Genomic DNA, 57,671 nt, shown 5'->3' with positions numbered 1-57,671 from the left:
ATGGCGCGCATTCTGACGCATTTTATTCAGTAAGGCATCATCCTTTGACAGGCTGAAAATCGCCTTGGTCAGACCGGCAACATCCTCGGCCGGAACAAGCAATCCGTTTTCCCTGTCGCGGATCAATTCCCGTGGCCCATAGGCGCAATCGAACGATATGACCGGCAGACCTGTGACCGTGGCCTCGGCAACTACATTCGGGAACCCTTCAAAGCGAGACGGGAATACAAGAATATCCGCGTCTTGCATCCAGTCTCCGGGTTTTGGGCTGGCGCCGGGCAATGATACGACATCCGATAAATTCGCAGCAGAGATCTGCTGTTCCAACGCGTCGCGCTCTGGGCCCTCGCCAAAGATCGTCAACCGGATGTCTGGGTTGTCGCGCAGCACTTCGGGCATTGCCCGCAGCAGCATATCGAACCCCTTTTGACGATCCAAACGCCCGACAGCCACAAGCCGGGTCTGTCCGGACCCGATGTGGATCCCCCCCAGCGGAGCACATGGATTGGGGATTACACTGGCCTTTGGGATCAGGTCCGCAGGCAAATCCAAACGCGCACGTTCGGTCTGCATGACAATTCCGGATGCCCCCCGCGCAAGCCTGTTCACCGCTTTCAGCCACATGGGATTTCCGCTTTGAACCAGCGGATTGTTCCGCTCAGAGATCACGACAGGCACCCCGGTTCCACGCGCGGCCAACATGGTCAGCACATTCACCTTGGTTAGAAACGAGATGATCAGATCGGGACGCACAGCCCGGATGACCTTGCGAATATGCAAGTAGCGCCGTGCCTGCGTCAGTCGCCGCGAGATCTTTAGCGGCTGAATCATGTGTAAATGCGCGCACTCAGGATAGGCGAAGTAGGAACCAGAATCCTCTGTCGCCATCCCGGCAACGTGAACCTCATCCCCGGCCGAGATTCGATGCGCGGCGATCATTGCGGCGATCTTTTCCGCACCGCCCGCTCCGAACCCAGCTTGCACCAATAACAGTTTCATTTTTCACTCAGCGGCGCTTTTTACACGATCAGCTTGCTGTACCAGATCCAGAGTTTCCGGACGGTTCAACTCTTGTTCGACAATGGGTCGATTCAAGTCTTTGGACTGCAGGAAAATCCGCCCAATATATTCGCCCATTATTCCCAGGAACATCGCATTCAAGGTCATCGACAGCAGCAACAGGATGGTGGTCGTGGCAAAACCGCCCGGCCAGTTCTGGCCAAAGAACAGCTTGCCGATCACATATCCGATCATCAGCAAAAAAGTCCCTGTGCCAACCGTCAGACTGATCATCGAGGCAAGGCGCAAGGGCAGAAGCGAGTGGTTGATCAACCCGTCGACAGCAAGCGACAGCATGGCCCGAAACGGAAATTTCGACTCGCCAGCGGTGCGCGCATTGCGATCATATTCAAAGCCGATCTGGCGGAAACCCATCCCACTGATTAACCCGCGAACATAAGGAGAGCGATCATCGACCCGGCGCAGCTCGTCCAGAATACGCCGATCAGTCAGCCGAAACTCGCCCGCATTTCTCGGCAAATCATCATTGCTGATCATATCGATCAACGCATAAAAGCCGCGCCGCGCGGCAGCGACGATGGGTCCGTCCGGCAGGCTACGGCGAATGCCGTATACCACGTGATATCCCTGCCGCCAGGTATCCAGCATCTGCGGGATCAGTTCGGGCGGGTCCTGCATGTCGCAATCCAGTTGGATCGAACAGGCCCCGTTTGCGGATCGATAGGCCGTCAGAACTGATGACTGATATCCCATATTGCGGGCAAATCGGATAACCCGGACACGGGGATCAGCAGCAGCAATATCCGACAGGATTTCAAATGTACGATCCGTGGAATGGTTGTCAGTGAAAATGATCTCGGGCTCATAAGAGGGCAGATCGTCAAACACCTTGGTCACACGTTCATAGGCCGTGCGAACGTTATCTTCTTCGTTCAAAGCGGGGATCAGGATTGAAACCAAAGTCACGCGTTCATCTCCGCTTGTTGTGACTGTTTTGTCCATTGAACCGTCCTTTCAAGGCCTTCACGCAAAGCGATTTTTGCCGACCAGCCATAACGTTCCGCCATCTGTGAAGGATCCGAAACCAACAATACCGGGTCATCCTTCGGCGGCGCAGAAGAAACCAAATCCAGAGCTGCTCCGGTCAACACCTGCAACTCTCCTGCGACTGCGGCCATATCCGGAGCATCGCCAGTAACAACATTGATGACCGACCCCGCCTTGTCCGGCGCGTCAGCAATCAAAAGCAGCGCTTCGACTATGTCGTCAATATGTATCAGATCACGCCGATCATGTGGACGATGAAGGAAAACCGGGGCTTTCCGCAACAGGCGGCCAATGGCATGGGGTATGAAGAAATCTTCTGACTGTCCGGGACCATAGGTCAGCGCCAACCGAGCCGTAACAGCCTTGAACGGCAGCCGGGGCTGAGCCATTTCAATATATTGCGTTCCGGCCACCAGAGACGCGCCATAGGAATTTCGCGGGTTCTCTCGCGAAGTTTCGACATAGGGCAGCTCGATATCACCATATTCCGCAATGGATCCGGTGCGCACAAACGCATTGGGCGGCTGATCACAGATGGCCAAAGCCGACAGGATCGCAACCAGCGTCGAGAGATTTTGCAAAATACTGGCATTCAGATCTGCCAGGTCATCAGTCTCGGCAAATTTTGTCTGCGCGGCGGTGTGCAAAACTACCTGGGGTCGGAACGCATTCGCGACGCGTTTGATCGCGGCAACATCCGAATACCCATCGGTGAAAAAGCGGATTCCCGAAGCACCTTGCAAACGGCCCCGAGAGGAACCCGGCCGCGTAAGCACAGCGACCTCATCGCCCCGGGCCAAGCAGGCCCGAACCAGATGAGAGCCAATGAATCCGCTGGCTCCGGTGATCAATACGCGCGTCATTGTTTCCCCTTCAGGGAATAACTACTGGCATTGGCAAAGGCACGATGAACTTGCCGCCAGCGGCTTCGAAATCAGCCATCTGCTCGCGGATTTCGTCAAAGAAGTTCCAGGCCAAAACCAACAGGTAATCAGGTTTGCGTTCCATGACCGCTTCGGGGGCCAATACAGGAATAAGCTTGCCCGGCGAATACAGGCCCTGTTTCAACGTGTTCCGGTCAACCAGAAAATCCAGAGTTTCCGTGCCGATATCAAAGTAGTTCAACAGCGTATTACCCTTAGCGGGCGCACCGTAGCCAGCAATCGTTTTGCCAGATGCCTTAAGCTCGGCCAGCATGGAAACAAGGCTTTCCTGCATCGCGTGAACACGCTCGGCAAATGCTTCGTATGCCTCTTTGTTGGTCATGCCCGCGGCGTCTTCGTCGGCCAGCATATCAGCAACGATCGGCGCCGGGGTTTTGTCCAGCGCGGCGGGTTGCATGAACACGCGCATCGAACCGCCATGAACCGGCAGTTTTGTGACATCCACTACATCGAGCCCAACGGACTGGCCCAGCTTGACGACGGACAGAAGGCTGAGTTCAGAGACATGTTCGTGATAGACATTGTCGAACTCGTTGGTCTCGAGGATCATCTTGCCCCAAGGGACTTCGATGATGAAGACGCCGTCATCTGTCAACAGGTCCAGAACACCTTCGGTAAAGCCGTGCAGATCGTCGATATGGTTGAAGGTATTGGTCGTCGTGATGACGCTGGCCGGCCCTTCGGTTTCACGAATCTGCTGCGCGGTGGCGCGGTTGAAAAAGTCCACATGGACCCGAACGCCCCGTTCGCCGGCAATCTTGGCAAGGTTGGCCGCCGGGTCGATGCCCAATGTGCGCCCGCCCTGATCATTGGCATGGGACAGCATCAGACCGTCATTACAACCGATATCAATGATCAGCCCACCTTGCGCACGCTCTACCGCGACCGAGGCGAGTTCGGCGAAATGTGTATGCATTGTTGCCGCACCGGACGGGACATAAAGATAGTCCGTAAAGAAATCAGCAGGCACCTGATCTGCAACCTGGATCAAGCCACAATCCAGACAGGCCTGAGTATTCAGCGGGAAAGCCGGTTGCGGAACATCCTTTTGCTCGGGCCGTGCGAACATATTGGCGGGCGGGTGATCGCCCATCGGCAGCACAAGCATAAGGTTGGCAGACCGGCAGGTCCGGCAGGTCGTGCGAACAGACGTATTGATGCTTTGATCGTTCATCAGACCAGTGCTCCTTGGAATTTCAATGCAAATTCTTCAAATTTTGCATGCATATAATCGATTTGCGCTTGTATCAGACCATGGTGACAAGCCAGCAGGATACCCCCGCGCATAACCGCATCGGAATTGGGATAGCCCGCGGGATCTGCTCGGTATTCTACTTGCTTCATGGCAGGCTGACGCAGAATGTTTCCGGTAAAGACGGGCCGAGTTTGAATGTCCGAAGTCTCAAGGAATATCTGCATCTCGCGCCGTGTGAATGGGGCACCTTCGCGCAATGTCAGCGGGAAGGCCAGCCAACCGGTGCGCGAGTTCGGCAGTTGTTCAGGCAGGATGAACCAGTCTTCATAGCGGGCAAAAAAGGCGCGATGAGCAGCGAAGGCCTCTTCGCGCACGCGGATGTTGTTGTCCAGTTTGCTCAGCTGCACCAACCCGAATGCCGCGCTGATTTCCGAAGGTTCAACGTTATAGCCAAGATCCTCGAACAGAAATTTGGCATCATACTCGATCCCGTCCAGTTTGACGTTGAACCGGTTCTCGATGGCCTCGGATTCCACAAACAGCGAGGACGACCGCCCCCAGGACCTCAGCAAAAGCGCCTTGCGGCCAAGCTCTTCGTCATTCACGCACAACATGCCGCCATTCCCGGCGCCATTGATGACGTGGCTGCCGTAAAAGCTGGTGGTAGAGACGTCGGAATAGACGCCCGTGCTTGTACCGTCGATGGTTGCGCCCAGCGTGTCAGCGCTGTCTTCAATTACCTTCAGACCATGCGCATCGGCCAGCTCGCGGATACGGCGCCAATCTGGCAGGTTTCCGATCAGTGACGGGATCATGACGGCAGATGTATTTGGCGTGATCATGCGTTCGATCGCGTCTACGTCGATATTATAGGTCCCGACCGCGGCATCCACAAATGTCGGGATCAGGCCCTGACGGACAAGCGGAGCAACCGTCGTGGCAAAAGTCAGGGCCGGAGTGATAACTTCGCTGCCCTTTGGCAAGTCCAGAATCTCGACCGCGAGGTAGTTCGCCGATGACCCCGAGTTCACCATGATGCCGTGGCGTTTGGAAAACAAAGCAGCCACTTTTTCCTGCATCTCGCGCACTTTGGGGCCCATCTGGGTGGACGTTTTCAGAACTTCGACAACCGCGTCGATCTCTTCCTGGCCATGCACGGTTTGACCGTAATTCACTCGCATTATTCTTTTCTCCTCAATAACCCGCTATTGCGCGGCGACCGGAGCCCGGTCGAAATCCCGTGAAGACATCAGGTCACTGTAGAACCCGATCTGATTGTTTGTGATCCCACCCATCTCCGAACCGGTGGCATGGGCCTTGTACCAGTCTACTGTCAGGCGAACGGCTTCGGGCAATGTCAGTTGCGGACGCCAACCCAATCCCGTTTGCGCCTTAGTGCTGTCCAGTCGAAGAATACCTGCCTCATGCGGCGCGGCAGATGTCTGTTCAGCAGACGCCATCGAAAACTGTGGCGCTCCGTCGCCCCAGGCATCCTGCATCAGGGTTGCCAACTGCCGGACATCCACCGTCCCCGACACATCAGGGCCAAAATTCCAGGCGCCAGCAAAGCTTTGCCCATCCCGATACATTCGCGCGGCCAAGGCCAGATAGCCCGACAGCGGTTCAAGAACATGCTGCCAGGGGCGCACGCTGAGCGGGCTGCGGATAACCACCGGTTCGCCCGCCTCGGATGCGCGGATCACGTCGGGGATAAGCCGATCTTCGCCCCAGTCGCCCCCTCCGAACACATTCCCGGCCCGGACTGTTGCAAGTTGCGGCCCATCCGCTGATGAAAAGAAGGAATGACCATAAGATTGCGCCACAAGCTCGGTACAGCCTTTCGAGGCGCTATACGGGTCCCTGCCGCCCATCGGATCGTTTTCGCGATAACCCCAGGTCCATTCCTTGTTGTCGTAACATTTGTCACTGGTGACAACGACCACCGCCTTCAGTGAGCGCATCCCCAAAGCGGCATCCAGAACATGGGCCGTTCCAGATACATTGGTCGCAAAGGTTTCGGCAGGATCCCTGTAAGACCGGCGCACCAAGGGTTGGGCGGCCATGTGGAACACGATTTCAGCATCCACGCCTGACAGTGTATCCAGCACCGCCTGACGATTGCGGATATCCGCAATCCGACTGTCGGTCAGCCCGTCAACAGAACAGGCATCAAAGAATGAATGCCCCTGTTCGGGAGGCAGTGACAAGCCTGTCACCTCTGCCCCCAGACGCCTCAGCCATGCACAAATCCACCCGCCCTTGAATCCGGTATGCCCGGTCACAAGAACACGGCGGCCGGCAAAAACGCCATCAAACTGAGAATTGACCTGCCCGCTCACGGTTCACCTCATATCGCCAGAGCTGGGTAGCTCTTGCCCGAACCTTCGTTGAAATTAAGCCAGGGCGGCGTTTCACCTTCGCACAGACCGTCCAGCGTATTCCTGTCGCGCAGAGTGTCCATCGGATGCCAGAACCCATCGTGGCGATAGGCCATCAACTCTCCGTCGCGGGCCATCTGGGTCAGCGGGGTCTGTTCCAGCGGCTCATTGTCATCAACCATATAGTCCAAGACGCCCGGCTCGAAGACGAAGAAGCCGCCATTGATCCAGGTTTCGCGATTGCGGACTTTTTCTGTGAAGGCGTCAACCCTGTCGCCCTTGAGCTCGATGTTACCAAACCGCGCCGGGGGCTGAACCGCAGTTACGGTCGCCAGCTTGCCGTGTGATTTGTGGAAATCAATCAGTGCATTGATGTCGATATTTCCCACGCCGTCCGAATAGGTGCACATGAACGGCTCATCAGGAGTCAGCCAATCCTTGAGCCGACGGATACGACCACTGGTCATGGTATGCGCACCGGTGTCGACCACTGACACATTCCACCCGCCCGGAGCAGAAGGGACTAGTTGCAATTCCCCAGTATCCAGCGATACCGAAATATTGTTGGCGATCAGGTGATAATTGGCAAAGAATTGCTTCAGCAGCAATGCTTTGTACCCGGCAGCCACAACAAAATCACGATGCCCGAAATGGCTGTAGATATCCATCACGCGTGCGATGATCGGACGCCCGCCCACTTCAACCATGGGCTTGGGAATGGAAACCGTTTCTTCGGCCAGACGCGAGCCTAGTCCACCAGCCAGAAGTACCGTTTTCATTGTCTATCCTTCCTTTATTCGATCAATAGAATTGATGGTCATGTGAATGGGCCCGCCCAGGAAAAATATAGGCAGGTTGAGTCGCGCAGGCACTGGTCATTGTTCAGCCCCTGCAGCTTTCAAGTATACCACACCTTGGCCGTAGCGGTTGTTCAGACCTGATAATTCGACTGGGCGGTAGTTGTTTGCCCGCGCATAGCTCAACAATGGGGCTTCCAGAACGGAATCGTATCCAAGCAGGAAAGCCGAAGGCGGGTTATCTGCAAACAGAGCCGGTAAGTCTTCGGCGCCTGCCATCACGTATTTGCCGGCAAGTTCCGGATCCGTGAAGGGTGCAATTCGGTAAGCGAATGGCCCGGTTGCAAATTCTGGATAAACGCTCAGGCCCGCCTCAAGCGGATAGATCGGCAGCAAAGTCGCGACCGGACCATCAGGCAGTGCACTGCCTGCCACCGCATCCCGCAGGACAGCGCCGGAACCGGCAAAACGGGCCGAGGTGAACTTCGAAGGCTCTGTCAGCGAGACCAGGCCCATCCCGATACGCGGGAGTCCCAGGATGACCATCAAGACAATACCTGCCGCAAGCACAGGCACTGCCTCGTGCCGCCGTGGCGGGTCAAGCCGACGGAACAGAACCGCGAGCAGCAGAGGCAGACAGACCAGAGGCTGGATATAATATTGCGGAAAACCGGGCGTTGGAACAAAAGCCATTGAGGCAGTCAGGATAATGATCGCCAGAACAACACCACCATGCCGCAGTTGCGAGGGCTGCATTTCGTCGACACGCGCACCACCACGCAGGATAATCCAAAGCACGGACAGAATGGCCATAACCATCACCAGGCCCACTCCGGCCACCCATGCCGAATGGGCCAGCATCAACTTGCCCGACAATCCCAGGGCCAGCCCCGGTTCTGTTGCGGCGTTGGCCTCCCAATAGGCGACATGTGGTCCGGTGTGAAACCCCAAGACATGCGCCAGAAAGACGCCCGGATCAGCGAGCAGGAAGGCAAACAGGGGCAAGGCCCCGATCAACCCTCCGATCAGCAGCGGCAGAACCACGGCTTTCAGTCGTCGTGCCATCGAAACATCCGCTGGCAACAAGAATGCGGCAAGAGCAATCGGCGGAATAAACAGTACCGCACTGACCTTCATCCCCGCCGCAATAGACAATGCGACGCCCGATAGGACCAGCGTCAAAAATCGCGGCGCGGGCTTTGACGTCTCGATCAAAAACAGGCCAAGCCCGATGACCGCAAATGGCAGTGGCAACAGATTGTTGGTTGCGGCCATACCGGCGCCGGTCAGAAACAGCTCGCATGTCACGATGCCGATAACTGAAAAGACGGCGAGAACCGGCGATCCCGACAAGCGCAGCGTTACCCAACCAGTTGCAGCGATCAATCCAAGCCAGGCCAGAAACAGGCCGATCCGAGCGGACCCCAACAGGCCGAACTCATCGAACAGAATGCCGGACCCAAGGTAATACCACGCCGAATAAGGGACGTGATTGTAGAAGAAGTCCGAATAAAGCTCCCACTCTCCGAGTAAACGCGCCGGAGGGACGAACATCAGCTCATCCCGGCGCAGATCATAGGTCATCAGGCGGCCGAACAAACCGGCAATCAGCAACACAAGCCCCAGACCAGCGGTCACGATCCCAAGCATAGCACCCATGCGCGTACTTGACGGGGTGGTGCCCTTAAAGCTTGATATTCTCGCATCGCTCATCTCAGCCCCTCCGATCCAACGCCTGACCCCGGCCAAGCGCACGCGAAATCATGAGGTAAGACAATATGACAACCGGCCCCAATGCGACCGCCTGTGCCAGATAGGGATCAAGCCCAACCTGCATCAAACCGCGCAAAAGCAGCGCATTCACAAAATACAGCACGACATAAGACATCGCATATAGCGGGAAACGGCGGTATCCCTGCACGCCAAAGACAAACCGGGCGTGGATACAAAAATTCCAGATCACACCCAAAATAAATTGAAGCAGAAGCGCAAGCTGTGGATGCATGCCCGCAAAAATCAAAAGGGCAAACACGCTATAGCCAAACGCCGTGTTGATCAGGCCGGCCCAGATAAACCGTACCACCTGCGCACGTTCCTCTGACGGCGCAAAAGCCGAGCGTATATTAAGCCTCGCCATCAAATGTTGGCCCTTTCGGCGGAAATATTAAACACAGAAACCAAATTCGGCAAAATAACCGACACCAGAAAAAACAATGCTAAATCAGCTGCCAGCGGGCAGCAGTTCCGGGTTTTCTCCTTCAGACTGACTGACCGCATTTGCTGCGTTTGTGCCAGCGCTTTTGAAAATGGGCTTAGACGAGAATTCCGAAATCGGAACCGGACGCAGGCCATTTGCACCATACCCTGGCACGAGCTCTTTCAGCAGGCGCTTGGCTGCCAGTTCGTCACCTTCTGCCGCAGCCTGTTCCAGTTTCCGGATCATGGCGCGCAGGCGGGCGACGGGAATGCCCTCGGGCCGCGCGGATCCGACGCCCGGAATGCCACATTCGTGGCGCTTCTCAGACGCATCAAACAATTCCTCGAACAGCTTTTCGCCTGGACGAATTCCAATGAATTCGATGTCGATATCCTCATAAGGCTTTAGCCCGGCAAGGCGGATCATCCGTTCGGCCAAATCCACGATCTTGACCGGCCGACCCATATCCAGAACGAAAATCTCTCCGTGGCTGCTTTCCATTTTCAACCCGCTTGCGGCCGCAACCAGAGTCAGTTGCACGGCCTCACGGATGGTCATGAAGTACCGTTCCATCCGGGGATCAGTCACGGTCAGCGGACCACCGTTCGAGATTTGACGTTGAAACAGCGGGATCAGCGAGCCCGACGACCCCAGAACATTGCCAAACCGCACCGAGAAGAACCGGGTTTCTTCCTCGGTTCCGTTGGTTACACGGTCCTGCGCCTGAACGTAGAACTCAGCAACGCGCTTGGTTGCACCCATCACATTGGTGGTGTTTACAGCCTTGTCCGTGGAAACCTGTACCATCGCGATGGCACCATAGTTCCGGGCCGCATCCGCGACGTTACGGGTTCCGATCACATTGGTCAAAACGCCCTCGCAGGGGTTCATCTCAACCATCGGAACATGCTTCAGGGCGGCGGCATTGAACACCAGCTCGGGGCGATGACGTTCAAAGATGTCATTCACACGCGACGCATTGCGAATGCTTGCGATATACATCCGCCGGGGAACATCTGGAAAGTTCTGCGACAAATCCATGTCGATGGAATAGGCGTTGAACTCGCAATGGTCGATCATCACCAGTTCCGCCGGATCGAAAGAGGCTATCTGACGTGCCAGTTCGCTACCGATCGAACCACCGGCACCGGTCACCAATACGCGGCGCCCACGGAACATCTCGCGCAACATCGAGCGTTCGACAGCTTTTTGTGGCCGCTCGAGAATTTCTTCCGGGTTGATAATACAACCGTTGGCCGCATCCTGGCCTTCTTCCCCAAGACCCGGCACGCGTGAGACAGCGATACCGTTGGATTCACACCAGCTGGTCAGCTTGCGGATGCCGTCACTTTCAAAATGCGTGATCGGTTCGGTCAGGAACAAGCGTCTGGGCAAATGATCCCAGGCTTTAAGCCGCTCGACCACGCGATCGGCATCCAGAAGAGATCCGATAATCTGAACATCGTGGAAATACAGCCCCATGGTATTGCGCGCATCGTCAATAATGCCCACCGGCTGATACTTGGAATGCGTATTCCGCAAAGACCTGACAAACAGATCACAACTTGCACCCGTGCCAACCAAAAGCACCGGAACCTTGTCCTGATGTTCGGCCATCAACCGCGCATTCTGGCGATTCAGCTCACGGCTACGGGCAACTACACGCAGGGCACTGAGCAGAAGGATCATCAAGCCAAGCTGAATAATGAAGGCAGCGAAGGGTACAGCCTTGGTCACTTCGAAAACTGCACTGGCAGCCATGAGGCACAGGACCAACATTGTCGATCCCCGCAGGATCAGACGAATGTCTCGCAGTGATGTCGAGCGTGTGTGGCGCCGGTACATGCCCGCAAGCGGGAAAACCGCCAGTCCAATCAGGCTGGACAAGAGCATCAGCGGGAACATGGCGGGCGCCATCTGTTGCGCTACCGTTCCACCATTCGCAAGATTGATTGCCACTACGGCTGAGAAAGACGAAGCAACAATGTCTCCAAAGACTAATCGATGATTGGCACGCAACTCACTAACAATCTGCGTTTGCCAGCAATGAAAACCCGAAACCATTTACCTCACCCCTTTATCTCATCACCGGCTCAATTCCGGTCGAGAATTACTCGTACATCGTTACCCAACAGGGTCCTGCAGCATCAAAACATTGCCACAGCTCCCAACTGATCACTCACAGACCGCTTGCAGCTGTCCTATATAAACCAAAGGCTCGCGATCAGATGATCAACCGAAAGCCTTATACCCGTATCTTTGTTTTGCCCCCTTCACTTGAGCTTGTCTCAATCGCCCAAGTTGAACACACTCACTTCACTCGTTAATAATAATAATTCGCGCAAGTAACAAAATTGTTCCTCTGGTTCGCCGGTTAGCGCAATTTCTTCAATCTCCTTCAACGCTAACATACGTTTCCGCGCCCTCAAAAGTAATTTCTTCACACTTCATTAACGAATTGCAGCGTTTCCTGAAGTACTCTTTGACTGATATTTTGCTGAGGGTTGCAGAATTTCCTCCCTGTTTCGGCTGACTTGAGCGCCGATTGACCTAGCGTAAACAAGAGAAATGCTAATCTCACGGGGAAAATTACAGTCATTTTCTCAATCCGATGAAATCTTCGGGGGCCGCTGTCCGGGTCTCAATATTGCCCAATCGATCCACAATAAGCCCCTATCGGGGCATTGTGAACCAAGACGCAACAAAGATGACAACTCCTTTCGGCCAATCCTCTAATGAGTCGCAGGCCGGTTTTCCTGACAAAGGCTTTGTGAACTTGGCGCATGCTTGGAAAAATTTCCGCATAGTCAGGGTGCCGGTCAGCTCTGCCGCTTGAATCGAGAATCGATTTGGGATCAACTCAGCCCAGACTTCGTATCAGTGCGCCGGAACTTGGATCCGGCCAACAGGATGATCCGGAGAGATGTTGGTTCTTGGTTTGATATTCGTAGTTTTCAGCTACAGTTCTTGGGTTTGAATATGAACAGATTTCTCGAAATACTGTGTTGCCTGATCGCGGGCACGATCGCGCTGCCCTTTTTTCTGGCGGGTTGTGTGATTGTGCTGTTTTCGGTCGGGCAACCTTTGTTTTTTGGCCAACGGCGGGCAGGCTGCAACGGGCGCGTCTTTCGCATCTGGAAGCTGAGAACAATGTCCGACACACGCGATCAAAACGGGGCTTTGCTGCCAGATTCGGAACGTCAGACAAAAACCACCAAGCTTCTGCGCCGCGTAAGGCTGGATGAGATGCCCCAGCTTGTGATCATCTTGCGCGGAGATATGGCCCTTGTTGGCCCCCGTCCCCTGCTTCCCGAAACCATCGAAGAGTTTGGAGACAATGGGCGGGTGCGCTGCACGGTTCGGCCCGGTCTGACAGGGTGGGCTCAGGTCAGCGGCAATACCGCGCTTTCAAATGACGAGAAGCTAAAGCTGGATCTATGGTATGTCGCGCACCGGTCACTGTCGCTTGATCTGAAGATATTGTTCGAAACCATTATGGTAGCCTTGGCCGGAGAGCATAAACGCCCTGACCGAATTCAGGCCGCAGACAACTGGCTGGACAGCCGAAAGGAGACACCTGCATGAAGACGGTATTTGTGGGGGCGGTCGAAGGATCGCATGTCGCCTTATCCGCCATATGTGCCCGAGGGTTTGTACCGGATTTGGTGGTGACACTACCGCCGGACTTGTCTCACCGGCACTCTGATTTTGCAGATCTCAAACCCACTGCAGATCGGTATGATATTCCTGTCCACTATACGGCCAAAAGTGACTCGGCCGGAACAATCAAAACCATTCAAGCCGTAAAACCTGATCTGATACTGGTCATCGGGTGGTCTCAGATATGCGGGCCGGAATTTCGAGCCCAGGCAAAGATCGGATGCGTCGGGTTTCACCCATCCGCACTGCCCCGTCTGCGCGGACGCGGTGTGATCCCCTGGACTGTCATATTGGGCGAAACCGATGTAGGCGCGTCATTGTTCTGGCTTGGCGAAGGGGCCGATGACGGCCCGATTGCGGCGCAAGCTCGATATGCGGTCGATCCCGACACGGTAACAGCGCGCGAGCTGTATGACCGGGCGCTTCAGGCCCTGACGCAGCTGCTGCCTCAGCTTTTGACACAAATCTCCGAAGGCGATATCCCGGCGGCTCCGCAACCGGAAACCGGGATCAGCCTTTGTGCGCGGCGGCGGCCCGAGGACGGCCTGATCGACTGGACCAGACCGGCGGCAGAGATTAACCGGTTGATACGCGCAGCCGGACCGCCCTATCCCGGCGCTTTCACCTACACTGCCTCCGGTGAGAAGTTGGTCCTGCTGGGTGTACAGAACACCGCCCTGCAGGGCTACTATATCGGCCTGCCTGGTCAGATACAGGCCATCGAAGGAAACCGGTTTACGGTCGCCTGTGGGGATGGGAAATGTCTAGACATCACAAGCTGGACCGGCGCCGATGCGCCGCCCGAACTGCACTCAAAGCTCAGGAATTCCGAATGACAACGCTGACACCTTTTGACGGACAGGACGGACCGGTACTTGTGGTTGCTCCGCACCCGGATGATGAAGTCCTTGGGGCTGGCGGCACCATCGCACGACTGGCAGATGCAGGTCGCGCAGTCCATATTGCGATTGTCACAACGGGTCGGTCGCCCCGGTTCAGCACGGAACAGATCGCCAATGTACAGGCCGAAGCCAGGGCCGCACATGAGCATCTTGGTGTGACGCATACGCATTGGTTGGATTTCCCTGCCGCTGAACTGGCTGAGCACCCCCATGGTGACCTGAACGCAGGTCTGGGAACACTGATCCGCGATCTCGACCCAAGTGTCATCCTGGCGCCGCATCCCGGCGACATCCATCTGGACCACCAGTTGAGTTTCCTTTCGACTTTGGTGGCAAGCCGACCTTATCAGAACAAATACCCGACGACGATCGCGGCCTATGAGACGCTGTCCGAGACAAATTGGAACGCGCCATATCTGACGCCGCCATTCGTGCCGAACATGTTTGTGGACATTTCGGATACATTGGAGCGTAAACTGGAAGCCTTCCAGTTATTTGCAAGCCAGGTCAAACAGCCCCCGCACGAGCGTTCGGTTCAGAGCTTGAAAGCGTTGGCAACTTTGCGTGGCGCGACGGTTCACCGGGCCGCGGCTGAGGGCTTTGTCTTGGTCAGGTCGGTTATCTGACTGACCTGATCGCAAAATCGCCAAGCTGTGATCAGCGCATCCACGCTTCGGACCATAGTTGGAACATAAAGACCGTCCACAGCTGAGCACCCCAGTTGCGTTTGCCTGATTGGTGCTCGGCCCAGCATTTTTCCAACGCTGCCTTGTCCACAAAACCCTCAAGCCCGTTCCCATCCAGAAGAATGCTGGAAACACGGGACTTTAGGGGCCCGCGCAGCCAAGCGTTGAGTGGGATACCGAACCCGCGCTTTGGCCGGTCGTACAGCGATTGCGGAACCCGCTTTTTCAAAAGCTCCCGCAACGCCACCTTGCCAACCTTCCCGTCGCACCGAAGCGAAGCCGAGGAACGCCAAGCGGCCGTTACAACGCGATAGTCCAACAATGGGGCGCGCATCTCAAGCCCGACCGACATCGACGTGCGGTCGGCTTTCACCAGAATATCATCCGGCAAATAATAGAGTGAATCCAACAACATCATGCTGTCCAACCGGCTCAACCCAGCGGGCAAATCATGCGTTCCGATCTCATTCCCCAGCGCGATGTCAGCCTTTCCAAACATACCGGACGACCAGATCGAAAACTGAGCCTGATACCGGCACTGGAACTCTCGCCCCTGCAGAACCGGTGCAAGCTTGGCCAGTCGGTCGGCGCTCAGATCGTCGCGCATGCTGCGCGGGGCGAATGGCCTTAGCACAGGCACCAGAGCGGCAAGAACTGATTGCGGCGCCTGCGACAGGGCTTGAATTGCCAGGTCGGGCATTTTGCCCTTCAGGCGTTCAAAGGCCTGCATCCGCACATAGCGGGCATAGCCACCAAACGACTCGTCACCGCCGTCGCCGGACATGACGACTTTAAGCTGCTGGCGCGCCAGTTGCGAAACCAGCAGGGTCGGTAGTTGTGACGGGTCGGCGAAGGGTTCGTCAAACACTTGCGGCAAACCTTCGATGGCTTGAAACGCCATTTCCGGCGTCGCCGTCACCTCGTGATAATCCGTCCCAAGATACTCGGCGATGGCCTTTGCATGGTCGGCTTCGTTGGTGTCTTCGTCATCGAAACGCACAGTAAAGCTGGGCACTTTTCTGTTCGACTGCTCTTGCATCATCGCGGTGATCAGCGACGAGTCGATGCCACCCGACAGGAAGGTCCCAACCGGCACATCCGCAACCATCCGCTCGCCCACCGCGCGCAGCAGTTCGGATTCGATTTCAGCTATTGCTGTTTCATCGTCGGGATATGGGTTTGCGCGCGCCTCGGTGACCACCGCCTCGATATCCCAAAACCGCTCGATCCCTTGCAGAAGCGCATCCAGCGAGGCCGGTGGGGTGTCAAGTTTGATCTCGACCATAGAGCCCGCAGGTAGTTTCAGGACATTTGGGTAAATCGTGCGCGGGGCAGGAATATATCCCAACCGAAGAAACGATCCTAAGGCTGCGCGGTCCACCTCTGCCGGTCCAAATTCCGGATGCGCGCGCAGTGACTTCAATTCGGACCCAAACAGAACGGTTTTCCCGGCCAGGCCCAGATAGAGAGGTTTTTTGCCAATCCGGTCGCGCGCCAGTGTCACGATTTGGGTTTTCCGGTCAAACACGGCAATGGCAAACATCCCGTGGACGCGGTCCAGTGTCTTGCGGATACCCCAAAGCTGCATCGCCGCCAGCAAAACTTCGGTATCGGACGTGCCCCTGAAGCTTATGCCCAGATCCTGCAATTCCTGACGCAATTCCAGATAGCCATAGATCTCACCATTGAACACAATGGTGAACCGGCCATCGGCGGAATCCATCGGCTGTACCCCGGTTTCCGAAAGATCAATAATGGCCAGACGCAGATGCCCCAGGGCCACGCCCTGATCTGGGTCCACAAACAACCCGGTTCCATCCGGGCCACGGTGTTCAATCGATTGACACATCTTGCCAAGGACGGATGAGGCCTGAGACCGATCAACGGTGCCAAAGTTGATAAATCCGGTGATGCCACACATCGCTCAGATCCCCTTCTGTTCTGGCTGAGAGGCAATCTTATCGGGATCAAGACTGCCGCTCTCCAAAATGTCCCGATACTGTGCGGCAACGCGGTCAAGCTGGTAAGTGCTGGCCACAATCGCCCGGGCTTTTTCTCTTTTCTCCAGATACTCTGGGGCCGACCAATTTGCGGCATGGACCAAAGCGTCTGCCAGCAATTCCGCGTTGCGGGGCGGTACGATCAATCCGCAGTCGCGAATGATCACCACCGCATCACCCACATCCGTCGACACAACGGGGTGGCCATAGCTCATCGCTTCGACAATGACATTCGGAAACCCTTCGGTTCGGGATGAAAGCACCAGCGCATCAATCCGTTTGTAGAATGCAGCCATATCATGCAGGTCGCCGCACAGCTCTACATTGTCCGCAGTCAGGTTATAGCGCGCCAGCAATGATTGTACTTCGGAGTTTTCAGGCGACATATTCTCCCCGGCCGCGATGATGCGCATATCGGGGACTGACCGCAGCGCCAGGGACAGTGCCTGGAAAAGGGTTTCGTGATCCTTCTGTGGATGAAACCGCGCCGCGATCCCAAAAACCCTGGGCGGGTCGCTCCGCACCACAGAGGCTTGAGGCATGATCAGACCGTTCGGAATGACGCAAGACCGCGCAGCAGCAAACCCGTTCTTCGTGTGCTGATCCAATGCGCGTTGCGAGTTATAAATGATCCCTGCACACTTGCCCGACAAACGCCGACACAGATCAACGGCAATCCGCGTGCTGCGCGTGAATGAGCTGGTATCGTCCAAAGCCTGCCGCACCGTCCAGTAAATTGGCACCTTTCGACCTGATATCCAGCTGGCAATCAGCCCGATGACCATCGCATGGTACATCCAGCACAGAACCGCCTGCGGTTTATACTGACGGATAAGACGCGATATCTGCAATATCGCGCGGGGCATGGACGACAGTGATCTGGCATTCAATCCGATCAGAACGGCGTTTGGATTTGCACATTGGCTTTTGATCCTGTCCGAAACCTCCGTCAGCGACACCACCAATACCCGATCCCCGGATTTGGCAACCAGCCGCGCCAGCATCGCCTGGGCCCCGCCCTGACCGGAAAAATCGGTGATGACATGCATGATCATCGGTTCAACACCCGAAACTGACAAACCGGGCCGGAACCTTTAGACACACGACCTGGATGCGGCGGTGTGAACTGCCTATGCACGCGCCCGATCTCCGATTTCGCGCACAAGTTCGGCCAGGCCGGCGACGTCTTGATGCGACCAGGTCGGATCGACCAGAAATGCCAGGCTGGTTTCTCCAAGCTCTTTCGCCACCGGCAAGGGATCACCCGGGCCGATGCCAAGGCGGGCGAACATCTCTTCTCTGTATATCTCGGAACAACTGCCCGAGAACGCAGGGAAACCCGCCTCTGAAATCTCGGCGATGATGCGATCGCGGCTCCAATCCGAGGCCAGAGCCTCGGACCTCACAAACGCATAGAACCGGTAATAGGCATGTGTCAGTTCGGCAGGCGGCACGGGAACCCGAAACGCAGCGCAACCGGAAAGAGCCTGCGCCAGAATCTCGGCGTTTTTGGCTCTATGGGCGCGCCAACCGTCCAGTTTCGCCAGCTGAATGCGCCCGATGGCGGCGGACAGCCCGGTCATCCGCAGATTGGTGCCCGGCTGACCACTATGCAGCCATCGAAACCCCGGAGGGTGGCTTTTGTTGAACACCTGATCATAGCTTTTGCCGTGATCCTTATAGCTCCAGACCCTGGACCACAGTTCATCATCATCGGTGATCAGCATGCCGCCTTCACCGCCGGTTGTGATGATTTTATCCTGACAGAAAGAATACGAGCCGCAGGTGCCAAAGGTTCCCACGTGCTGGTCACCGATCATGGCACCATGCGCCTGCGCACAGTCCTCGATCACCCAGAGGTCCCGACTGCGCGCCAGATCCATGAGACCCGCCATATCCGATGGCCACCCGGCCAGATGGACTGCGATAATCCCCACGGTTCTGTCGGTCAGAACCGGTGCAATCGTTTCTGCGGTGATATTCTGGCTCTCGCGATCCACATCTGCAAATACCGGCTTGCCACCGGCCAGAAGGATCGAACTGGCAGACGCGATAAAGCTACGCGGTGTGACGATAACCTCGTCTCCGGGTCGGATGTTCAACGCCAGCAGCGCGGCGTCCAGAGTGACCGTGCCATTTGCCATGGCGATCGCATGCTGCGCGCCGGTATAGGCGCTGTATTCACGTTCGAACTCTTTGACATCGGGGCCGGTCCAGGCATTCACGCAACCGGATATTAGCACTGCGCTGACAGCATCAATTTCATCTTCTTCGAAGAATGGCCATTTGGGCATCAGCTGTTTCCCTTCAGATAAGCGGCCAGAGGATAGCCGAGGGAAGATGGGCCAAGCCTATTATTGCTCAAATTTAGACAGCAGGATTTCCGGATCATTTCTTTACCTCACGCCAAACCATCCGAGGAGGTCAGGCAAACTCAACAATTAACAAATTTTTGGCGGCCAGCGCCTGAATTGGAAACAAACTCCGCAGTTTCGGAAATATCTTTTTGTGCCGCGGCAGGCGAAACCTGACCTGAATCGATTGCTTATGCAAGGTTCCAGGTCACTTAACAGCGTGATTTTTCAACAATCAGGCCGCAGACAGTCAGAGGTGAAAAATAGGCAACAATCGGCTTTGGTGACAGCCCCGTTGACAGCTTCGGCGACATGGATCAGCATCGTCTCAACCTTGGTTTTTAAAGTTTGAAATGTTTCTTTGATGAGTGATTTTCCCAACACCGCTTCCGGTGCCCAGGCCGTACCTGCCGAACGTGGTTCGACAACTGGCGGACGCCCAAAAGTTCTGTTTGTCGGCAATCTTACGACCTCTTTGACCAATTTTCGTTATGACCTGCTGAAAGAGCTTGCGGAACGCGCAGACGTACTTGCTTGCGCACCGGAAAACGATGCGGCCACCGAAGCAGCCCTAGCCGAGATCGGCGTGACATTTCGGCAAATCCCTATGGCGCGCGCGGGGTTAAATCCATTTCAGGATCTGTCCACCCTGTTCACACTGATCGGGATCTGCCGGGAAATACGGCCCGATATCGTCTTTGCCTATACGATGAAGCCGATCATCTTCAGCGGCCTTGCGGCGCGGTTGACCGGCGTTCGGCGGCGGTTCGCGATGTGTACCGGGTTAGGTTATGTATTTGCGGATGCCGAACTGACCCTGCGCCGAAAAGTGCTGAGAGCGGTGGCGACAGGCCTTTACCGGTTCGGATTGAAAGGTGCCGACGAAGTTCTGGTTTACAACTCGGTCGACGCCGAGGAGTTTCGCAGCAGACGTTTGCTGGCACCTCAGGCCGCGCTGTCGATTGTGCCCGGTTCCGGTGTCAATCTCGCCAGATACGCAAAATCCCATCAGCCTACGGATCCACCCGTGTTTCTGATGATCGCACGTTTGCTGCGTGACAAGGGCGTGTTCGAATATGCCGAAGCCGCCCGGCAGCTTAGGGAACAATTCCCTGATGTGCGCTGTCAGCTTTTGGGTCCGCTGGATGACAACCCGGACTCGGTCAACGCACAGCAGCTCGAAGAATGGGGCCAGCAGGGGCATATCGAGTATCTAGGCGAAACCAAGGATGTTCGGCCATTTCTCAAGGAATGTTCGGTCTTCGTATTGCCCACCGTCTATCGTGAGGGCATCCCCCGCGCCATTCTTGAGGCGATGTCGACAGGGCGCGCCGTCATTACGACCGATGCCCCGGGATGCGCCGATGCGGTCAGCGACGGGGAAAACGGGTTTATCGTCCCCAAACGCAATCCAGAGGCGCTGGCGGAGGCGATGAGAAAATTCGTTGAAGACCGGAGCCTAATCGAATCCATGGGTCAGGCCGCGCGGGCGCGTGCCGAGCAAGAGTTCGACGTCGCGCGGATCAACACGATCCTGCTGCGGAAGATGGGCCTAATCGACAGCGATACCAAGCTGCCCTCCACTGCCACCGACTGATCCACACCCATTCTAAGCTCACGTCTAATCCGAGAAACTGCGCCACCCGCGGCTGAGACCCGGATCAATAGCATCAAGCTCGGCGACGTCAGGCCTATAGAAATCGGCCATTTTCTGCGCCAATACATCCGGCAATTCAGGATACTCCACCTGCCGCGCCACCGCTTTGCGAATCGCCTTTAACGGCCCCGTATGCCGGATCGGGTCAAGCAACGGTCGAAGCGGCGCCAGAACCCGCCTCAGAGGCAAGGGCACGATTGGCGTATTTTTGTTTTTGACCCGCTCTTCTAGTGGCGGCTCTACGACACCGGAAAAACCGATGTGTTCGGCGACACGGCGTAAGGTTTCTACCGGTTGTGAGATCGTGTTTTCGTAGGCCAGCAACAGAATTTGATCTGTCGGGAACAGATCGTAGAAACGGCGCAGGTGATAGGCATATCTACCATTGTGCAGGAACCTTTCATCACCGGCCTTGTCAGGGTCCAGATACCGATGAATGTCGTCCCCGACAGTGCCCCGGCGATACAACATGCAGTAGTCGGAATAGGCCCTTCGAACCGGATCGCGCATCTGCAGGATCAACCTGACATCGGGATGATCCTGGGCGATCCTTTTGGCGGCCTCTGGATGTGTCAGGTAGGTATTGCACTTTTCACCCACGATGCTCTGGCCCGCATATCCCTCGTATTGATCGCGATACCAGACCGCCCCCCGGTCAAAATGATCCGAGAAATAGTGCAGCTCGGGATCCGGCATGAAAATCTGCGGCGTCGCCGTCAAAGAATTCTGCAACCAGGTGGTCGCACATTTCGCAGCACCGAATATCAGGAAATCTATCTTTCGCTCGTTCGCCAGGCCCATATTATCCTCTAATCCCTACGATCCGCATCGGGATCACGATACCAATTCGCGGTACACGTCGGACACTTCGGCCACGTGTTTATCCAACCCAAAATTATCCTGCACATATTGGTAGGCCGCTTGTGTAACCTGCTGCCTCAGCTCCTGGTCCTCGATCAGAGAAACGACCGGCTCAACAAAGGCTTCGGGGTCTTCTGGATCCACCAGAAAACCGGTTTTGCCATGATCGATTGCCTCGACATTGCCGCCGTGCCGTGTGGCCACAACAGGCAGTCCAAGGTGCATTGCCTCGATCAAAGTACGTCCAAATGGCTCGTTCAAGGCCGGCACAAGGGTGGCATCCATGGCGACCATGCACTTTTCAACATCCTGCCGAAACCCCATCATATGAATCTGCGCGCCCATCCCCTGTTCTCGGGCCACGTCCATGGAGCCTGTGTCCAACCCGTCATCGGGATTGAGTACTTTGCCAAATAGCAGGCCATGTACCGGCCTGTCCCCAATCTGTTTCTGAATGGCCACAAGGCTTTGGACAAAATGAACCGGCCGTTTTCGCGGTTCCAGATGGCCAAAATATCCTAGAAGAACTGCATTTTCCGGCGCACCGATTTCGTTCAGGATCATCCGACGCGCCGCGTCTGGATCCGGGCGCTGAATGCTCAGGTCGAAGGGGCTGCGGATGACCTGAAACTTTTTGTCAACCGAGCGTATCGGGCGCGAGGGTTTCGAAAAATACGACACGCTTAGGATGCGGTTCGAAAACACCGGCGCGACATAGTTAACGCCTACCGCGCGCGGATCCTGCCTGTGGTGCCAGATATGCTTGATCCCCAACCGTCTGGCCGGAAACACCCAATTCACATGCAATCGGCCCTCATTTGTGTGGACGATATCTGGCTTTTTGTCCCGCAAAAACCGGACGAGCTGGCCGTAGGTCCGGGTCCAGTATTCCGGAAAGCCAACATCTGCATCCGTTTTGTTGTTTGGAGGGCCCATAAGCCTGGGGCCCTGCAAAACATCGACATTCAGACCCAGCGATTGAGCATACTGCCCAACCGACCCAGCTTCGTTGTGGCAAAGGACCAATGGTTCAAACTGATCCCGGTCCAGACAGGACGCAAGTTTGAGCGCGGAAACATGACTGCCGCCCAGATCTGCCCAACCTGCAAAGGGAAATAAAACGCGTATCTTTTTCATTCTGGCCTGCCGCCTTTTTGGCTCAGCGCCGGACATCAGAACCGCGCGCTGAACCATAAATCATTGAACTGAAATCTATTGTGTTTGCGTGACGAAGGTTCGAGAAACCGAAAGCGTATCCCCAGGGGACAAGACAGTGTCACCCGAAATCGCCGTTGCGGCTCCTCCGGCCGCGCGGGTGACCGAGTATTCGATCACGATCTCTTCGACCGCATCAACCTCTTCAACAACGCCAAGCGCTGCCAGCTCGGCCTGCAGGATTTTCGCGGTGCCCAGCCGGGTCTGCAAATCCTCGAGTTCGATCTGCACCAGATTCAGCCGCACCAGCGCATTCGAGCGCGCGGTATCAAGCAACTCCAGCTCATCGCGTTGCGCGCGGTTCAGCTGTTGCCGGGCCAAGCCCAAAGCGATCTCGATATCCACACTTTTGCTTTCCAGATCGTTCAGCGAGTTGGACAGAGATGACACGCGCGAACTGACCGTAAGACCCTTTTTCTGTAGTGCCAGAGCATCATCCAGATCTTTGCGCGTGATCCCGATCTGATTTGCGCGCAATTCCAGCTGCCGTTCGAGGCTATCGATCTGATCTTTGAGGGTTTCCTGTAATTGGATGATGCGTTCACCCTGCCCTTCCCGGGCCTGTTGATCCGCTTGCAGAATCTCCCCCTGCAGACCTTGCGGGGGTTCAATTTTGGCATCACCACCGTCCGGGGTTAGTGTTGACAGATCAGCCAGCAGTCGGCGTTGTTCGGCTTGCAGAGCTTCGATCTGTTCATTGTACAACTGAACTTCACCCTGAACCCGCAATCCGGTAAAGTTCGTTCCTACGTCATTTTGCAACGGCAACCGGTATTCCCCGCCCGCAAGCGCCATCGCCTGCTGCGCGGTCAGTTGTGGCCGATAGGGGTACGAGCCTGGAATCTGGACATCCCCCAATATGTATACAGGCAGATGGCCGATGACTTCGATCGCCAGATGAGGCGGTTCTGCCATCCCCACGCGAGTGCGCATCTGAGTTTCCAGCAGCAGTACCAGATCTTCGGTCGTTCGCCCTTCAGCATGAACCTGGCCGGCCAGAGGCACCATCAGCATCCCTCCCGAAGAAAGCGCATATTCACCGGAAACGCCTTGCCAGTTCACAAAAGACGCAACCACCGGATCCCAACGCATCGCACGCAAATTGATCTTGTCCTGCGGTGCCAGAACATATTCCTCGGCCTGAAGCGCACCGATAAAACAAGCCGAAGCCGCGATCACAGAAAGCATCAGTTTTTGCAATAATTTCACGACATTCTCCTAAGTGTATTCGTTGGTCCTAACACCGGCAGGCGCGACACGCTAAGCGCAATGGCAAGGACAAAGGGTACGTTCCAGAACCGGGCATAAAAGGTCGTCGCTCCGGCAAGCAGCACGACATACATCAGCATGGCAACGATGGTCAGTGCCCCGACCGATGGCGAGCGGCCGACAGAAATGGCCATCCAGGCCAAGTATATGCTGGCCAAAATAAAGCCGACCATACCGAGCAGAGAAATCAAGCCACCTTCGGACAGAGTCAGCAAATAGGCCGAATGAACCACGATTCCCTGTTCGCTGGCCAGGCTGTACTGGTTTGCACCCAGCCCGATCAACAAAGTGCCACGGGATACCTCGAAAGCCTCTTGCAGCAGGAATAACCGGTCAGAGAACGTGCCCGCCTGGCTAATGTCACCTGCAAGAACGGCATTCAGAACTCGTTCGCGAAAGACCTCGGGCAAGAAAAGCTCACCAAAGTTCAGGACCACCAAAACCGCAATCAACGTGCCGACGATCAGGGTCACAACATGACGCGGGGACCCGCTGCTGAGGATAATGGCGACAGTCCCCACTATGGTCACGATCAGACCAGAATTCGAACCGGTCAGGATGACGCCGTAAAACAGGATTGGCAGCCCGATCAGCCCCCAGATGCGGCTGCTTTGCTTCTGCAGGATCAGGCTAAGCAGGAAAACGATGGCCATCGCCAGCATAAGCGCGCATTCATTTGCCCGCTCGACCAGCGAAAGCATGCGACCATTGGCGGATACAAACCGGTGTGTCGGGTCTTCCATGAAGTTGATTGCATAGATGCCAAACAGCACAACAATGCCCATACCAATAATAAATGCCTTCATCAGCAGGACGATCTGATCAAAGCTTCGATTGCCGATCAGGACTGGCAGCACGATCAACGAAAAGAAGTACTGAACAAACACTGTCAGCAGCTCGGTCGGGTCACCGTTGATCAACGAACCTATGGTCAGGCCCCCTGTGAAAAACAGGAACGAACTGTACCAGAACCCGCTTGCTGGCCCGAATATCTTAACCGGCAGCTGGCCGGTTGCCAGCATGACAAACCCAGCCAGCACAAAGAAGAAATCCGAGAGGGTGAAATAGACGAAATCCACTCTGAGATAGTTCATCGGCGCAAGGGCTACAGCCGCCATCAGGAAATAGAGAGCTGCCATGTCTACGCTTGGCAAATAGCCGATTCCATTGGTCGGCTTGCCAAAGGAAACTGATTGGGCCGATGCAGGTCTCATGGGCGCACCTGCTCCTTTCCGTGTAATGCAGGGTTCAGCAATGTACGCCGCAAGTGTAACACACACAGCCCTAGCCAAACGGAATTACACAGCACATGCGCCACAGCGGCGCCGACCACACCCAAAACAGAAACCATCGGTGCGATGAGGATCAGAAACAAAATGGTGTTCAACAAACCGATCCGAACCAAGGCCCGGTCTTGCCCCAGGCTCAGCAGTGCAGGGTTCAGCAGTATCCCACCAAGATAAATACCTACCGCGATTGCCTGCACGCGCACGACCGGTACTGCGGGGGCATAATCCACGCCAAAAATCGCAGTAACGATCGGTTCCAGCATCAAGATCACTGGAATCAAGACAAGGGCAATTACCCCCCAGAACCCGGCGCTGAGACCCGTTAGCATTTTTTGCAAACGGTCAAATTCATTTCGGGCGGCAAACCGGGTGAACTCGGGATAGATCGCCTGGCTTAGCGGTCGTCCAAGACGCAGTGCAGCTTCGCCGCACCGTTTCGCGATATGGTAATATCCCACCATCGTCGGTGAAATCAGAACACCCAATATGATCACGTCCAGGCGCTGCGTGGTCTGACGCAAGATGACCGAGAGATTGCTGTTCCAAACAAAGCGCAGAAACCCGGAATTTTCACCCAGAGTTTGCTTTATTCCAAGCATCGGGCGGCCATAGCCATTCCGCGACATTTCTCGCAGCCCCGCGGCAAAGGCCAGAACGCCGTCTAAAAGGCTGACAGCAACAAATATCGCGACAAAGCCAGGCAGCCCAAACCCAAGTTGCCAGGCAATTACCCCCAGCACCATCCGCACAGACGCTGCGAAAATATCCAGTTTGGCCAATAGATCGAACCGGTCGAAGGACCGCAACAAAGCCAGCCCGGTTGGCCTCAGCGAAACCAGAATTCCCAGCGATGCGACCGGCAGCACCCATGCAAGATCCTGATCCAGCCCCAGCCATCCGGCGATGATCGGTGCGAATGCGATCGCAGCGCCGGCGGCCAATACGCCCCCAACCACGTCAATCAGGACCGACAGCCCGACAAGTCGGCGAAATCGTTCGCGGTCTTCTTCCTCCAGCGCAGTGCTTCCATATCTAATCACCGCCTGCCAGGGCTCAAGATGAAGGAACCGGGAAACGATCCGCGCATAGGCCTCGGCGATGGCCATCACACCCAGACCTGCCGCCCCAAGCGCGCGGGCTGCCACGGGCAGGAACACAAGGCCCAGCAAAGCGACTGCGATCTGAGAGGAGAAGATCCATTTCAGATTGCGCAGTAAACGCCGAAGCACAGCAGTCGGGATTGAGGTTGCGCCGGGCTGAGAGGTCATGTCTGATCCACCCGCCCGCCGCACAAACGACCGGCCAATTCCACCCCTTGGCGGCTGCCGGTCATTGGACCACGCCGCAAAAGCGTCGCGGGCGCTGTGCCCTCATATTCGCAAATAAAAACCAATACCCAATCACCAATCTAACAAATCCTACAAGGGTCTGCGAACCGTAATCAGCTGCTTTTCCCAGGCTCATCCGAGTAATGATATGTATAGGCACCATACCCATATTGCCTTTGCTTCCGCATGTTCACACCATTCATGATCGTACCGGAAATCTTGATATTGCTCATCCGCAGCTTTTCGATTGCATCCTTGAGAATTTTTTCGGTGGTCTGCCCCCAGCGCACCACCAGGAACGTACCATCGACAAGCGGCCCAAGTCGGATCGTGTCATCAATGACCAATGTCGGCGGCGTATCGACCAACACAAGATCGTACTGATTGCGCAACATGCGCCCGTATTCGCCAAGCTGCTGCATCAACTGTTTGCGGGATATTTTCGGACGCAGGTTCAGACTGATCGACGAAACCCCCGGCACCCTTTCACCATCGACATAAATCTGGCTGGGTTGCACGGCACCGCTCAGCGCGTCCTCGATCTCGACCGGGGCCGCCCCGGTCAGACCCAGTGTTTTTGAGGCACGGCAACGGTGGTTGTCCATATCCAACAATAGAACGCGCATCCCATCTGTACCCGCCACTAGGGCCAGCGAAACCGCAACCACGGTCTTGCCTTCTCCAGGAACACCAGAGGTAACCATGACGATGCTGCCGTCATCATTTGTGTTAAACCACATCGTCAAAACACTGCGCAGCGCCTCGACATAGGGCGAGCGGCCCTGATCACGGATAAAGCGCAACAACTCCTGCTGACCATCCGTGTCCGAATCCATCACCGTATCCGGCAGGAAACCCAGATTGGTCAGATCGGTTTGCTGTTCGATCTGGTTTTCGTTGACGATCCGCGTGTTGCTGCCCTCCATCAAAAGGGCGATCACAAATGCCAGAGAGAACCCGACAATCGCGCTGACTGCGACGGCGACTTTGGTATTCGGCCAGAATGCCGAAGTCGGCGCATGAGCAACCGAAACCTGCTGAACCGCCTGGCCAAGAAACTGTTGCTGGGTTTCGAAATCATTCAGCTTTTCAATCGTCGTCTGATACCGGATCCGAAGAAGCTCTAGCGCGCGTTCCATCCGCAGCAATGCAATTTCCGAACCGGTCCGGCTGCGCAATGCCTGTTCAACAACGGCAATCTGGTCAGCAATTTTGTTGACCTCTTCGCTGCTGGCTCCGTTGATCTCATGCACATCTTTTTGCGAGTTGAGCCGCGCAAGTTCCGACCGAAGCCTGCCCGGCACGGATTCATCCGCCAGATTTTCTTCAAGAATAAAGGCCGCCATCTGAAGTTCGTCACGGGTCAGTTCGTCACCCAGCTCATTTACGCGGTCCTTAAGAAAAGAAATGGAAGATGAAAGACCCTGCTGCCGCCGCTGCTGCAGGCGAAGGATAAAAGTTTCTGCAACTGTATTGGCAATATCGGCTGCCAGCTGCGGGTCTTCGGCTGTTGAGATGATCTCAATCGCAAGGCTCTCTCCTTGCCGAAGTACGTTATATGTCGACAGTGTATTGTCGATTACACGATTGCGGATAACGGATGTGGATTGCGGATTTGCGGGGGTTTGGGCCCCGGCAAAGGCCTCGTTCTCGAACAAATCCAGCGCCAGAGCAACCTCTGCCGCAAACTCGCGCGAGCGCAGGATGTCGATCTCGGTTTCGATCAGCGTTCGGGTCAGTTCATAGGATTCCAGTTCGACACTATCGGCGCGGACGCGCATATCCAGCGATGTCAAAACGATTTCGGCGCGGGATTTGTACCTTGGGTCAAGCTGATTGACGACCATGAACGTGCCGATGATCACGGCTGCGGTCACTCCGAGGATCAACTTCAGATGACGGTAAATCATCCGCCATATGCCATCCAGACGCTGTTGGCCAAATTGGTTTGCGATATGGTTTTGATCCATTCTCTATCGTCCCTTGTAGCGACCAAGATCACCGTCGCCTGAAATACAAATCTTTGATGCTGCGCCCATGTTCGAACGAATTCTTATCCTAATGATTGGACAGCTTGGCCATTTTTCCGAGTTTTCTTGTCGTTATTTGCTCAATGTTTCCACACAAGAGACAATGGGCCGAAATCCTTGCTGTTGCAGAAGCTATAAGGCGGCGTCTTTCAAAGCTTTGCAGACCTGATTCATACGACAAAGTACTTAACCTCCAAAAGTGCGGCGACACCGCAAGCGCGCCAATATTACTAGTTAAACCTGTAGAACGTGTTTCCTGCGACAAAGCCGTCCAGCTTTGCCGATCTTGCATAGTGATGCAGATCACTGGTTTTGTTTATGAACCCCGCTCCGCGAAAGTTCAGTGACGTATTGCACAATACACCCGTGCCCGAAGCCGACTTGAATGCGTTCAGCAGGTCGTAAAAGAAAGCATTCTGATCCCGGCGGACTGTTTGGACCCTTGCTGTCCCGTCTACATGCGTGATCGCGGCCAGGTTCTGATTGGTCACCTTCTGCAGATGCAACATATAAGGCGCGGAGTTTTCCCACTCAAAATGCTGGCTGACATCTTCCTCAAGGCAAGATGGGGCCACGGGGCTTGTATCCGGCCGGTTTTTAGCCCTGTTCAGGCGCACGCGGGTTTCGGCCCAGAACGGGGCCGCCAGAATCGAGCGGTTGCCCAATGCGCGCGGACCGATTTCACAGTTCCCTCTGGCCCAACCGATGAGCTCACCGGACATCAACGCATCCGCGACATCGTTCAGACGCAGCTCGCTGACCCGCATGCCGCTACTGTCGATTTTATCATCCACAAAGGACTGACCGGAATAAACCGTCCAATCCAGCTTTGCCTGGCCCGTATAGTGGCGCATGGCATCAACCGCAGTTCCTATGGCGCAGCCGGAATCACTGCTGCAAGGCGGTACAAATACATCTCGGAACAAGCCGCAATTCTGCCACTTGGTGTTCCAATCGCAGTTCAATCCACATCCGCCGGCAATCACCAGCGGATAGCCCTCTGTCAGGTTCTGTTCGGCAAAGGCAAGGAACCGTGAAAAAATCGCATCCGAGAGTTTCTGTGCAAGATTACTGAACTGCTGGCTGTGCATTCCGACGTTGAAAAACGGGGAATCGGTCAGACGGTCCTTGCGTAGAATCTCGGCCAATGGCTGATCTGACAAAAGATAGTCTATCAGCGCATGTTCATCCGCGTCATGTGAACCGGGCTCTGCATAGGCACATGCCGCCATCATCCTCCCGGGGTCTTCACGCCGTTGTTCACGCGAAAGCACGGGATAATCGGGATCAACCAGTGCGCTCAGGAACGAATATCGGGCACCGGGCCCGGTCATCACCCGACCGACATGAGACAGCTTTAGATCTTCATCAATCTTGTAGAAATCGCCAAGCGTGTCTTCCCAAACCAACACATAACAAGGTTCACCTTGACGAAACGGAGACATCCCATAAGCGCCCCAGATATGTGCCCTTTCATGGGTCGATGAGAAATAGTCGATCTCTTTGCCAAAAAACGTCCGTTTCCCCACGGTCTGAGCATCTTCGCCAGTGCCGAAATACCCTGCCCCCGAGGTCGTCACATGTTGTGTTCCGGTCGTTGACCAGCCGCTAAGGGCCAGGATATCAGGCAAGTCCCGGAACCACAGGCCAGAGTCGATAAATGTATCCGGTGTGACTGACGTGTTGCGGGGAAAACTGTCTTTCTCGGATTCATAGGAAAACAGCAGGTTACCGTTTTGGGCATCAATACCCGCAACCGTACCGTCGTGACCCGACTTGAATGACAAAATCTTCATTTCACACCTCTTTACCGCGCTTGTTGCGCGGTCCTGGCAAAACACACCAATTCGTTACTGTTCTATCAAATTGCGTTGGCGCAGCCCCTCTGTAATTGCCCGAGCGGCCAGTTCTGCGCCTGCTTCGTTGAAATGAGAATCCGGCGCATAATACGATGCCGGATCCTCTTGCATTTCGATAACATCCGTTAAGTCTATCACGTCCAGCCCAGCCTGCGCAGCCGCATCTTTCACCAATACTCGCAGCGGGTCGTGGATAAAGGGCTGGGCGACCAGACCCATATAGCGGCTGACCGTCGGAACATACACAATGGCAATCTCACCATCCCATTCTGATGTAATCTGTTTTGCCCGCATCAGAACATCGGTAAATACCGGATTTTCATCAGTTGCCTTGGGATAGTGAATCCCAAGGATCTCGGCCGTTTTCTGCAATGCCAGAAAGTTTCTGAACACCCGTTGCGCCCGCAGGTAATCGCCCCAGGATAAAGTAGTCTCTGCCCACCATCCGGATATCACCGGTGCGGTTAATTCCGACTGGTCCGGATGCTCGATTGGGCCAAAATCTACAGCCGGGTCTAGTGCTGCGCTCAACCATGGCTTCTCAAGCTCTCGTTCCAGATTGCGCCAGTCATTGCCCGCAAAGAAAGAGAAAAGCGTGAGGTCGGGCTGGAACTCTGGCCCGTACCGGCCCAAAACCGCCAGTTGATACAGCGGGCCAATGCCCCTGTGGCCGGTGTTAAGCAGGTTCGGCATGCCCTGACGCAGCTTATCCGCCAGATGCTCACCCTCTCTCAGGCAGAACCCCTCGGAAAACGAGTCACCCAGCAGCATCACACTCACATCGTTTTCATAGACCGATGGTGGATTGCGAAACCCCAGACGATCCGGCGTGTAGGTCACCGGCTCGCCCAACACCGAGCACAATAGCATCTTGTCACCCGGCATGGGGGCCAGATACGCAGTTTCGAGCAGTTGTGTATCCAGCGCATCGTTTACATGTTTCATTGTCCTGCCCGGAGGCAAGTTTTCCTTGTATTCTTCGACGCTTACCTCATCGCCGACAAATCCGACTAGCCCTAGGCGTCCGGGGATTATTTTGATGGTCAGATAGGCCTCAAATGCAAACAGAGCCGCCAAAAGCGATACCGCGCTCAAACCAACAGTCAGCCTGGCTTCGTTCGACAAGAAGGCCGCGCACAAGGCCAGGGCCAGCCCAATCGCGCCCGGAGCCAGTATGTATCGGATCAACCGCGCTGTTCCATTGGCAAATTCCGCTGAATTTACCAGTGCATATGCGACGACCCCAAAGAAATAGAGAGCGGCGACCAGACATAGGATTGACCCGAAACGCGAACTGCGGGTTTTTTCAGTCATTCCATCTGGTCCCTTTCGACCGATATCGACATTTGCCGTCATTAACGGCGAAACCGGGCGAATTCAGTTGAACCGATTTGCGTATCATCGGCAAGCTTTTCTGCGGCGGCCTGAAACGCGCAGGAAGCAGACGCATCGCCTGACCCTCTAGAATATGAAAAACGCTCAAAAACAACAGGATAAATACACACAGCACACAACACTCGAATACAAAACAAAACCAGATTTTTTTACCACCGTTATGCCGAAAAGCAAATCACCCGCTCTTTCAACGCCTAGTGGGCGCACGGCGCCATCACATTGCACGCATAATCCGTCCTTGTACGGCCTATTGTTCCCGAATTCAGTACGGCGACATAGTCCTTTCCGTCGCCGGAGGACAATGATTTTGGCGGGTGTATCGTCAGCGGCACAGCAGACGGATGAATATACGGGAAACCCCTAATATCCAGCCAGCAGGGTTTTGTTACAGTTAACGCAACTACACCGGAGAGGCTTCGGCCTCCCCACTCGCTCAAAAAGGGACTGACTTTGGGGGTCGGTCCCTTTTTAGTTTTTACGTCAGGTTCAGAACCCTGCCCAAATCAGGACAGGGCACCTGGATTACCCGTCAATGATACCATTGAGTGTCGCGCTCGGGCGCATGACTGCTGCAGTCTTGGTCGGGTTGGTGTGATAGTAACCACCCAGATCTGCCGCTGCCCCTTGCGCGTTGGCCAGTTCGGATAGGATCTGCTGTTCTTTAGCGGCCAACTCTGCAGCAATCGGCGCAAACTCGGCGGCCAGATCAGCATCATCGGATTGCGCGGCCAGCGCCTCGGCCCAATAGCGCGCGAACCAATAGTGGCTGTCGCGGTTATCCGGCTGCCCGACTTTGCGGCTGGGCGACTTGTTGTTGTCCAGAATGCCCTGCGTTGCGGCCTCGGCAGCGGCGCCAAGAACTCCGGCTTTGGCGTTGCCTTTGCTGTCGGCCAGGAAATTCAAAGACTCGCCAAGCGCGCAGAACTCACCCATCGAGTCCCAGCGCAGGTGGTTTTCCTCGACCAGCTGCTGCACGTGTTTCGGGGCAGACCCACCCGCGCCGGTTTCGAACAATCCGCCGCCCTGCATCAGCTTGACGATCGACAGCATCTTGGCCGAGGTGCCCAACTCAAGGATCGGGAACAGGTCGGTCAGATAGTCACGCAGCACGTTGCCGGTGATGGCGATGCTGTCGTTACCGGCGGTGATGGTCTCCAACGACTGGCGGGTCGCCTCACGCGGTGCCAGGATTTGGAACTTGTCCGCCACGCCAGCAGCTTCCAGTGCGGGTTGGACGGATTTGATCAGTTCGGCATCATGGGCACGGTTTGCGTCCAGCCAGAAGATCGCCTCGGACCCGGTCAGACGCTGACGGTCCATCGCCAGTTGAATCCAGTTCTCAATCGGAGCCTTCTTCACGGTGCAGGCACGCCAGATGTCGCCCTTTTCAACCGCATGCTCGTGCAACGTCTCACCATTGGCCAGCACGATGCGAATGGTCCCATTCGCAGGCGACTGGAATGTTGTCGGGTGGCTGCCGTATTCTTCGGCTTTCTGTGCCATGAGACCCACATTGGCCACAGCTCCGACGGTGGCTGGGTTCAGCGCGCCATTGGCTTTGAAGAATTTGACGGATTCATCATAAATAGACGCATAGCAGCGGTCGGGGATCACACAGTTGGTGTCACCCTTGGACCCGGTTTCGTCCCAACCCTTGCCACCAGCACGGATCACGGCAGGCATCGAGGCGTCGATGATCACATCAGACGGCACGTGCAGGTTGGTGATACCCTTGTCGCTGTCAACCATATACATGGACGGGCGGTCGCCCTTGATCGCGTCAATGGCGGCCATGATATCGGCGTTGCCTGCAACCCGCTCCAGCAGATCGCCCAGACCCGAGTTCGGGTTCACACCCAGCGCATCCAGTTCAGCGCCATAGGCCTCGAATACCGGGGCAAGCCACGCCTTAACCGCATAGCCGAAGATGATCGGGTCGCTGACCTTCATCATTGTGGCCTTCAGGTGAAGCGAGAACATGGTGCCGTCTTTTTTGGTGTCTTCGATGGCCTCGGCCAGGAAAGACGACAGCGCATTGACGGACATGAAGGTCGCATCGGCAACGGTGCCCTCGGCCAGCGGCCAGCCGTCTTTCAGAACCGTAGTACTGCCGTCTTGTCCGACAAATTCGATTTTGGCGTCACCGGCTTGCGCCGCAGTGATGGTGGCCGATTTCTCGTTCGCGTAGAAATCATTGCCGGACATGGACGAGACTTTAGTCTTGCTGTCCGCGGCCCATGTACCCATCGAATGCGGGTTCTTCTGGGCATAATTCTTGACGGCGCGCGCGGCGCGACGGTCGCTGTTACCTTCGCGCAGAACCGGGTTCACAGCCGAACCCTTGATAGCATCATACCGCGTGCGGATCGCTTTTTCTTCGTCAGTCGCAGGTTCTTCGGGATAGCTCGGGATGTCATAACCCTGTGCTTGCAACTCTTCGACGGCGGCCACCAGCTGCGGCACCGAGGCCGAGATGTTGGGCAGCTTGATCACATTGGCATCGGGTGTCTTCACCAACTCACCCAATGCGGCCAGATCATCGGTGATGCGCTGCGCATCTGTCAGCTTTTCGGGGAAGGTCGAAATAATCCGCCCAGCAAGTGAAATATCCTTGGTTCCGACGCTGACACCGGCGGCGGATGCAAACTTTCGAATGATGGGTAGGAATGAGGCGCTGGCCAGCTCGGGCGCTTCGTCTACAATGGTATACAATATGTCGAAGTTCGATTTATCTGCCATATTCTTTTACCTTTTTAAGCCTTTCGGGGCGTGCGATCCAAGAGTTGGGGCCACGTCGATGTGGCACTTAAGGGACGTTACAAGACTGCCGTCCCGGGATGACTCTGTATTGACAGGGCCTCCCTTAAATGACGTTTGCCTTGGGATCAATCGCCAGAGACCGCGCATTTTGACACGGTTTGCGGAAAATCATCCAAACTGCTTGCCAATGGGCAAAATTCAGACGCCCCAAGTATCGCTGAGCTTATATCCGCCCGGCCAGGGATCGTCCGGGTCAAGCATGTGTTGATGTGTACCGGTAATCCATCCGCGGCCACTGATCTCGGGAATGATCGCGGCACGCCCCCCGATCGTTGTGGCCTCGACGATCTGTCCGGTGAAAGACGAGCCTATGATCGAAACCGCCTGGAAAGTTCGCCCGACCGCCATTTCTCCCTTGGCGGCCATCAAAGCCATACGGGCAGAAACTGCGGTACCGGTAGGGGACCGATCAACTTTGCCCGGCTGGATCGCCACAGCGGATTTTCCGCGCAGGCCATTTGCGACCCGCTCGGTCGGGCCACAAAAAGCGCAGAATGAAATGTGATTCCAGTCCGGGTTTTCGGGATGCGTAAACCCAATTTGTTCGTTGGCCGCATTGGTGATCGCTACACCCAGCCGCGCAATGTCACGCGCTTCGTCTTGTACAATGTCGAACCCAAGCGCCGCTGCATCGACGACCACGAAACTGTCGCCCCCATAGGCCGTGTCCACGGTCAGGGTACCAAGGCCCGGCACCTCTAGCGGAACGGAGATCCGGTCTGCAAAGCTGGGCAGGTTCTGCACAAATATGCGCTCAGCCTTTCCATTCCGGCATTCGGCGCGCACCGAGACCAGCCCGCCCGGTGCCTCAAGCGTCAGATGTGTAACCGGTTCCTGCATCGGAATGATCCCGCTATCCAGCAGCACGGTGGCCACACAGATCGAGTTTGAACCAGACATGGGCGGTGTGTCTTCGGGCTCCATGATAATGAAGCCTGCATCTGCTTGCGGATGTTTTGGTGGTACCAACAGGTTTACATGATGAAATACACCCCCGCGCGGTTCATTCAGGACAAAGTTGCGCAAGGACTGGTCACGCGCGATGAACGACCGCTGCTCCCATAAGGTATCACCGGGTGGCGGAAGAACACCGCCAACGATGACATCTCCGACCTCGCCTTCGGCATGGGCGGAGATCACGTGGAGAGTTTTGATACTGCGCACGACCCCCTCCCTCAGAACCGGCCAGCAGCAAAAGGGGCTGGCGGAATCGGGGGGGCCTGACGGTCAACCATGGCCCCAACAAGTTCGGCCGTGCCTGCGGATTGGGTCAGCCCAAGATGCCCATGGCCGAACGCATAGAACACGCCAGACGCATTTGGAGAAACACCGATGACCGGGATGCTGTCAGGCATCGACGGTCGGAACCCCATCCATTGCGTGCCTCCTTCGGTCTTGAGGCCGGGTAGAAACTCTTCGGCTTTGTGCAATAACGTGTCGGCTCGTTTGAAATTGGGGGCGAGGTTCAGACCGCCCAACTCGACCGCGCCGCCGATCCTGACGCCATTGTTTATCCGGCTGGCAACGAACCCATGCCGCGAAAAGGACAGGTGCATCCGCAGATCAAATGCACCTTCGGGCAGGGTCGTGTTGTATCCTCGCTCGGTTTCAAGCGGGAACCGGTCACCAAGAGTTCTAGCGATGTGATGAGACCATGCGCCAGCAGCCACGACCACTTTCGCCGCGTCCACGGGCCCTTCCGCCGTTTCAAGGCGCATGCCACTTTGCTGTGGCACCAACGCCTGAATATCGCGCCGCTCGATCCGACCTTGCCGGCTTTGAAAGGTCTGGGCAAGGCGCTCGACCCATTTCTTGGGATCAACGGTATTCAACCAGTTGGGCGTAAATCCCGCATGAGTGAACCGAGGGCTGAGGCCCGGCTGTTTTTCGGCGATCGCCTGAGGGCTTTCCAGCAATTCAAAGTCGATACCATGCTGGCGGCGCACCTCCCAGGCGGGCAGGCTTGCGCGGTATTCGGCCTCGGATTCATAGAGCTGCATCTGACCGTCGCGCTGCATCATCGCCTCGCCGTCAACCGCTGGGATCAACCGTTCAAGCGCGGCGCTGGACACTTTCATGAGGCTGGCCTGAGCGGCCAACAGCTCGGCATAGCGACCGGGCTGGCTCGCGCGCCAGAAACGGTACATCCAGGGCGCAATCTGCAATGCATATGCAGGCGGGATCGACAACGGCCCCAACGGGTCCAGCAGCCACTTCGGTGCCTTTTTCATGATGCCGGGCGTTGCCAGAGGCTCAACCTCGGAAAAAGCAAAGGCCCCGGCATTTCCGGCCGAGGTCTGCGCGGCGACGCCTTCCTTGTCCAGGACCAACACGGCATGACCCCGGCGCTGTAGTTCCAGCGCAATGGTCATGCCAATCACACCAGCTCCGATGACGACGATCTGCTGGGTCATACCTCAATCCCCGAACGGAATGGATCAGCCGCTTCAAAAATCAACCGCGACTCCGCCATGACATAGGCCTGCCCGGTGATCGAGGGGATAACACCGCCATTGGACCCAGCCTGATAGGACAAGCGATAGGTGCTGCCGATCACACTTTGCTGGACGATTTCCTGCCCCGGGGCCAATAGACCCTCAGCGGCCAGACAGGCCAGCCGAGCAGAGCTGCCGGTGCCACAGGGCGACCGGTCGTAATTGTCATCCGGGCACAGAACAAAGTTGCGGCTGTGAATCGCTTGCTCGGGCGATGCGTCCTGAAAGATTACATGATCAATCGGTTCACCCTGCTCGCCCCCAACCCCCTGCGCGATCGAGGCTTTGCGGATAGCAACGGCCCTATCGGTCAGTTCCCGAATATTGGCCGGAATAACGGAAAGCGGGCTTGGATCGACGATAAAGAACCAGTTTCCACCATAGGCCACATCCCCTGCAACCTCACCGAAACCGGGCACATGAAGTGAAATGTCGCTGTGAACGCGGCGGCTTTCGATATTCGTGACCGTGACAGTATTGGCATCGTGCAGTTCGACCGTGACAACTCCGGCTGGCGTTTCGATCCGATGTATTCCAACATCGATCCGACCAAGATGCGCCAGCGTCACGGTCAGGCCAATGGTTCCGTGGCCGCACATTCCCAAAACAGCATCGACATCAAAATAGATCACGCCGGTGACACAGGTTGGATCAACCGGTTCCACCAACAAGGCCGCGACCATGGCCGGTTGTCCGCGCGGTTCAAGCATGACCGAACGATAGAAATCCCTGTATTCGGTGTCCAGCCGCCGGGCGCGTTCAGCCAGAGGGCCAGAGCCCAGATCTGGTGCACCATCGAGGATGACCCGGGTCGGTTCTCCTCCGGTGTGGCTGTCGATCACATGCATTCTGCGATCACCCCACCTTGTTTCAACCAATCGGCGAACCAAGCCCCAAACAACGCGTATTGCTGTTCGCAATAATTCCGCTGTGCATCTGTCAGGGCGTCAGTTTCATTGAAATGCAGGCGGTATTCCTCTTCCCCGTTCAACACCAGAAGATGCTTGTAATACAGCACAAGATCCGGGCCCTCATCAAAACTGGACAGCACCTGAATGGCCTCGGTCAGTTCTTGCGCCCGTGATCGGGCTTCGGCATCGCCCCGCGCGGCCTTTTGAGAAAGCGCAGCCAACAGCAACGCCTCACGTGGGAGGGCCGTTCCGATCCCGGTGATCGACCCGGTTGCCCCACAGTTGACGAAACCGTGGTAAACCTCGGTGTCCACACCCACCATCAACGTCACATCATCATCCTGACTGGTGATGTTTTCCGCTGCATAGCGCAGATCGTCCTTGCCTCCGAATTCCTTGAACCCAATGAGGTTAGGGTGTTCGGCACGCAGGGCAAAGAACAGATCAGCCTTTGTTGCGAAACCATAGTATGGGCTGTTGTAGATAATTGCCGGCACGTCCGGCGCAGCAGACAGGATTGCCTTGAAATGGTTCTTTTGCGCAGTTGATGAGCTCCCTCGGGACAGAACCCGGGGAATGACCATCAACCCGACAGCGCCGACCTTTTGCGCATGTGCTGCGTGGGCCTCGGCGGATTTGGTGTTGATTGCCCCGGTTCCGACCACAACCGGCAACCCGGCATCCACCAGACGTTCCACCCCTTCCATGCGCTGTGCATCCGTCAAAAGCGGCCAGTCGCCCATGGATCCGCAATAGACGACCGCAGACATGCCTGCGTCGATCATTTGCTTGCCCTTGCGAACAAGTGCGTCGAAATCCGGCTGCCGATCCGCCGAGCAAGGGGTCATGAGCGCGGGCATCGTACCGCTAAATACATTGGTCGACATACGGTGCTATCCTCTAGTTACAGGAGTCCAGATAGGCGTCATGCGCCCGTTTGCACGCGATAACGGATATTGGATACAAAATCCATATATAATTCGACGCAAAAAACCCGCGTTGGACCTTTCGTCTGACGCGGGTGTTTTTGACTGTCTAAACGGCGATTATCTCAACCGCAGACCGGTTTCAGGATCAAACAGCATGGTGCGTTCCGGGCGGATCGAAATACCGATGCGTGTACCCTGCTTACTGCGCTCGTCTTCGCGCTCTTCAACGATAAGCTTGTCGCCATTCGATGTCAGCAAATAGGAATAGCTGACGCCGCCAAGCGCCTCGGTCAGATCAACGGTGCAGGTATCGCCCGACCGATCAACCTGAATATGTTCCGGGCGGATACCCAGCGTGACCCGAGACAGACCCAAAGGAACCGATGCTGGGACAGGCAGAGGCTGAGTGATCGCCGGATGAGTCACCTGACCATCAACGATGTCGCAATCCAGAAAATTCATGGCAGGCGAGCCAATGAACCCTGCTACAAACTTGTTATCTGGATCCCGATACAGATCCATCGGCGCACCAACCTGTTCGATCCGACCATCGCGCAGCACCACGATCTTATCGGCCATGGTCATCGCCTCGACCTGATCGTGAGTCACATAGATCATGGTCGCGCCAATTTCATTGTGAAGCCGGGCAATTTCCACACGCATCTCAACGCGCAATTCGGCGTCCAGGTTGGACAGAGGTTCATCGAACAGAAACACCTCGGGGCCGCGCACAATCGCACGCCCGATGGCAACGCGTTGGCGCTGACCACCCGACAGGGCCTTGGGTTTGCGCTTCAGGTACTGGTCCAGCTTCAGGATACCCGAGGCTTCCTGAACCTTCCTGTCGATCTCGGCTTTGACCACGCCGTTCATCCGCAGGCCAAACCCCATATTCTCGGCCACAGTCATATGCGGGTACAGGGCATAGGTCTGGAACACCATCGCCACGCCCCGTTTCGCAGGGTCCTGATGTGTCACCTCGCGCGCGCCGATATGAATTTGGCCTTCGGTCGTTTCCTCAAGCCCTGCGATCATCCGCAACAAAGTGGATTTTCCACATCCCGATGGGCCGACAAAGACACAGAATTCACCATCCTCAATTTCGAGGTCGATACCGTGTATCACCTGCGTCTGGCCGTAACGTTTGATCGTTTGGTTCAGAGTTACTCCGGTCATGTCGCTTGTATCCTGTCCTTCTGGCCATCGGGGCGTGTTTCAGGGAACCGCCAGGCCTGAGCTTCGGCCGCGATTTGTTCGGCCACCCGGCGCACGCGGGGAATCCAAGCCTCGAGCTGGTCGAAATTCATCCGCTCGGTCGAGCCGGTCACCGATATTGCACCCAGCATCCGCCCGCCCGGCGTTCGGATCGGGCAGGCAACACAAATGATCCCCGTCTCGTGTTCTTCATCGTCCAGGGCGTAGCCCCGGCTGTGGATCAGCTCTAGATCGGACCGCAGCGCAGCTTCCGAGGCCAAGGTCTTATCCGTAAACCGGTGAAAGCTTTGCTGTGAGATCACCTTGTTCAGCTCAGCCTCGTCCAGAAAGGCCATCATCGCCTTGCCCACACCTGTACAATAGGCCGGTCCGACCTTGCCCGCCTGTGAATACATCTCAACCGGCTGGGCAGCATTGCGCTTATCGACATACAGAACCTGACCAGAATCAAGCTGCGCCAGATGCACAGTCTCGCCCGTTTCACCGCTGAGCGTATCAAGAAACGGCCTTGCGATCGGCGCCAGTGAGCTTTGCGTCCACGCCGCATGGGCCAGCCGAACCAGCCTCAAACCCGGCGCATAGGTCTGCCTATCCGGGTCATAGGACAACATCCCCTGATTGGTAAGGGATTGCAGAAACCGATACAGCGTTGCTTTGGGAAAGCGGCTGCTTTCCAGCAGTTCCGCAAAGCGAATTGGCCGCTGAAACGCGGCCACCTGATCCAGCACGTCACATGCTTTCCCTATCGTTCCATCACCTGCCACGGGCGCTCTGTCTCCTCCGATTAACCTGCGGCCGCAGCCACGAGGGTCTTGACAAGACTAACCGAGTCGATGTGTAGTTTTCAACATATAAAACTAAGTTCCAATATATGGAACTAAAATGGAAGCTAAGGGAGGAAACCATGCATTCCATCTACAAGCGCACCACGGCCGCGCTGGCCATGAGCGTTGCACTTGCTGTTCCCGCCTCTGCCGAGCTTACCGGCGAATTGCGGATATTCCTGGACACATCGAACCCGGCACCCCGGGCCACGATGGAAGCAATGATCGACAGATTTCAGCAACAGCATCCGGATTTGGCCATCGAGACAACGGTGATCGACCGCGAGGCCTACAAAACCCAGATCCGCAACTTCTTGACTGCGGATACGCCGGATGTCGCCACGTGGTACGCGGCGAATCGGATGAAACCCTATGTCGAGGCTGGCCTGTTCGAAGACGTCTCGGACCTGTGGGCGGAACCTGCGATTGCGGACAATCTGGCCTCAACCAAAGGTGCGATGACGATCGACGGCAAACAATGGGGCGTGCCCTACACCTACTATCAGTGGGGCGTTTATTATCGCAAAGACATCTTTGACGAGCTGGGCCTGACCGAGCCCGCAACCTGGGAAGAAGAGCTGGCGAATTGCCAGAAGATCGTCGATTCCGGTCGCGCCTGCTATACGATCGGCACCAAGTTCCTGTGGACTGCCGGTGGCTGGTTCGATTACCTGAACATGCGCACCAACGGCTATGACTTCCACAACCAGTTGGCCAATGGTGAAATCAGCTGGGAGGATGACCGGGTCAAGCAGACCTTCGCCAACTGGAAACAGCTGATCGATATGGGTGCCTTCATCGACAACCACCAGACCTATAGCTGGCAAGAAGCTCTGCCCTTTATGGTCAACGGTGATGCGGCGGCTTATCTGATGGGCAACTTCGCCGTGGCGCCACTGCGTGAGGCGGGCCTGAGTGACGACCAGCTGGACTTCTACCAGTTTGTTGCCATCAACCCCGATGTCGAACTGGCCGAAGATGCACCGACCGACACGTTCCACATCCCGTCAAACGCGGCGAACAAAGAAGCCGCCCGTGAATTCCTGCGCTTCGTTGTGTCTGCGGATGAACAGACCGAGATCAACAATGGTTCGAATCTCGGCCAGTTGCCGGTCAATGCTCAGTCCTCGGTAGATGCCGACAAGTTCCTGCAGCAGGGCTTTACCATGCTGTCGTCAAACAGCCCGGGCGGAGTCGCCCAGTTCTGGGACCGCGACGCACCGGCAGAAATGGCCAAAGCGTCGATGGAAGGCTTCCAGGAATTCATGGTCAAGCCAGACAATGCGGACAAAATCCTAGCCAAACTCGAACGGGCGCGTCAGCGCATCTACGACAACTGAACCGGTCAGGATTGGCAAAGCCCATCCTGAGCCATGACCTGCGTAAGGCGGGTATCAACCCGCCTTACTCCGCCTACCAGAACCGGGGACGCCCATGACCGCCGTCGATACCCACGAACAAGAAAGCTGGTTCCACCGAAACCAACAGCGCATCGCGCCCTGGTTATTTTTGGCCCCAGGCCTGTTGTTCTTTATGGTCTATGTGATCATTCCGGTCTTTCAGTCCTTCAACCTGTCGCTTTACGAATGGGACGGCCTGGGGGCTGCCGAATATGTCGGATTTCGCAATTATGAAGACCTGTACTGGGAATGGTCGGACCGGGACGCCTTTTACATCTCGCTCAAAAACAACCTGATCTGGTTGCTGCTCTATCTGGCGGCGATTCCGGCGGGTCTGTTCATTGCGCTGTTCCTGAACCAGACGGTCTGGGGCATCCGCCTGTATAAATCCCTGTTTTTCTTCCCCTTCGTGATTTCTCAGGTAGTTGTTGGCCTAGTGTTCACATGGTTCTATGACCCCACATTCGGCCTGTTGAACGAATTCCTCGGATTCTTTGGCATGGGCCCGGTGAACGTGCTGGGCGACGAGCGTTTCGTCACCTATGGCATCATCTTTGCTGGCCTCTGGCCACAAACCGCCTATTGCATGATCCTGTACCTGACCGGCCTCAACGCTGTGGACCCCGAACAGATCGAAGCCGGGCGGCTGGACGGTGCCAAGAGCTGGCGGATGTTGTGGCATATCATCCTGCCGCAATTGCGCCCTGCCACCTTCATTGCCTTTGTCGTCACCATCATTGGCGCGCTTCGCAGCTTTGACCTGATCTCAATCATGACACAGGGCGGTCCGTTCGGATCATCGCGCGTGCTGGCCTATTACATGTTCGAGGTCGCCTTGTCCGAATACGGATTCCGCATGGGATATGGCGCAGCTATCGCGGTGATCCTGTTCCTGATCATGCTGTGTTTCATCGGTTATTTCCTGTGGTCAATGTACCGCGAAGAAAGGGGGCACTGAGATGTTTCCCAAGCCAATCGAAAAACAACCTCGTGCAGCGCAGATCACCTATCAGGCGTTGCTGCCGCTGGCCTTGCTTTTTTGGCTCGGGCCGTTGCTGGCCGTCGCCCTGTTCTCGGTCAAACCCGCCGCGGATTTCACCAATGCCAACTACTGGGGGATGCCGTCCAGCTTTGAGGGCGCATTCAACTATGGGCAGGTGTTTTTCAATTCGGATATGCCGCGCTATCTGATGAATTCCTTCCTGATCACCGTTCCCACGGTCATCGGGTGCGTCGCGCTCAGCAGCATGACGGGGTTTGCACTCGGCATCTACAAATTCAAATCGAACCTTTGGATCTTCTTCCTGTTCGTAGCGGGCAATTTCGTGCCTTTCCAAATCCTCATGGTGCCCGTGCGCGACCTGACGCTGGACCTGGGCCTGTACAACACCAAGACCGGGCTGGTTTTGTTTCACATCGCGTTCCAGACCGGGTTTTGCACCCTGTTCATGCGGAATTTCATCCGCGCCCTGCCCTTTGAACTGATCGAGGCGGCGCGGGTCGAAGGGATCAGTGAATGGCGTATCTTCTGGTACGTGGTGCTGCCGCTGATGAAGCCCGCCATTGCGGCGCTCAGTGTGCTGATCTTTACCTTCATCTGGAACGACTATTTCTGGGCAGTAGTGCTGACGCAAGGTGCTGAGAGCCAGCCTGTAACCGCAGGGATCACCAGCTTTAACGCGCAGTTCCGCGCCGCCTATCAGCTGATGAGTGCCGGTTCCATTGTCGCGGCGCTGCCGCCGGTTGCCATGTTCTTCCTGATGCAGAAACATTTTATCGCGGGCCTGACACTCGGTGCCGTAAAATAACATCAAGCTAAAGGTTTGCCTGATGACCAAAATCACTTTTATCGGGGCCGGTTCCACGATCTTCATGCGCAATATCGTGGGCGATGCCCTTTTGACCCCCGCCCTGGCCGACAGCCATTTCGCCTTGATGGATATCGACACACAGCGCCTAGCTGAGAGCGAATCCGTGGCCCGCGCCATGGTGCGCTCGGTCGGCACGGGGGCTACCATAACCACCCATACCGATCGGCGCGCCGCATTGGAGGGGGCGGATTTCGTGATTACCGCCTTTCAGATCGGCGGGTATGACCCCTGTACAGTGACTGATTTCGAGATCCCCAAGCAATATGGCCTGCGTCAAACCATCGCCGATACGCTGGGCGTGGGCGGAATCATGCGCGGGTTACGCACCGTTCCGGTTCTGTGGGACGTGGCGCAGGACATGATGCAGCTCTGCCCCAACGCGACGCTGTTGCAATATGTGAACCCGATGGCGATCAACACCTGGGCTTTGGCCGAACGGTTTCCGACATTGAAACATGTCGGACTGTGCCATTCGGTGCAAAACACGGTCGAGGAACTGGCCCATGATCTGGAGCTGCCCAAGCAGGAGTTTCGCTATAAGGTCGCAGGCGTCAACCATGTGGCTTTCTTCCTCAAGCTCGAGCATCAGGGCCGCGATCTCTATCCTGCGCTCCGACAGGGATATGCCGGTGGACAACTGCCGAAACCGCCCCTATTGATGCCACGCTGCCCCAACAAGGTCCGATACGAAGTGATGGATCATCTGGGCTATTTCTGCACCGAAAGCTCGGAACATCTGGCCGAATATGTGCCCTGGTTCATCAAAGACGGGCGCGAAGATCTGATCGAACAGTTCTCGATCCCGCTGGATGAGTATCCCACCCGTTGCGTGGAACAGGTCGAGGACTGGAAGGAACAGGCAAAAACCCTGACCGACGGGCGGGCGGTAGAGGTATGTCGCAGCCACGAATTCGCGGCGGATCTGATGAACGCCATCGTGACCAATACGCCCTACACCGCCTATGGCAACCTGCCCAATACCGGCCAGATCCCACAGTTGCCCTTGGGGGCCGCCGTAGAAACACCGTGTCTGGTGGACAGCAACGGGGTGCAACCCTCGGTCGTGACCGACATCCCACCGCAGCTGATTGCGCTGATGCGCACCCAGATCAACGTGCAGGAACTGACCGTGCGGGCGCTGACCGACCAGAACCCCGAATACATATACCACGCCGCCATGATGGACCCACATACCGCCGCCGAGCTTGACCTGCGACAGATCCGCAATCTGGTCAGCGATCTTTTGATCGCGCATGCGGATTGGTTGCCAGGCTGGTGCAAACCGGCCAAAGCGGCATGACCAAATATTAAAGGGCTGACAATAATGACAAAAAAACGCCGCTCGCAGCATTGGTACGGCAAGCTGGACAAGGATGGTTTCATCCACCGGTCCTGGATGAAGAACCAGGGCTTTCCCGACCATGCCTTTGACGGGCGTCCCATTATCGGCATCTGCAATACATGGTCCGAACTGACGCCGTGCAATTCCGGCCTGCGCGATCTGGCCGAAGGCGTCAAACGCGGCGTGTGGGAGGCTGGCGGCTTCCCGGTCGAATTCCCGGTCATGTCGCTGGGTGAAACCCAGATGAAGCCCACCGCCATGCTGTTTCGCAACCTACTGGCCATGGATGTCGAAGAATCCATCCGCGCCTATGGGATTGACGGCGTGGTTCTGCTGGGTGGCTGTGACAAAACTACGCCGGGGCAACTTATGGGAGCCGCCTCGGTCGATCTGCCCGCCATCGTTGTCAGTTCCGGCCCGATGCTGAACGGCAAGTATCGCGGACAGGATATCGGCTCGGGCACGGATGTATGGAAGTTTTCCGAAGCCGTGCGCGCCGGGGAAATGACCCTGCAGGATTTCATGAGTGCTGAATCCGGCATGTCGCGCAGCGCCGGTGTCTGCATGACCATGGGCACCGCGTCGACCATGGCATCCCTGGTCGAAGCGATGGGCATGAGCCTGCCCACCAACGCCGCGCTACCCGCCGTAGATGCTCGCCGAATGGCGCTGGCGCATCTGACGGGTAAGCGGATTGTCGAGATGGTGGATGAAGACCTCAAACCCTCGGACATTCTGACCAAAGAAGCCTTTGAAAACGCCATTCTGGCCAATGCTGCCGTGGGCGGATCGACGAACGCCGTGGTGCATCTGCTGGCTTTGGCCGGTCGTGTAGGCATCGACTTGACACTGAAGGATTTTGAGATCGGGTCGGATATCCCGCTGCTTGTGAACTGTATGCCCTCGGGCCAATACCTGATGGAGGATTTCTGCTATGCAGGTGGCGTGCCTGTGGTTTTAAACGAACTCAAACCCTTCCTACGACCTGCCAAAACGGTTTTGAACAAGGATATTTCGGCCCATTACGAAGGTGCAGAATGTTTCAACCGCGATGTTATCCGTCCCTTCAACGACCCAGTAAAACCTGCCGCAGGCCTGCGTGTGCTGCGCGGCAATCTGGCGCCGAACGGGGCCATTGTGAAACCTTCGGCGGCCACGGACGCACTGTTGGAGACCGAGGCTGTGGCCCATGTCTTCGAAAGCATCGAAGATATGAAGGCCAATATCGACAGGGATGACCTGCCGGTGACGCCCGAGACCATATTGGTGCTGAAAGGCTGTGGACCCAAGGGTTATCCCGGCATGCCCGAGGTTGGCAATATGCCGATCCCGGCCAAGCTGGTGAAGGACGGTGTGCGCGACATGATCCGTATCTCGGACGCACGGATGTCCGGCACGGCATTTGGCACTGTCATCCTGCATGTCAGCCCCGAAGCCCAGGCGGGCGGCACGCTGGCGCTGGTCAAGACCGGTGACCGTATCCGTGTATCCGCTAGCAAGGGCGCGCTCGAGTTGCTGGTTGACCAAGTTGAACTGGACGCCCGACGCGCCGCATGGCAACCGGATGCTCCGCATTACTCCCGCGGCTATGCCAAGCTTTACATAGACCACGTCCTGCAGGCCGATCAGGGTGCGGACCTGGATTTTCTTGTCGGCAAAGACACCCGCCTTGTGACCAGAGAGAGCCACTGATGGACCAACCCGCCACTTTCCACGACCTGAACGGTGCATCCGTCTTTATCACCGGAGGTGGTTCTGGTGTCGGGGCCGCTTTAACGGACGGATTTCTGGCGCAGGGTGCACAGGTCGCCTTTATCGGGCGCTCCGACGCCAGTGCCTTTGTTGATGAGATGCGCGCCAAGCACGGGCGCGGGCCGCTGTTTCTGCAAGGCGACATGACAGATACCGACCTGCTGCGCGCCTCAATGGCCAAAGCCGCCGAGGCCCATGGCCCCCTTGGTGTGCTGATCAACAATGCCGCCAACGACAAACGCCATTCGCTTGACGAAACCACGCCCAAATTCTGGGACTGGATGATCGAGGTGAATCTGAAGGCGTATTTCTTTGCCTGCCAAGAAGCCGCACGTCAAATGCAAGACAAGGGCGGATCAATCATCAATTTCAGCTCGATCAGCTATATGATGGGTAATTCCGGTTATCCGATCTATACGACATCAAATGCCGGGATCACCGGGATGACCCGGTCGTTGGCGCGCGAGCTTGGCCCGCAGAAAATCCGCGTTAATGCGCTGGCCCCCGGATGGGTTCTGACACAGAAACAGCTGGACATGTGGGCCACGCCAGAAGATCTGGCCGCACATCTGGAACGCCAATGCCTAAAGGACCACCTGACGCCCGAGGATATGATCGCACCGACCCTGTTTCTTGCGTCGGAAGCCAGTCGCGCCATGACCGGGCAATGCATGGCCGTTGATGGCGGTGTTGTAGTAACAGGATGAGAACATGACAATCGAATGGATCGCTGTTGATTGGGGAACAACTCATCTGCGGGCATGGGCAATGCAAGGTGACACCATTCTGGACCAGGCTCAGTCCGCAAGCGGCATGGACCAAATTCCCCGGGATGGGTTTCAAAAAGCATTGCTGGACCTGATCGAGGGCTGGCTTGGCGATGCCGCCATGGATGTGGTCGCCTGCGGTATGGTGGGTGCGCGTCAGGGCTGGGTTGAGGCACCATATTCCGCTGTACCTTCGGTTCCTGTTTCCGTTGCACCTGTCCGCGTTCCGGCAACAGATCCCCGTATCCGCGCCTTTGTCGTACCCGGGCTAAAGCAAACAAGCCCCCCCGATGTCATGCGCGGAGAAGAGACACAGATCGCCGGTTTTCTGGCCCACCGGCCAAACTGGGACGGCATCATTTGCCTGCCCGGAACGCATACCAAATGGGTACAGGTCAGCGCGGATGAAGTCGTCAGCTTCCGCACATTCATGACAGGCGAAATCTTCGGATTGCTCAGCAATCAATCCGTCCTAAAACATACGGTCAGCGAAGGCTGGGACGACGCGGCTTTTGCCGAGGCTGTGGCGGATGCCCTGTCCCGACCGGAACAACTTGCCGCGCGCCTTTTCGGCCTGCGGGCCACTGATCTGCTGCAGGGTCAGGACTCCGGTGTCGCACGTGCGCGTCTGTCGGGATACCTGATCGGAGCGGAACTGGCCGCGTCCCGTCCCTATTGGTTGGGCCAGCAGATTGCCATTATCGGGGACCAAAGCCTCTCGGAAATCTATGCCATCGCGCTGAAACAGCAGGGTACATTTGTTGAAATAGCCGACAGCACGCAATCTACATTGGCAGGTCTTTTGCAGGCCCAAAATCTGACGAGGCAAACCGCATGAGCCGTCCTATCATTGCAATTCTGCGCGGTCTGCAACCCACCGAGGCTGCCGAAGTCGGGCAGGCCCTGATCGACGCGGGCATAGACCGGATCGAGGTGCCCCTGAATTCACCCGATCCGTTGACCAGCATCGGCATTCTGGCGGAACGTTTCGGCGATCGCGCATTGATCGGCGCCGGGACCGTCCTGACCATCGAACAGGTTGATGCGGTGGCCGGGGTCGGCGGCAAGCTGATCGTCTCGCCAAATTTCGACGCTGAGGTGATACAGCAGACGATCAAACTGGGCATACAAAGCTGGCCAGGCGTCTATACCCCGACCGAGGCCTTTGGCGCGCTCAGCGCAGGGGCAACCGGGCTCAAACTGTTTCCGGGCGTGATGGCGGGGCCTTCGGGCCTGGCCGCAATACGCCCGATCCTGCCCAAGGACGCGCTTGTCTTTGCTGTGGGTGGGGCGGGCCCTGAAAACTTTGCCGATTGGCTCAAGGCCGGGGCGGACGGGTTCGGGATCGGCTCAGCCCTGTATAAACCGGGAATGGCCGTTGCCGACATTGCAGAGCGCGCGCGAAAGATCGTCTTGGCCTATGACAAGGCCACCCAATGAGTGTCGTGTTTGACGACCGTCCCTGCGATCTGGGCGAAGGGCCATTGTGGCACCCGGAGCGCGCACAGCTGTTCTGGTTCGACATCACAGGCAACCGCCTGATGACCCAGAAGGACGGGCAACAGCAAAGCTGGCAGTTCCCCGAAAATGTCTCGGCCGCGGGCTGGGTGGACCAAGACACGCTGTTGATGGCATCTGAAACCGGGCTATGGCGGTTTGACCTGAAAACCGGCGAACGTGCCTTGGTTACCCATCTTGAAGCGGACAATACCGTCACCCGTTCCAACGATGGCCGCGCTGACCCCTGGGGCGGTTTCTGGATTGGTACCATGGGCAAGAACGCCGAACCCGGCGCAGGGTCCATCTATCGGTTCTGGCGCGGAGAGCTGCGGCGGCTGGTGCCGGATGTCACGATCTCGAACGCCATCTGTTTTGCGCCGGATCGCTCTTGCGCCTATTTCACCGACACGGTCACCAGACAGGTCATGCGCTGGAGTTTGGACCCGGAAACCGGGTGGCCAGAAGGCCAAAGCACCGTGTTCCTCGACCTTACCAAAGACCAGCTGAACCCTGATGGCGCGGTGGTCGATACGAGCGGAAATATCTGGATCGCCCAATGGGGCGCCAACCGCGTGGCTGCTTACTCGCCTGAGGGTCGGTTCCTGAAGGCAGTCGGTTTTGACGCGGCCCATGCCTCGTGCCCGGCTTTTGGCGGGCCAGACCTGACAACGCTGTTCTGCACCACCGCTCGCCAAGGGCTGGATGCGGCACAGATTGAAACCCAACCTACCAACGGAATGACCTTTGCCGCGCCCGACGCAGGCAAAGGTCAGGCAGAACACAGAGTCATCCTATGAACCCCAAACTTGGCGTTTGCTATTACCCCGAACATTGGCCAGAGGTGATGTGGGCGGACGATGCAGCACGTATGATCGAAACCGGCCTGACATGGGTACGGATAGGCGAGTTCGGCTGGAGCCAGATGGAGCCCACGTCTGACGATCTGCACTTCGACTGGCTGGATCGCGCGATCGAAACCTTAGGTGCTGCCGGGTTGAAAGTGGTGCTGGGCACGCCAACAGCGACGCCGCCACGCTGGATGCTGGACAAATACCCGGACATGCTTGCCGTGGATGCGCAGGGTCAGCCGCGCAAGTTCGGCTCTCGCAGACATTATTGCTTTAGCCATACCGGGTATATCGAAGAATGCGTTCGGATCGCACGTGTCATGGGCGAACGCTATGGGCGCAACCCGCATGTCGCTGCATGGCAGATCGACAATGAATATGGCTGCCACGACACCACTGTCAGCTATAGCCAACCCGCCCTACACGCCTTTCAAAACTGGCTGGAAGGTCAATACAGCACGATTGGAACCCTGAATGCAGCGTGGGGAAATGTGTTCTGGTCAATGGAATATGACAGGTTTGATCAGATCGACCTGCCGAACCTGACAGTAACAGAACCCAACCCGGCCCATGTTCTGGCCTTCCGGCGGTTCAGTTCAGATCAGGTGGTGGCCTTCAACAGAGCACAGGTCGAAGTGCTGCGGCCCCTGACCGATGCGCCTTTGCTGCACAATTACATGGGGCGTGTGCTGGATTTCGACCACTTCGCAGTGGGTGCCGATTTGGATATCGCCACATGGGACAGCTATCCGATCGGGTTTCTATCTGACCGGCTTGAGGCGGATAAGGCACATAAGTCGGCCTTTCTGCAGCAAGGCGATCCCGACATGCAGGCCTTTCATCACGATCTGTATCGCGCTGTGGGGCGCGGGCGTTGGTGGGTGATGGAACAGCAACCCGGCCCGGTGAACTGGGCCCCTTACAACCCTGCGCCTCTGCCCGGTATGGTGCGCCTGTGGTCGCTTGAGGCCGTGGCGCATGGGGCCGAGGTGGTCAGCTATTTCCGCTGGCGGCAGGCGCCCTTTGCGCAAGAACAGATGCATGCAGGGCTGCTGACGCCGGACAACCGCTCTGCCCCGGCTTTGGCCGAGGCACGCCAAACCGCCGATGATCTGGCCGGGCTGGGAGCAATCACACAGGCCAGAGCGGATGTCGCGATCCTGTTCGACTATGCCTCGGATTGGGCCTGGGCGACGCAACCTCAAGGGGCTGGGTTCGACTATTTCAAACTGGTCTTTTCAACCTACCAAGCCCTGCGCCGGGCTGGATTGTCAGTGGATTTCCTGCCTGCGGATAACATCCCAAAGGCGGGATATAAGGTGATCCTTGCACCGGGTCTGGCGACCATCGGACCCGATCTGGAACAACGCCTGACCAATGGTTGTGATCTGGCTGTTCTGGGCCCGCGCTCTGGCGCCATCACGCAGGACTTTCAGATACCCGCAACTGGTCGCCCCGGGCTGACTGCACTGGATTGCACTGTCGATCTTGTGGAAACCCTGCCCCCTCAGGTGACCCGGGAAGTTGATGGTGGCGGCGCAGCCCGTCACTGGGTCGACCGCCTGTCAGGAAAGGCCCCGGGCCTTTTGACATTTCAAGACGGAACACCTGCCCTGAAAGGGACCGACCACATGTGGTATCTGGCCGGGTTCCCGGATAACACGTTATGGGATCGCGTGATCAGCATGGCCGCTGCTCTGACAGGCATTGCCTTGCATCCGATGCCTCAGGGTTTGCGGCGGCGCCAGACCGCCGGGCATACATTCCTGATCAACTACAATTCGGCGCCGGTTGAATGGAACGGCCGGATGATCGAAGCCTGTGATGTGTTCATTCAGGAAAATGACACGCCCGCCGAGGGGTAACCCCGGCGGGCGCAAACTGCGAGGCGCTTAGTTCGCCTGCAAACTGTTGGGATCAAAGGCACCGCCATTGCCCGAAGGCGTTTCAGTACCAGAATCCTCTTCTTCGTCACCCAGAGTATTCGGCGCAAACACATTGCCGAAACCGCTGTTATTTGAGGGTTTCGGGGCCGATTCCTGCGCACCCTCTCCCTCTTGCTCAGCCGCTTCCGCCTCGCGCTTTTTGCGCTGTTCTTCGCGCTGCTTGCGCAGCTCTTGAATACGCAGATCAGCTTCAAGGCGCTTTTGCTCTTTGACATCTGCGACACACTGAGCCGGATTGTAGGCGGTTGCGGTTCCGACCACAGTGATCGTGGCAACCGCAAAGACAACCAGCAGAACCGCAGCAAGGTTCCCGGCAAAGAAGCTGGGAAGCTTGATCTTGCCCGCCAGTTCCTCGACCGTGGCGTTCTTGCGTGCAGCAGCCACCAGTTCCTGTCGCTTCAGCTTGGCCTCGTTCAGCAGGGCAAAGAACACCGTCAGCGCCACGATGATGAAGGCCAGCGCCGAGATCGAGGGCGTGATGCCATAGCGCACCTTCTGCGCCAGTTCGATGGTCAGCGTCGGGTATTCACCAAAGGTGAAGGTGGTGGTGTTGTAGTTCTCAAACGAGGCCAAGAACGCCAGCACTGCCGCGCTGGCAATCGCCGGACGCATGAACGGAAGCATGATCTTGCGGAACGCCTGAGCATGGGTTGCACCCAGATCCAGCGCGGCCTCGGTCAGCGCCATATCATAGCGCTGCAACCGTGCCACCAGCACCAGCATGCAATAGCTGGCGATAAAGGTGGATTGGCCGATCACCGTCAGGAATATCCCGTTTGACAGGAAACTGTCGGCACCCAAGCCCAACATCCGGTTGATCCGGTCCCAGAACACCAGTGTCGAGATACCCAGAACAACGCCCGGGATCAGGATCGGCGCGATGATGACCGTATAGTAGGTCGCGCGCAGTTTTGGCCAGATCTGCGTCAGCATCAGCGCGCCCGCAAGACCCATCGCCACCGATAGAACCACCGTTCCGGCGCCGATGATCAGTGAGTTCTTGATGCCGTTCAGGATACGTTGGTCCTGAAACAATTCGCCAAACCACTGGAAGGTTAGACACTCCCACGGTGTCATCCTTGGGAATTCGGACGAGTTAAAGGCCGTGACTGACATGATCACCAGCGGACCCAGAAGGTACAGGAAGAACAGCACAAGGTAGACCCAGATGCTTACACGGAGGAAGGACAAATTCATTTCCCGATATCCCCCATATTCACCTTGAACAGGCGCATGACGGCCAGCACGAACAAGATACAGGTCACCAGCAGAACGATGGCGTAGGCGGCACCCTGCGGCCAGTCATTGTTGTCGTTGAACTGCTGATAGATCAGCTGCGTGAACCACAGGGAGGACGGCCCGCCCAGAATTTGCGGCGCGGCCAGCGCACCCGCGGACAGCATGAACACCATAGTACAGCCCGAACTGATCCCTGGCTTGGCATAGGGAATGACCACGCGCCAATGGATACGCCACCAGGGGGCTCCCAAATCTCGCGCCGCCTCGATCTGGTTTTTATCCAGACTTTCTATGACGTTATACATCGGGAAGATCATCAGCAAGATATAGGCATAGCCCAGCCCGGCATAGAGCGCGATGTCATTGCGGATGAAATCAAACGGCATATCCCAGACCCCCAGCCCAGTGAACAGCGTGTTCAGTACACCGGTTTCGCCAAAGATGATCCGCAGGGCAAAGGCGCGCAGGATCTCATTGATCCAGTAGGGGATGATCAGCATGATCGCAAAGATGCGGATGTGACTGCCCTTGGACTGACCCAGATAATAGGCGATCGGATAGCACAGGATCAGGTTGAAAATCGTAACGCATACCGCGGCCAGAAGGGTGCGGAAAAACACCCTCAGATCGACGGCGTTATAGTCCTGGCTGCCGCCTTCCGGGCCATAGATCAGGTATTTGTAGTTCTCCAGCGTATAGACATCCTTTGGCCCCCCGATCTCGGGCGGGGGCAGGTTTGGCCGGAATGAGAAATCCAGCATCGACAGCTGCGGCAGGATGATCAGGCCGATGGTCCAGAACAGGACCAAACCCAGTATCATCAATCCCATGCCGGTGCCGTTGCGGTTGAAGAATTCTTTCAGAAAATGGGGCATATTTTTATCCCCTTATTCCGCGGCCAGCTCACCCGCTGGAACCAGAACCGCATTATGGGTCTGATATTCCAACGTGATGGTCTGCCCGGTATGGTCATCGAAAGATTGGCCTAGATTGGGCAGCGATACCTTAATTTCCTTGCCGCCATCGCCTTCGGTGAAAATATTGAAGGCGTTACCTTCGAATTCTTCATGGTTCACGCGGGCGGTTACAAAATGGTCGCCCACTGCACCGTCCGGGGCAATCGCCAGCGCCTCGGGGCGAATGAACATCATCGCGTCATCGCCTTCTTTCAGCTTGCCCTGATTTACAGTGGAAATCCGTGCGACCAGATCGCCGGATCGGTTGGTTGCAATCAGCGCCTCATCTCCCATGACTTGCTTGATCTTGCCGCGGAAAACGTTGTTTTCGCCAACGAACGACGCCGCAAAAGCCGTGTTGGGGTCATTGTAAATTGTCTTGCCATCGGCAATCTGGTCGATCACTCCTGCACGCATTACGGCGATATTGTCCGACATGGTCAGCGCTTCGCCCTGGTCGTGGGTGATATAGATAAAGGTGATACCGACACGCTTCTGAATCTCGCGCAGCTCGGTGCGCATATGCTGGCGCAACTTCAGGTCCAGCGCCGAAAGCGGTTCGTCCAGCAGCAGTACATCGGGTTCGGCACATAGGGCGCGGGCAATCGCCACGCGCTGACGCTGACCACCCGAAAGTTCGCTGGGCAGCTTGTCACCCTGTCCCGGCAACGCGATCATGTCCAACAGCTCATCGGCCCGCTTGCGGCGCTCGGCCGCGCTGGCGCCTTTGATCTCCATCGAGAAAGTGATGTTTTCCCAGACTTTCATCAGGGGGAACAGCGCGAGGTTCTGAAAGATCAGGGCAGTCGGGCGCTTGTTGGGCCCGATGCCGCGCATGTCATTACCACCGATCAGAACCTTACCCTCGCTGGGGTCCAGAAACCCCGAAACAGCGCGCAAAATCGTTGTCTTGCCGCAACCGGATGGTCCCAGGAACGAAAAGAAATCGCCCCCGTTTATGTTCACATTTGCGTCCCGCACCGCGACAAAATCGCCGAAACGGATCCACAGGTTTTCAAGATCTACACCGACCCCTGCACTCATTTTTGGTATCTCCGATTGATGCGCTTGGTGGTGCGCACCCAAATGGGTTCCGTCACGCAGTGGCGTGCGGGTTGGGAGCCCCCCGCGTTTGGCGGAGGGCACTTTTTTGAAAAGCTATCAGGCGCTTTTGAACTTGTTGACGAACTCGGTCCGGGTTTCCGCATACCAGGGCGCTTCGGCCGGCCACGGATTGAGGTTGGCCAGCGAGTCGCCCGGATAGGCTTCGGCGAAGTTCTTCTTGTAGGTGTCGCCCGAATATTGGTCGGCACCCAGAACGGGCGAGTTGTACCCGTGGCTGTCGATCGCAACACCGGCCGGTTTGGCCTGGTAGGCAAAGTCGATGAAGGCATAGATCTGGTCGATATTGGCAGCACCTGTTGGAATTGCCATACCATCAACCCAGGCCATCGCCCCCTCAACCGGAGCCTGATAATGCACAGGCTCACCTGCAGATTTAAGTGCCAGCGGCGGGCCATCCCATGTCTGGCCAACAATCACACCTTCGTTCAACAGACCGTTCTTCTGTGTGTCCGCGTCGTTCCAGATCAGCTTGATGCGGTTTTTACGTTCGATGCACCAATCTGCGATCTGACCCCAAACCTTGCGCATGGTATCTTCGTCGCCATAAGCGGCCCAGACGGAACCGGGCTCCATCTCGCCTGCGCGCTCCATGTACAGGCCTGCGCCCAGCATCATCGAATGCGCGCGGCCCATGGTTTTACCTGCGTTTGCCTCGGACCAGACATCGCCATAGGACGGTGCATCACCTTCAGGCAGCCACAGGTCAGTCCGATATGCGATGCCTTCGGTGCCCCAGATATGTGGCAACCAATGCACACCGGAATCGCCAAAGTTCCAGGCATCTGTACCAATCGCTGCCATCGCCGGGTTCACCAGATCAATCGGAACCTTGTTCATGTCGAATGGCTGCAACAGCTCAAGCGGTTCCCACTGCAAAGACCGGTTATTGGTCGGCGACACGATGTCGAAACCCTGCCCCTTGGTGGCCTTCATCTTGTTGATGATTTCTTCGTTCGACCCGATACCGGTATAGTTCACCTTGATTCCGGTCAGTGTCTCGAATTCCTGCAAGAATGCTGGCGGCAGGTAATCGGACCACATCAGAATGTTGATCTCACCCGAGGACGCCAGCGCGCTTTTGCTGTACAGCGGTGCAGCAAGTGCTGCCGCCCCTGCGCTCTTCAAGATAGTACGTCTGGAAAGGTTTTTCCGTTCGGCCATATTCGATTCTCCCATAGTTGGACTTTCAGTCCTATTGTTATGCAATCACAGGCTAGAGGGTTGCTGCAAAGCTGTCAGTCCAAAAGGGACAGTTTGCAGAATTCATAGGTCCAGTTTGCAATCATGTCCGCAAGCTCTGGTTTACTTCCACTTCCAGACTGAGACACCATAGGATGGGATTTCTGAAGTACCAACAATATATTGCCGATTTTCGTCATCCGGCAGAACCTGTGCGGCAGCCCCGAAGTTGAACGCAAAGCCGAGGTCACCCCGCTGTGTAACACGAAGGTCCGGGTCACATTCCCGTATCGGAAGGCCCGCCCATGTCAGCGCTTTAATAAGGATCGACCGTAGCAACGGTCCGTTTGGGATCATCGCCAGATACATAGCCCGGTCCGATTGCACAATCGCCGGACTGCCAGCCTTGTAAGCACTTACGAAATGCGCGATTACCTGATTTTCGGTCTCGATGACTTCCCGCCAGCCC

At 56.5% G+C, this 57,671-nt stretch carries 47 protein-coding genes (2 of these 47 only partly in view); 14 read left to right on the top strand and 33 right to left on the bottom strand.

All coding sequences use genetic code 11. The features are described 5' to 3' along the window. From AC2FIC_RS07965 to AC2FIC_RS07920, 10 genes are all read right to left on the bottom strand, one after another. Positions 1-999, bottom strand: the 5' portion of a protein-coding gene (locus AC2FIC_RS07965; RefSeq protein WP_496691626.1) for a glycosyltransferase family 4 protein. 120 nt of this gene lie to the left of the window's left edge; the window shows 999 of its 1,119 coding nt (coding positions 1-999); the start codon lies at positions 997-999; the stop codon falls past the left edge of the window. Positions 1,000-1,002: 3 nt separating this feature from the next. Beyond that, positions 1,003-2,022 carry a glycosyltransferase family 2 protein gene (locus AC2FIC_RS07960; protein ID WP_185956666.1) on the bottom strand — a complete coding sequence of 340 codons (1,020 nt, stop codon included), beginning with the start codon at positions 2,020-2,022 and terminating at the stop codon, positions 1,003-1,005. Continuing rightward, a complete protein-coding gene (locus AC2FIC_RS07955; protein ID WP_496691627.1) occupies positions 1,983-2,930 on the bottom strand; it encodes an NAD-dependent epimerase/dehydratase family protein in 948 nt (315 codons plus the stop codon). Before AC2FIC_RS07955 ends, AC2FIC_RS07960 begins: the two co-directional genes overlap by 40 nt. Positions 2,931-2,940: 10 nt before the next feature. Next, the gene (locus AC2FIC_RS07950; RefSeq protein WP_496691628.1) at positions 2,941-4,185 is read right to left on the bottom strand and encodes a class I SAM-dependent methyltransferase; all 1,245 of its coding nucleotides are present in this window, start codon (positions 4,183-4,185) and stop codon (positions 2,941-2,943) included. After that, entirely contained in the window at positions 4,185-5,387 is a 1,203-nt protein-coding gene (locus AC2FIC_RS07945) for a DegT/DnrJ/EryC1/StrS family aminotransferase (RefSeq protein WP_142636227.1), read from the bottom strand. Before AC2FIC_RS07945 ends, AC2FIC_RS07950 begins: the two co-directional genes overlap by 1 nt. A 24-nt stretch (positions 5,388-5,411) precedes the next feature. Then, entirely contained in the window at positions 5,412-6,545 is a 1,134-nt protein-coding gene (gene rfbG, locus AC2FIC_RS07940) for a CDP-glucose 4,6-dehydratase (RefSeq protein ID WP_496691636.1), read from the bottom strand. An 8-nt stretch (positions 6,546-6,553) separates the two neighbouring features. Then, complete coding sequence (gene rfbF, locus AC2FIC_RS07935; RefSeq protein ID WP_142636222.1) at positions 6,554-7,363, bottom strand: glucose-1-phosphate cytidylyltransferase; 810 nt, start codon at positions 7,361-7,363, stop codon at positions 6,554-6,556. A 96-nt stretch (positions 7,364-7,459) separates the two neighbouring features. Then, positions 7,460-9,094: a glycosyltransferase family protein gene (locus AC2FIC_RS07930; protein ID WP_496691637.1), complete on the bottom strand. Its 1,635-nt coding sequence runs from the start codon at positions 9,092-9,094 to the stop codon at positions 7,460-7,462. A gap of 1 nt (position 9,095) precedes the next feature. Then, positions 9,096-9,518, bottom strand: a complete 423-nt coding sequence (locus AC2FIC_RS07925) for a GtrA family protein (RefSeq protein WP_496691638.1) — start codon at positions 9,516-9,518, stop codon at positions 9,096-9,098. Positions 9,519-9,602: 84 nt separating this feature from the next. Next, on the bottom strand, positions 9,603-11,537 hold the full coding sequence (locus tag AC2FIC_RS07920; protein WP_185956665.1) for a polysaccharide biosynthesis protein: 1,935 nt from the start codon (positions 11,535-11,537) through the stop codon (positions 9,603-9,605). Between the two features lie 1,020 nt (positions 11,538-12,557). Between AC2FIC_RS07920 and AC2FIC_RS07915 the strand changes: the two genes are divergently transcribed. Genes AC2FIC_RS07915 through AC2FIC_RS07905 form a run of 3 tightly spaced genes read left to right on the top strand, consistent with a single transcriptional unit; the run spans position 12,558 to position 14,766 of the window. Then, positions 12,558-13,163, top strand: a complete 606-nt coding sequence (locus AC2FIC_RS07915; RefSeq protein WP_496691639.1) for a sugar transferase — start codon at positions 12,558-12,560, stop codon at positions 13,161-13,163. Then, positions 13,160-14,074, top strand: a complete 915-nt coding sequence (locus tag AC2FIC_RS07910) for a methionyl-tRNA formyltransferase (protein WP_496691640.1) — start codon at positions 13,160-13,162, stop codon at positions 14,072-14,074. Before AC2FIC_RS07915 ends, AC2FIC_RS07910 begins: the two co-directional genes overlap by 4 nt. Next, positions 14,071-14,766, top strand: coding sequence for a PIG-L deacetylase family protein (locus AC2FIC_RS07905; RefSeq protein ID WP_496691641.1), 696 nt, complete (start codon positions 14,071-14,073; stop codon positions 14,764-14,766). The genes AC2FIC_RS07910 and AC2FIC_RS07905 overlap by 4 nt, the downstream gene beginning before the upstream one ends. A 31-nt stretch (positions 14,767-14,797) precedes the next feature. On the opposite strand, the gene asnB is transcribed toward AC2FIC_RS07905, so the two are convergent. The 3 genes from asnB to AC2FIC_RS07890 form a co-directional block, all read right to left on the bottom strand. Further along, complete coding sequence (asnB, locus tag AC2FIC_RS07900; protein WP_496691642.1) at positions 14,798-16,747, bottom strand: asparagine synthase (glutamine-hydrolyzing); 1,950 nt, start codon at positions 16,745-16,747, stop codon at positions 14,798-14,800. A gap of 3 nt (positions 16,748-16,750) precedes the next feature. Beyond that, a complete protein-coding gene (locus AC2FIC_RS07895) occupies positions 16,751-17,875 on the bottom strand; it encodes a glycosyltransferase (protein ID WP_496691643.1) in 1,125 nt (374 codons plus the stop codon). Positions 17,876-17,956: 81 nt separating this feature from the next. Further along, positions 17,957-19,120 carry a DegT/DnrJ/EryC1/StrS family aminotransferase gene (locus AC2FIC_RS07890; RefSeq protein WP_496691644.1) on the bottom strand — a complete coding sequence of 388 codons (1,164 nt, stop codon included), beginning with the start codon at positions 19,118-19,120 and terminating at the stop codon, positions 17,957-17,959. Between the two features lie 424 nt (positions 19,121-19,544). On the opposite strand from AC2FIC_RS07890, the gene AC2FIC_RS07885 reads away from it, so the two are divergent. After that, positions 19,545-20,777, top strand: coding sequence for a glycosyltransferase family 4 protein (locus tag AC2FIC_RS07885; protein WP_496691349.1), 1,233 nt, complete (start codon positions 19,545-19,547; stop codon positions 20,775-20,777). 24 nt (positions 20,778-20,801) lie between these two features. Here the strand turns inward: AC2FIC_RS07885 and AC2FIC_RS07880 are convergent, their stop codons facing one another. The 15 genes from AC2FIC_RS07880 to AC2FIC_RS07810 form a co-directional block, all read right to left on the bottom strand. Continuing rightward, positions 20,802-21,638 carry a sulfotransferase family protein gene (locus AC2FIC_RS07880; protein WP_496691350.1) on the bottom strand — a complete coding sequence of 279 codons (837 nt, stop codon included), beginning with the start codon at positions 21,636-21,638 and terminating at the stop codon, positions 20,802-20,804. A gap of 33 nt (positions 21,639-21,671) precedes the next feature. After that, positions 21,672-22,835 carry a glycosyltransferase family 4 protein gene (locus AC2FIC_RS07875; protein ID WP_496691351.1) on the bottom strand — a complete coding sequence of 388 codons (1,164 nt, stop codon included), beginning with the start codon at positions 22,833-22,835 and terminating at the stop codon, positions 21,672-21,674. Between the two features lie 75 nt (positions 22,836-22,910). After that, on the bottom strand, positions 22,911-24,122 hold the full coding sequence (locus tag AC2FIC_RS07870) for a polysaccharide biosynthesis/export family protein (protein WP_496691352.1): 1,212 nt from the start codon (positions 24,120-24,122) through the stop codon (positions 22,911-22,913). Then, positions 24,119-25,396 carry an O-antigen ligase family protein gene (locus tag AC2FIC_RS07865; RefSeq protein WP_271948783.1) on the bottom strand — a complete coding sequence of 426 codons (1,278 nt, stop codon included), beginning with the start codon at positions 25,394-25,396 and terminating at the stop codon, positions 24,119-24,121. The genes AC2FIC_RS07870 and AC2FIC_RS07865 overlap by 4 nt, the downstream gene beginning before the upstream one ends. Next, entirely contained in the window at positions 25,393-26,739 is a 1,347-nt protein-coding gene (locus AC2FIC_RS07860) for a lipopolysaccharide biosynthesis protein (protein WP_496691353.1), read from the bottom strand. Before AC2FIC_RS07860 ends, AC2FIC_RS07865 begins: the two co-directional genes overlap by 4 nt. Positions 26,740-26,912: 173 nt before the next feature. Further along, positions 26,913-28,769 (bottom strand): GumC family protein, encoded by a 1,857-nt coding sequence (locus AC2FIC_RS07855; RefSeq protein WP_496691354.1) that lies wholly within the window; start codon positions 28,767-28,769, stop codon positions 26,913-26,915. Positions 28,770-29,059: 290 nt separating this feature from the next. Next, positions 29,060-30,625 carry a carbamoyltransferase C-terminal domain-containing protein gene (locus AC2FIC_RS07850; RefSeq protein ID WP_496691355.1) on the bottom strand — a complete coding sequence of 522 codons (1,566 nt, stop codon included), beginning with the start codon at positions 30,623-30,625 and terminating at the stop codon, positions 29,060-29,062. 54 nt (positions 30,626-30,679) lie between these two features. After that, on the bottom strand, positions 30,680-32,002 hold the full coding sequence (locus AC2FIC_RS07845; RefSeq protein WP_496691356.1) for an alginate O-acetyltransferase AlgX-related protein: 1,323 nt from the start codon (positions 32,000-32,002) through the stop codon (positions 30,680-30,682). A 603-nt stretch (positions 32,003-32,605) separates the two neighbouring features. Continuing rightward, on the bottom strand, positions 32,606-34,822 hold the full coding sequence (locus AC2FIC_RS07840; protein WP_496691357.1) for an NADP-dependent isocitrate dehydrogenase: 2,217 nt from the start codon (positions 34,820-34,822) through the stop codon (positions 32,606-32,608). A 219-nt stretch (positions 34,823-35,041) separates the two neighbouring features. Next, positions 35,042-36,067: a trans-3-hydroxy-L-proline dehydratase gene (locus AC2FIC_RS07835; RefSeq protein ID WP_496691358.1), complete on the bottom strand. Its 1,026-nt coding sequence runs from the start codon at positions 36,065-36,067 to the stop codon at positions 35,042-35,044. 11 nt (positions 36,068-36,078) lie between these two features. After that, entirely contained in the window at positions 36,079-37,317 is a 1,239-nt protein-coding gene (locus AC2FIC_RS07830; protein WP_496691359.1) for an NAD(P)/FAD-dependent oxidoreductase, read from the bottom strand. After that, a complete protein-coding gene (locus AC2FIC_RS07825; RefSeq protein WP_281995061.1) occupies positions 37,314-38,246 on the bottom strand; it encodes a 4-hydroxyproline epimerase in 933 nt (310 codons plus the stop codon). The genes AC2FIC_RS07830 and AC2FIC_RS07825 overlap by 4 nt, the downstream gene beginning before the upstream one ends. Then, positions 38,237-39,196 carry a dihydrodipicolinate synthase family protein gene (locus AC2FIC_RS07820; RefSeq protein WP_282021739.1) on the bottom strand — a complete coding sequence of 320 codons (960 nt, stop codon included), beginning with the start codon at positions 39,194-39,196 and terminating at the stop codon, positions 38,237-38,239. The genes AC2FIC_RS07825 and AC2FIC_RS07820 overlap by 10 nt, the downstream gene beginning before the upstream one ends. A gap of 159 nt (positions 39,197-39,355) precedes the next feature. Further along, positions 39,356-40,414, bottom strand: coding sequence for an ABC transporter ATP-binding protein (locus AC2FIC_RS07815; protein ID WP_496691360.1), 1,059 nt, complete (start codon positions 40,412-40,414; stop codon positions 39,356-39,358). Then, a complete protein-coding gene (locus tag AC2FIC_RS07810) occupies positions 40,411-41,217 on the bottom strand; it encodes an IclR family transcriptional regulator (protein ID WP_496691361.1) in 807 nt (268 codons plus the stop codon). Before AC2FIC_RS07810 ends, AC2FIC_RS07815 begins: the two co-directional genes overlap by 4 nt. Positions 41,218-41,357: 140 nt before the next feature. Between AC2FIC_RS07810 and AC2FIC_RS07805 the strand changes: the two genes are divergently transcribed. The 10 genes from AC2FIC_RS07805 (at position 41,358) to AC2FIC_RS07760 (ending at position 52,622) form a co-directional block, all read left to right on the top strand. Continuing rightward, entirely contained in the window at positions 41,358-42,617 is a 1,260-nt protein-coding gene (locus AC2FIC_RS07805; RefSeq protein WP_142636170.1) for an ABC transporter substrate-binding protein, read from the top strand. A 94-nt stretch (positions 42,618-42,711) separates the two neighbouring features. Beyond that, positions 42,712-43,635 (top strand): carbohydrate ABC transporter permease, encoded by a 924-nt coding sequence (locus AC2FIC_RS07800; protein WP_142636168.1) that lies wholly within the window; start codon positions 42,712-42,714, stop codon positions 43,633-43,635. A gap of 1 nt (position 43,636) precedes the next feature. After that, positions 43,637-44,485, top strand: a complete 849-nt coding sequence (locus AC2FIC_RS07795; protein ID WP_496691362.1) for a carbohydrate ABC transporter permease — start codon at positions 43,637-43,639, stop codon at positions 44,483-44,485. 22 nt (positions 44,486-44,507) lie between these two features. Further along, complete coding sequence (locus AC2FIC_RS07790) at positions 44,508-45,848, top strand: alpha-glucosidase/alpha-galactosidase (protein ID WP_496677199.1); 1,341 nt, start codon at positions 44,508-44,510, stop codon at positions 45,846-45,848. A 24-nt stretch (positions 45,849-45,872) separates the two neighbouring features. Beyond that, complete coding sequence (locus tag AC2FIC_RS07785; protein WP_496703139.1) at positions 45,873-47,582, top strand: IlvD/Edd family dehydratase; 1,710 nt, start codon at positions 45,873-45,875, stop codon at positions 47,580-47,582. Continuing rightward, complete coding sequence (locus AC2FIC_RS07780; RefSeq protein ID WP_496870105.1) at positions 47,582-48,349, top strand: SDR family NAD(P)-dependent oxidoreductase; 768 nt, start codon at positions 47,582-47,584, stop codon at positions 48,347-48,349. The genes AC2FIC_RS07785 and AC2FIC_RS07780 overlap by 1 nt, the downstream gene beginning before the upstream one ends. Before the next feature lie 4 nt (positions 48,350-48,353). Beyond that, on the top strand, positions 48,354-49,247 hold the full coding sequence (locus AC2FIC_RS07775; RefSeq protein ID WP_496870104.1) for a 2-dehydro-3-deoxygalactonokinase: 894 nt from the start codon (positions 48,354-48,356) through the stop codon (positions 49,245-49,247). Then, positions 49,244-49,849, top strand: a complete 606-nt coding sequence (locus tag AC2FIC_RS07770; protein ID WP_496691365.1) for a 2-dehydro-3-deoxy-6-phosphogalactonate aldolase — start codon at positions 49,244-49,246, stop codon at positions 49,847-49,849. The genes AC2FIC_RS07775 and AC2FIC_RS07770 overlap by 4 nt, the downstream gene beginning before the upstream one ends. Further along, positions 49,846-50,706 carry an SMP-30/gluconolactonase/LRE family protein gene (locus tag AC2FIC_RS07765; RefSeq protein WP_496691366.1) on the top strand — a complete coding sequence of 287 codons (861 nt, stop codon included), beginning with the start codon at positions 49,846-49,848 and terminating at the stop codon, positions 50,704-50,706. The genes AC2FIC_RS07770 and AC2FIC_RS07765 overlap by 4 nt, the downstream gene beginning before the upstream one ends. Then, a complete protein-coding gene (locus AC2FIC_RS07760) occupies positions 50,703-52,622 on the top strand; it encodes a beta-galactosidase (protein ID WP_496691367.1) in 1,920 nt (639 codons plus the stop codon). Before AC2FIC_RS07765 ends, AC2FIC_RS07760 begins: the two co-directional genes overlap by 4 nt. A 27-nt stretch (positions 52,623-52,649) precedes the next feature. On the opposite strand, the gene AC2FIC_RS07755 is transcribed toward AC2FIC_RS07760, so the two are convergent. The 5 genes from AC2FIC_RS07755 to AC2FIC_RS07735 all read right to left on the bottom strand — a co-directional run. Beyond that, on the bottom strand, positions 52,650-53,900 hold the full coding sequence (locus AC2FIC_RS07755) for an ABC transporter permease (RefSeq protein ID WP_142636150.1): 1,251 nt from the start codon (positions 53,898-53,900) through the stop codon (positions 52,650-52,652). Beyond that, entirely contained in the window at positions 53,897-54,817 is a 921-nt protein-coding gene (locus tag AC2FIC_RS07750) for an ABC transporter permease (protein ID WP_142636148.1), read from the bottom strand. The genes AC2FIC_RS07755 and AC2FIC_RS07750 overlap by 4 nt, the downstream gene beginning before the upstream one ends. A gap of 12 nt (positions 54,818-54,829) precedes the next feature. Continuing rightward, positions 54,830-55,942, bottom strand: a complete 1,113-nt coding sequence (locus AC2FIC_RS07745; RefSeq protein WP_142636146.1) for an ABC transporter ATP-binding protein — start codon at positions 55,940-55,942, stop codon at positions 54,830-54,832. A gap of 117 nt (positions 55,943-56,059) precedes the next feature. Further along, positions 56,060-57,184: an extracellular solute-binding protein gene (locus AC2FIC_RS07740; protein ID WP_496691368.1), complete on the bottom strand. Its 1,125-nt coding sequence runs from the start codon at positions 57,182-57,184 to the stop codon at positions 56,060-56,062. 141 nt (positions 57,185-57,325) lie between these two features. Beyond that, positions 57,326-57,671, bottom strand: partial view of a beta-galactosidase gene (locus tag AC2FIC_RS07735; protein ID WP_496691369.1) — the 3' portion only. It continues 1,652 nt past the right edge of the window; 346 of the gene's 1,998 nt are visible here — the last part of the coding sequence; the start codon falls outside the window, past its right edge — the gene reads right to left on this strand; its stop codon occupies positions 57,326-57,328.

The sequence above is a fragment of the Ruegeria sp. CDSC079 genome (assembly GCF_059610505.1).
Note: the sequence above shows the minus strand (reverse complement) of the source record. Positions and strands in the feature narration are given on the sequence as shown.

Coding starts and splice junctions, on each gene's coding strand:
- AC2FIC_RS07905 (WP_496691641.1), top strand. CDS start 14,071: ATGACAACGCTGACACCTTTTGACGGACAGGACGGACCGGTACTTGTG.
- AC2FIC_RS07915 (WP_496691639.1), top strand. CDS start 12,558: ATGAACAGATTTCTCGAAATACTGTGTTGCCTGATCGCGGGCACGATC.
- AC2FIC_RS07760 (WP_496691367.1), top strand. CDS start 50,703: ATGAACCCCAAACTTGGCGTTTGCTATTACCCCGAACATTGGCCAGAG.
- AC2FIC_RS07785 (WP_496703139.1), top strand. CDS start 45,873: ATGACAAAAAAACGCCGCTCGCAGCATTGGTACGGCAAGCTGGACAAG.
- AC2FIC_RS07765 (WP_496691366.1), top strand. CDS start 49,846: ATGAGTGTCGTGTTTGACGACCGTCCCTGCGATCTGGGCGAAGGGCCA.
- AC2FIC_RS07890 (WP_496691644.1), bottom strand. CDS start 19,120: ATGCCCAAATGGCCATTCTTCGAAGAAGATGAAATTGATGCTGTCAGC.
- AC2FIC_RS07955 (WP_496691627.1), bottom strand. CDS start 2,930: ATGACGCGCGTATTGATCACCGGAGCCAGCGGATTCATTGGCTCTCAT.
- AC2FIC_RS07790 (WP_496677199.1), top strand. CDS start 44,508: ATGACCAAAATCACTTTTATCGGGGCCGGTTCCACGATCTTCATGCGC.
- asnB (WP_496691642.1), bottom strand. CDS start 16,747: ATGTGTGGCATCACCGGATTTATCAACTTTGGCACCGTTGATCGGTCT.
- AC2FIC_RS07745 (WP_142636146.1), bottom strand. CDS start 55,942: ATGAGTGCAGGGGTCGGTGTAGATCTTGAAAACCTGTGGATCCGTTTC.
- AC2FIC_RS07830 (WP_496691359.1), bottom strand. CDS start 37,317: ATGACCCAGCAGATCGTCGTCATCGGAGCTGGTGTGATTGGCATGACC.
- AC2FIC_RS07930 (WP_496691637.1), bottom strand. CDS start 9,094: ATGAGCGATGCGAGAATATCAAGCTTTAAGGGCACCACCCCGTCAAGT.
- AC2FIC_RS07860 (WP_496691353.1), bottom strand. CDS start 26,739: ATGACCTCTCAGCCCGGCGCAACCTCAATCCCGACTGCTGTGCTTCGG.
- AC2FIC_RS07740 (WP_496691368.1), bottom strand. CDS start 57,184: ATGGCCGAACGGAAAAACCTTTCCAGACGTACTATCTTGAAGAGCGCA.
- AC2FIC_RS07880 (WP_496691350.1), bottom strand. CDS start 21,638: ATGGGCCTGGCGAACGAGCGAAAGATAGATTTCCTGATATTCGGTGCT.
- AC2FIC_RS07770 (WP_496691365.1), top strand. CDS start 49,244: ATGAGCCGTCCTATCATTGCAATTCTGCGCGGTCTGCAACCCACCGAG.
- AC2FIC_RS07815 (WP_496691360.1), bottom strand. CDS start 40,414: ATGACCGGAGTAACTCTGAACCAAACGATCAAACGTTACGGCCAGACG.
- AC2FIC_RS07825 (WP_281995061.1), bottom strand. CDS start 38,246: ATGCATGTGATCGACAGCCACACCGGAGGAGAACCGACCCGGGTCATC.
- AC2FIC_RS07795 (WP_496691362.1), top strand. CDS start 43,637: ATGTTTCCCAAGCCAATCGAAAAACAACCTCGTGCAGCGCAGATCACC.
- AC2FIC_RS07840 (WP_496691357.1), bottom strand. CDS start 34,822: ATGGCAGATAAATCGAACTTCGACATATTGTATACCATTGTAGACGAA.
- AC2FIC_RS07950 (WP_496691628.1), bottom strand. CDS start 4,185: ATGAACGATCAAAGCATCAATACGTCTGTTCGCACGACCTGCCGGACC.
- AC2FIC_RS07885 (WP_496691349.1), top strand. CDS start 19,545: ATGAGTGATTTTCCCAACACCGCTTCCGGTGCCCAGGCCGTACCTGCC.
- AC2FIC_RS07910 (WP_496691640.1), top strand. CDS start 13,160: ATGAAGACGGTATTTGTGGGGGCGGTCGAAGGATCGCATGTCGCCTTA.
- AC2FIC_RS07945 (WP_142636227.1), bottom strand. CDS start 5,387: ATGCGAGTGAATTACGGTCAAACCGTGCATGGCCAGGAAGAGATCGAC.
- AC2FIC_RS07925 (WP_496691638.1), bottom strand. CDS start 9,518: ATGGCGAGGCTTAATATACGCTCGGCTTTTGCGCCGTCAGAGGAACGT.
- rfbF (WP_142636222.1), bottom strand. CDS start 7,363: ATGAAAACGGTACTTCTGGCTGGTGGACTAGGCTCGCGTCTGGCCGAA.
- AC2FIC_RS07820 (WP_282021739.1), bottom strand. CDS start 39,196: ATGTCGACCAATGTATTTAGCGGTACGATGCCCGCGCTCATGACCCCT.
- AC2FIC_RS07775 (WP_496870104.1), top strand. CDS start 48,354: ATGACAATCGAATGGATCGCTGTTGATTGGGGAACAACTCATCTGCGG.
- AC2FIC_RS07865 (WP_271948783.1), bottom strand. CDS start 25,396: ATGAGACCTGCATCGGCCCAATCAGTTTCCTTTGGCAAGCCGACCAAT.
- AC2FIC_RS07895 (WP_496691643.1), bottom strand. CDS start 17,875: ATGCATGTCATCACCGATTTTTCCGGTCAGGGCGGGGCCCAGGCGATG.
- AC2FIC_RS07845 (WP_496691356.1), bottom strand. CDS start 32,002: ATGACTGAAAAAACCCGCAGTTCGCGTTTCGGGTCAATCCTATGTCTG.
- AC2FIC_RS07780 (WP_496870105.1), top strand. CDS start 47,582: ATGGACCAACCCGCCACTTTCCACGACCTGAACGGTGCATCCGTCTTT.
- AC2FIC_RS07755 (WP_142636150.1), bottom strand. CDS start 53,900: ATGAATTTGTCCTTCCTCCGTGTAAGCATCTGGGTCTACCTTGTGCTG.
- AC2FIC_RS07850 (WP_496691355.1), bottom strand. CDS start 30,625: ATGAAGATTTTGTCATTCAAGTCGGGTCACGACGGTACGGTTGCGGGT.
- AC2FIC_RS07805 (WP_142636170.1), top strand. CDS start 41,358: ATGCATTCCATCTACAAGCGCACCACGGCCGCGCTGGCCATGAGCGTT.
- AC2FIC_RS07875 (WP_496691351.1), bottom strand. CDS start 22,835: ATGAAAAAGATACGCGTTTTATTTCCCTTTGCAGGTTGGGCAGATCTG.
- AC2FIC_RS07750 (WP_142636148.1), bottom strand. CDS start 54,817: ATGCCCCATTTTCTGAAAGAATTCTTCAACCGCAACGGCACCGGCATG.
- AC2FIC_RS07855 (WP_496691354.1), bottom strand. CDS start 28,769: ATGGATCAAAACCATATCGCAAACCAATTTGGCCAACAGCGTCTGGAT.
- AC2FIC_RS07960 (WP_185956666.1), bottom strand. CDS start 2,022: ATGGACAAAACAGTCACAACAAGCGGAGATGAACGCGTGACTTTGGTT.
- AC2FIC_RS07800 (WP_142636168.1), top strand. CDS start 42,712: ATGACCGCCGTCGATACCCACGAACAAGAAAGCTGGTTCCACCGAAAC.